Source organism: uncultured Corynebacterium sp. (assembly GCF_946998835.1).
In the GTDB taxonomy this organism is placed as follows: Bacteria; Actinomycetota; Actinomycetes; order Mycobacteriales; family Mycobacteriaceae; genus Corynebacterium.
Window position 1 is genome coordinate 1 of record NZ_CAMQAZ010000005.1, and the last position, 57,671, is coordinate 57,671.

General features: G+C 58.5%; 45 protein-coding genes, 2 tRNA genes and 1 other RNA gene (1 of these 48 running past the window's edge). 21 read left to right on the plus strand and 27 right to left on the minus strand.

What is annotated here, in order from left to right; genetic code table 11:
* The first annotated feature begins 19 nt into the window (after positions 1-19).
* The 4 genes from brnQ to Q0U90_RS02515 all read left to right on the plus strand — a co-directional run bounded on the left by brnQ (position 20) and on the right by Q0U90_RS02515 (position 5,856).
* Positions 20-1,423, plus strand: coding sequence for a branched-chain amino acid transport system II carrier protein (brnQ, locus tag Q0U90_RS02500; protein ID WP_297451237.1), 1,404 nt, complete (start codon positions 20-22; stop codon positions 1,421-1,423).
* Positions 1,424-1,503: 80 nt separating this feature from the next.
* The gene (locus Q0U90_RS02505) at positions 1,504-2,748 is read left to right on the plus strand and encodes a dicarboxylate/amino acid:cation symporter (protein ID WP_297451239.1); all 1,245 of its coding nucleotides are present in this window, start codon (positions 1,504-1,506) and stop codon (positions 2,746-2,748) included.
* A gap of 119 nt (positions 2,749-2,867) precedes the next feature.
* The gene (gene thrC / locus Q0U90_RS02510) at positions 2,868-4,316 is read left to right on the plus strand and encodes a threonine synthase (protein ID WP_297451242.1); all 1,449 of its coding nucleotides are present in this window, start codon (positions 2,868-2,870) and stop codon (positions 4,314-4,316) included.
* Positions 4,317-4,425: 109 nt separating this feature from the next.
* Complete coding sequence (locus tag Q0U90_RS02515; RefSeq protein ID WP_297451245.1) at positions 4,426-5,856, plus strand: MFS transporter; 1,431 nt, start codon at positions 4,426-4,428, stop codon at positions 5,854-5,856.
* Between the two features lie 46 nt (positions 5,857-5,902).
* On the opposite strand, the gene Q0U90_RS02520 is transcribed toward Q0U90_RS02515, so the two are convergent.
* From Q0U90_RS02520 to Q0U90_RS02530, 3 genes are all read right to left on the minus strand, one after another.
* On the minus strand, positions 5,903-8,062 hold the full coding sequence (locus tag Q0U90_RS02520; protein ID WP_297451248.1) for a hypothetical protein: 2,160 nt from the start codon (positions 8,060-8,062) through the stop codon (positions 5,903-5,905).
* Positions 8,063-8,159: 97 nt separating this feature from the next.
* Positions 8,160-11,336, minus strand: a complete 3,177-nt coding sequence (locus Q0U90_RS02525) for a bifunctional [glutamine synthetase] adenylyltransferase/[glutamine synthetase]-adenylyl-L-tyrosine phosphorylase (protein WP_297451554.1) — start codon at positions 11,334-11,336, stop codon at positions 8,160-8,162.
* Positions 11,337-11,402: 66 nt separating this feature from the next.
* Complete coding sequence (locus tag Q0U90_RS02530) at positions 11,403-12,743, minus strand: glutamine synthetase family protein (protein WP_297451251.1); 1,341 nt, start codon at positions 12,741-12,743, stop codon at positions 11,403-11,405.
* A 141-nt stretch (positions 12,744-12,884) separates the two neighbouring features.
* On the opposite strand from Q0U90_RS02530, the gene panB reads away from it, so the two are divergent.
* Positions 12,885-13,694 carry a 3-methyl-2-oxobutanoate hydroxymethyltransferase gene (gene panB / locus Q0U90_RS02535; protein WP_297451254.1) on the plus strand — a complete coding sequence of 270 codons (810 nt, stop codon included), beginning with the start codon at positions 12,885-12,887 and terminating at the stop codon, positions 13,692-13,694.
* Positions 13,695-13,724: 30 nt separating this feature from the next.
* The gene (locus Q0U90_RS02540; protein ID WP_297451257.1) at positions 13,725-15,554 is read left to right on the plus strand and encodes a CYTH and CHAD domain-containing protein; all 1,830 of its coding nucleotides are present in this window, start codon (positions 13,725-13,727) and stop codon (positions 15,552-15,554) included.
* A gap of 11 nt (positions 15,555-15,565) precedes the next feature.
* Here Q0U90_RS02540 and Q0U90_RS02545 read toward each other — a convergent pair whose 3' ends face one another.
* Positions 15,566-15,769, minus strand: coding sequence for an SPOR domain-containing protein (locus Q0U90_RS02545; RefSeq protein WP_016423068.1), 204 nt, complete (start codon positions 15,767-15,769; stop codon positions 15,566-15,568).
* Positions 15,770-16,057: 288 nt separating this feature from the next.
* Between Q0U90_RS02545 and Q0U90_RS02550 the strand changes: the two genes are divergently transcribed.
* On the plus strand, positions 16,058-17,221 hold the full coding sequence (locus Q0U90_RS02550) for a hypothetical protein (protein WP_297451294.1): 1,164 nt from the start codon (positions 16,058-16,060) through the stop codon (positions 17,219-17,221).
* A gap of 12 nt (positions 17,222-17,233) precedes the next feature.
* Here the strand turns inward: Q0U90_RS02550 and rnpB are convergent.
* The 5 genes from rnpB to cobC form a co-directional block, all read right to left on the minus strand.
* Positions 17,234-17,700, minus strand: an RNA gene (rnpB, locus tag Q0U90_RS02555) — RNase P RNA component class A.
* A gap of 59 nt (positions 17,701-17,759) precedes the next feature.
* Positions 17,760-18,449, minus strand: coding sequence for a histidine phosphatase family protein (locus tag Q0U90_RS02560; RefSeq protein WP_297451297.1), 690 nt, complete (start codon positions 18,447-18,449; stop codon positions 17,760-17,762).
* Positions 18,450-19,193, minus strand: coding sequence for a hypothetical protein (locus Q0U90_RS02565; RefSeq protein WP_297451300.1), 744 nt, complete (start codon positions 19,191-19,193; stop codon positions 18,450-18,452). It abuts the gene before it with no gap.
* 5 nt (positions 19,194-19,198) lie between these two features.
* On the minus strand, positions 19,199-20,386 hold the full coding sequence (locus Q0U90_RS02570; RefSeq protein WP_297451303.1) for a Nif3-like dinuclear metal center hexameric protein: 1,188 nt from the start codon (positions 20,384-20,386) through the stop codon (positions 19,199-19,201).
* Positions 20,387-20,455: 69 nt separating this feature from the next.
* The gene (gene cobC, locus Q0U90_RS02575; protein WP_297451306.1) at positions 20,456-21,613 is read right to left on the minus strand and encodes an Rv2231c family pyridoxal phosphate-dependent protein CobC; all 1,158 of its coding nucleotides are present in this window, start codon (positions 21,611-21,613) and stop codon (positions 20,456-20,458) included.
* Positions 21,614-21,648: 35 nt separating this feature from the next.
* On the opposite strand from cobC, the gene Q0U90_RS02580 reads away from it, so the two are divergent.
* Together Q0U90_RS02580 and Q0U90_RS02585 are read left to right on the plus strand one after the other, a co-directional pair.
* A complete protein-coding gene (locus tag Q0U90_RS02580; protein ID WP_297451309.1) occupies positions 21,649-22,329 on the plus strand; it encodes an HAD hydrolase-like protein in 681 nt (226 codons plus the stop codon).
* Positions 22,330-22,391: 62 nt separating this feature from the next.
* On the plus strand, positions 22,392-22,901 hold the full coding sequence (locus tag Q0U90_RS02585) for a low molecular weight protein-tyrosine-phosphatase (protein WP_297451557.1): 510 nt from the start codon (positions 22,392-22,394) through the stop codon (positions 22,899-22,901).
* Here the strand turns inward: Q0U90_RS02585 and Q0U90_RS02590 are convergent.
* The gene (locus Q0U90_RS02590) at positions 22,898-23,479 is read right to left on the minus strand and encodes a GtrA family protein (protein ID WP_297451312.1); all 582 of its coding nucleotides are present in this window, start codon (positions 23,477-23,479) and stop codon (positions 22,898-22,900) included. The genes Q0U90_RS02585 and Q0U90_RS02590 overlap by 4 nt on opposite strands.
* 135 nt (positions 23,480-23,614) lie before the next feature.
* Between Q0U90_RS02590 and Q0U90_RS02595 the strand changes: the two genes are divergently transcribed.
* The gene (locus tag Q0U90_RS02595) at positions 23,615-24,631 is read left to right on the plus strand and encodes an SURF1 family cytochrome oxidase biogenesis protein (RefSeq protein ID WP_297451315.1); all 1,017 of its coding nucleotides are present in this window, start codon (positions 23,615-23,617) and stop codon (positions 24,629-24,631) included.
* On the opposite strand, the gene Q0U90_RS02600 is transcribed toward Q0U90_RS02595, so the two are convergent.
* From Q0U90_RS02600 to Q0U90_RS02610, 3 genes are all read right to left on the minus strand, one after another.
* A complete protein-coding gene (locus Q0U90_RS02600; protein ID WP_297451318.1) occupies positions 24,628-25,605 on the minus strand; it encodes a cobalamin biosynthesis protein in 978 nt (325 codons plus the stop codon). The two genes, Q0U90_RS02595 and Q0U90_RS02600, sit on opposite strands and share 4 nt — an antisense overlap.
* Positions 25,606-26,061: 456 nt before the next feature.
* A tRNA-Val gene (locus Q0U90_RS02605) sits at positions 26,062-26,133 on the minus strand.
* A gap of 127 nt (positions 26,134-26,260) precedes the next feature.
* Positions 26,261-26,671, minus strand: coding sequence for a DUF3052 domain-containing protein (locus Q0U90_RS02610; protein ID WP_297451321.1), 411 nt, complete (start codon positions 26,669-26,671; stop codon positions 26,261-26,263).
* Positions 26,672-26,944: 273 nt separating this feature from the next.
* On the opposite strand from Q0U90_RS02610, the gene aceE reads away from it, so the two are divergent.
* Positions 26,945-29,701, plus strand: a complete 2,757-nt coding sequence (gene aceE / locus Q0U90_RS02615; RefSeq protein WP_297451324.1) for a pyruvate dehydrogenase (acetyl-transferring), homodimeric type — start codon at positions 26,945-26,947, stop codon at positions 29,699-29,701.
* Positions 29,701-30,066: an acyl carrier protein gene (locus Q0U90_RS02620; RefSeq protein WP_297451327.1), complete on the plus strand. Its 366-nt coding sequence runs from the start codon at positions 29,701-29,703 to the stop codon at positions 30,064-30,066. Before aceE ends, Q0U90_RS02620 begins: the two co-directional genes overlap by 1 nt.
* Here the strand turns inward: Q0U90_RS02620 and Q0U90_RS02625 are convergent.
* The 4 genes from Q0U90_RS02625 to Q0U90_RS02640 all read right to left on the minus strand — a co-directional run bounded on the left by Q0U90_RS02625 (position 30,042) and on the right by Q0U90_RS02640 (position 35,133).
* A complete protein-coding gene (locus Q0U90_RS02625; protein WP_297451330.1) occupies positions 30,042-30,665 on the minus strand; it encodes a DUF3145 family protein in 624 nt (207 codons plus the stop codon). The genes Q0U90_RS02620 and Q0U90_RS02625 overlap by 25 nt on opposite strands.
* Before the next feature lie 266 nt (positions 30,666-30,931).
* The gene (locus Q0U90_RS02630; RefSeq protein WP_297451334.1) at positions 30,932-31,786 is read right to left on the minus strand and encodes a serine hydrolase domain-containing protein; all 855 of its coding nucleotides are present in this window, start codon (positions 31,784-31,786) and stop codon (positions 30,932-30,934) included.
* Between the two features lie 10 nt (positions 31,787-31,796).
* Positions 31,797-33,149 (minus strand): dicarboxylate/amino acid:cation symporter, encoded by a 1,353-nt coding sequence (locus Q0U90_RS02635; RefSeq protein WP_297451336.1) that lies wholly within the window; start codon positions 33,147-33,149, stop codon positions 31,797-31,799.
* Positions 33,150-33,483: 334 nt separating this feature from the next.
* Positions 33,484-35,133 carry a DHA2 family efflux MFS transporter permease subunit gene (locus Q0U90_RS02640; protein WP_297451339.1) on the minus strand — a complete coding sequence of 550 codons (1,650 nt, stop codon included), beginning with the start codon at positions 35,131-35,133 and terminating at the stop codon, positions 33,484-33,486.
* 269 nt (positions 35,134-35,402) lie between these two features.
* On the opposite strand from Q0U90_RS02640, the gene Q0U90_RS02645 reads away from it, so the two are divergent.
* The 7 genes from Q0U90_RS02645 to Q0U90_RS02675 all read left to right on the plus strand — a co-directional run bounded on the left by Q0U90_RS02645 (position 35,403) and on the right by Q0U90_RS02675 (position 43,583).
* Positions 35,403-35,476: transfer RNA gene (locus tag Q0U90_RS02645), tRNA-Ile, on the plus strand.
* Positions 35,477-35,746: 270 nt separating this feature from the next.
* Complete coding sequence (locus Q0U90_RS02650) at positions 35,747-37,759, plus strand: site-specific DNA-methyltransferase (RefSeq protein ID WP_297451342.1); 2,013 nt, start codon at positions 35,747-35,749, stop codon at positions 37,757-37,759.
* Positions 37,760-37,761: 2 nt separating this feature from the next.
* A complete protein-coding gene (locus Q0U90_RS02655; RefSeq protein ID WP_297451345.1) occupies positions 37,762-40,329 on the plus strand; it encodes a DEAD/DEAH box helicase family protein in 2,568 nt (855 codons plus the stop codon).
* Positions 40,330-41,088: 759 nt separating this feature from the next.
* Positions 41,089-41,796 carry a DUF4145 domain-containing protein gene (locus tag Q0U90_RS02660; RefSeq protein WP_297451349.1) on the plus strand — a complete coding sequence of 236 codons (708 nt, stop codon included), beginning with the start codon at positions 41,089-41,091 and terminating at the stop codon, positions 41,794-41,796.
* 492 nt (positions 41,797-42,288) lie between these two features.
* On the plus strand, positions 42,289-42,444 hold the full coding sequence (locus tag Q0U90_RS02665; protein ID WP_297451352.1) for a hypothetical protein: 156 nt from the start codon (positions 42,289-42,291) through the stop codon (positions 42,442-42,444).
* Positions 42,445-42,657: 213 nt separating this feature from the next.
* Entirely contained in the window at positions 42,658-43,425 is a 768-nt protein-coding gene (locus Q0U90_RS02670) for a sigma-70 family RNA polymerase sigma factor (protein ID WP_297451354.1), read from the plus strand.
* Positions 43,422-43,583: a hypothetical protein gene (locus Q0U90_RS02675; protein WP_297451357.1), complete on the plus strand. Its 162-nt coding sequence runs from the start codon at positions 43,422-43,424 to the stop codon at positions 43,581-43,583. The genes Q0U90_RS02670 and Q0U90_RS02675 overlap by 4 nt, the downstream gene beginning before the upstream one ends.
* Before the next feature lie 822 nt (positions 43,584-44,405).
* Here Q0U90_RS02675 and Q0U90_RS02680 read toward each other — a convergent pair.
* Positions 44,406-44,972 carry a thymidine kinase gene (locus Q0U90_RS02680; protein ID WP_297451360.1) on the minus strand — a complete coding sequence of 189 codons (567 nt, stop codon included), beginning with the start codon at positions 44,970-44,972 and terminating at the stop codon, positions 44,406-44,408.
* A gap of 95 nt (positions 44,973-45,067) precedes the next feature.
* Between Q0U90_RS02680 and Q0U90_RS02685 the strand changes: the two genes are divergently transcribed.
* Positions 45,068-46,072 carry a PfkB family carbohydrate kinase gene (locus tag Q0U90_RS02685; RefSeq protein ID WP_297451364.1) on the plus strand — a complete coding sequence of 335 codons (1,005 nt, stop codon included), beginning with the start codon at positions 45,068-45,070 and terminating at the stop codon, positions 46,070-46,072.
* Positions 46,073-46,132: 60 nt separating this feature from the next.
* Here the strand turns inward: Q0U90_RS02685 and Q0U90_RS02690 are convergent, their stop codons facing one another.
* The 9 genes from Q0U90_RS02690 to Q0U90_RS02730 form a co-directional block, all read right to left on the minus strand.
* Entirely contained in the window at positions 46,133-46,765 is a 633-nt protein-coding gene (locus Q0U90_RS02690) for a DUF624 domain-containing protein (RefSeq protein WP_297451367.1), read from the minus strand.
* Between the two features lie 114 nt (positions 46,766-46,879).
* The gene (locus Q0U90_RS02695; RefSeq protein ID WP_297451562.1) at positions 46,880-47,776 is read right to left on the minus strand and encodes a carbohydrate ABC transporter permease; all 897 of its coding nucleotides are present in this window, start codon (positions 47,774-47,776) and stop codon (positions 46,880-46,882) included.
* 18 nt (positions 47,777-47,794) lie between these two features.
* Positions 47,795-48,640, minus strand: a complete 846-nt coding sequence (locus Q0U90_RS02700) for a sugar ABC transporter permease (RefSeq protein ID WP_297451370.1) — start codon at positions 48,638-48,640, stop codon at positions 47,795-47,797.
* 180 nt (positions 48,641-48,820) lie between these two features.
* Positions 48,821-50,149 carry an ABC transporter substrate-binding protein gene (locus Q0U90_RS02705; RefSeq protein WP_297451373.1) on the minus strand — a complete coding sequence of 443 codons (1,329 nt, stop codon included), beginning with the start codon at positions 50,147-50,149 and terminating at the stop codon, positions 48,821-48,823.
* 470 nt (positions 50,150-50,619) lie between these two features.
* A complete protein-coding gene (locus Q0U90_RS02710; RefSeq protein ID WP_297451565.1) occupies positions 50,620-51,831 on the minus strand; it encodes a DUF4032 domain-containing protein in 1,212 nt (403 codons plus the stop codon).
* An 82-nt stretch (positions 51,832-51,913) separates the two neighbouring features.
* The gene (gene ugpC / locus Q0U90_RS02715; RefSeq protein ID WP_297451376.1) at positions 51,914-53,050 is read right to left on the minus strand and encodes a sn-glycerol-3-phosphate ABC transporter ATP-binding protein UgpC; all 1,137 of its coding nucleotides are present in this window, start codon (positions 53,048-53,050) and stop codon (positions 51,914-51,916) included.
* Between the two features lie 97 nt (positions 53,051-53,147).
* Positions 53,148-54,422 (minus strand): PhoH family protein, encoded by a 1,275-nt coding sequence (locus Q0U90_RS02720; protein WP_297451378.1) that lies wholly within the window; start codon positions 54,420-54,422, stop codon positions 53,148-53,150.
* Between the two features lie 204 nt (positions 54,423-54,626).
* Complete coding sequence (locus Q0U90_RS02725; protein ID WP_297451381.1) at positions 54,627-56,063, minus strand: FtsX-like permease family protein; 1,437 nt, start codon at positions 56,061-56,063, stop codon at positions 54,627-54,629.
* Positions 56,060-56,776 (minus strand): ABC transporter ATP-binding protein, encoded by a 717-nt coding sequence (locus Q0U90_RS02730; RefSeq protein WP_297451384.1) that lies wholly within the window; start codon positions 56,774-56,776, stop codon positions 56,060-56,062. The genes Q0U90_RS02725 and Q0U90_RS02730 overlap by 4 nt, the downstream gene beginning before the upstream one ends.
* Positions 56,777-56,902: 126 nt before the next feature.
* Here Q0U90_RS02730 and Q0U90_RS02735 point away from each other — a divergent pair, with 126 nt between their 5' ends.
* On the plus strand, positions 56,903-57,671 hold the 5' portion of the coding sequence (locus tag Q0U90_RS02735; protein WP_297451387.1) for a histidine kinase. It continues 11 nt past the right edge of the window; only the first 769 of its 780 coding nucleotides appear in the window; the start codon lies at positions 56,903-56,905; its stop codon lies off the right edge, out of view.

Consider the following 57,671-nt stretch of genomic DNA (forward strand, 5'->3'; position numbering starts at 1 on the left):
TAGAAAGAACACAATTCTCATGACCAAGTCGAGCGGAGTGGAGTCCCCGAAGTCTTTCGCTTCCATCATCGTTGTCACAGCTCTCATGCTGTTTTCAATGTTCTTCGGCGCGGGCAACCTCATCTTCCCGCCGAAGCTCGGAGTGGATTCCGGTACTAACTTTGGCCCATCTATCACTGGCTTCCTACTCACCGGTGTGGCATTGCCAGTGCTGGCCATCATCGCTATTGCCATTTCTGGCGACAACCTGCGGGACCTCGCTTTCCGTGCGGGCCGCATCTTTTCCCTGGGTTTCCCAGTAATCGCGTACCTGTCCATTGGCGCGTTCTACGCCCTGCCACGTACCGGCGCCGTGTCGTATGAAACGGGTATCCAGCCTATCTTCGGCGGCGATTCCTTGGCCGCCGCTGCGGCCTTCTACTTTGTTTTCTTCGGTATCGCCTTGGCTCTGGCCTGGAATCCGAATGAAATTGTGTCCAAGCTGGGCAAGATTCTCACCCCGGCACTACTGATTCTGTTGGTTATCCTGGTGGGAATGTCGGCATTCAAGTTTGATGCCACACCGGCTGCGCCGATTGAAAAGTACTCCTCTACCCCGTTTGCTTCCGGCCTGGTCGAGGGCTACCTCACCATGGACTCCATCGCCGGCCTGGCATTCGGCATTATTGTCATTTCCGCCCTGCGCGTCAGTGGTGTTCCAGAAGGCAAGCGCATGGTCCGCGGCACGATGATCGCTGGCCTGTTCGCAGGTGTCTTGCTGGCAATCATCTACTTGGGGCTTGGCTACGTCGGCCAGGTTCTGCCAAATGCCGCATCCTTCGAAAACGGCTCGGGCATCCTCGCCGAGGCTTCCAAGCAGGCCATGGGCCAGGGTGGTCAGATTGTCTTCGGTCTCATCGTCCTGCTGGCCTGCATGACCACGGCTGTTGGCCTGATTGCGGCAACCAGCGAGTTCTTCAACCTGCTGCTCCCGGGGATCAGCTACAAGGCATGGGCAATCATCTTCACGGTCATGTCCTTCGCGATGGCGACGCAGGGTCTGTCTCAGGTACTGGCAATTGCTGCGCCAATCATCACTTTCATCTACCCGCCGGCAATCACTCTGATTGCTCTGACAATTCTCGACCCCGTCATCTCCTACTCCTTCAAGCTGCATTACACCTACCGCCTGGGCGTCTGGGTTGCCACCATCTGGTCGGGTATCTCAGTGCTCTCCGGCCTGGGTGTTGGCGGCACCGCACTGGCGGACTTCCTCAGTCTCGTCCCGGGCCAGGCCATCGAGTTCGGATGGTTCCTGCCGACTCTGGCAGCGACGGTGATTGGTTACGCAATTGACGTCGTCACGCGGAAGCAGCGTGCGCATCGCCCGGCGAGCGTGCTTGACGACGCTCCCGTCGAAGAAGAGGTAGCCGAGAAGGCTTAAAACTACACCCGGTTATTTGCGTTGCATAACGTAAATACCGCACGCTAGAGAAGTAAATTCCATCCGAACAAGGATTGACTATGAGTACCCGAATGCGTTTTACGCAAACGCTCCTTTTCCGCGTTATTGTCGCGATTATTCTGGGCATTATCTGCAGCTTTTTCTTCCCGGAATGGCTGGCTCGGATTTTTGTAACCTTCAATGGTCTGTTTGGTAACTTCCTGGGCTTCTTTATCCCGGTGCTGATTTTTGCCCTGATTACGCCGGCAATCGCCAGCCTGGGGCGTGGCGCCGGAAAGTGGCTGGGTATTACCACTGCTATCGCCTACGGCTCGACCGTGTTTTCGGGTCTGCTGGCCTACGGTGCCACCCAGGCGCTCTACCCCTCACTGCTCGGCTCTGATCAGGCCGGCGCATCGGTCGACATTGATGAGGGCGCATTGGAGAGCTTCTTCAATGTGGAGATGCCACCGCCATTTGATGTCATGACCGCTCTGCTGCTGGCTTTCACAGTCGGTGTGGCGATGACCAGCGTGAAGTCCGACTCGCTCTTCCGCGGTGCGACGCAGCTGCGCGAAGTAATCATGAAGATCATCTCGGCATTTATCATCCCGCTGCTGCCGATTTATATCTTCGGCATGTTCCTGGCAATGGGTATGAACGGCAACCTGACCACGACGCTGTCGATGTTCTTCAAGGTGCTCGTTCTGGCTGTTATCGGCACCGTGCTCCTGTTGGCTATCCAGTTCTCCATCGCGGGCGCTATCGCTGGCCGCAGCCCGTGGAAGTCCCTAAAGAACATGCTGCCGGCCTACGCCACAGCTCTGGGGACCTCCTCCTCGGCCGCCACCATTCCGGTGACCTACAAGGCCGCGCTGAAGAATGGTGTCTCGGAAAAGGTCGCGGGCTTTACCGTTCCGCTGTGCGCGACGATTCACCTCGCCGGTTCGATGATGAAGATCACCCTGTTCGCGTTTGCAGTGATGTTCATGGCGGACAAGCCGGTTTCGCCGGGCATGGCCGTGGGCTTCATCCTCACGTTGGGCATCACTATGATCGCTGCCCCGGGCGTTCCGGGTGGCGCGATTATGGCTGCTGTTGGCGTGCTGCAGTCCATGCTGGGCTTCGATTCGGAGCAGGTCGCTTTGATGATTGCCGCTTACATCGCCATCGACTCCTTCGGTACCGCATGTAACGTCACTGGTGACGGCGCAATCGCCATGATTGTCAACCGCTTCGCTAAGAACGATGTCATCGACCGTTCCGAAGAGCTCAGCTTCGACGCGGACGAGGCCAATTCCACATCTTCCGCCACCGAGGCGTAACCCGCTTTGGTAGATATGTAAAAATTAAAGAAAACATCCACCGGTCAACCCCGTCGCATTAAAGGCTCTATCTCATAGGCCGGTGCGGCGGGTGTTGGCATACATGTAAGGGGCCCGCCGTGGACTTCATTTCGACTCGCGACCCAGAGCGCACGCCACACAAGTTCTCAGACATTCTGCTGGGAGGTCTCGCTGACGACGGTGGCCTCTACCTGCCGGTCGAATACCCACAGGTTGACGATGCCACTTTGACCCGTTGGCGCTCCGTGCTTATCGACGACGGTTACGCAGCCCTGGCTGCAGAGGTCGTCAGCCTTTTCGTGGATGACATTCCGCTGGAGGATCTGCGCGGTATCTGTGCACGTGCGTACACCTACCCGAAGTTCTCTGACAAGGACATTGTTCCGGTGACCAAGTTGGAAGATCAGCTCTACATCGGTCACCTGTCCATGGGCCCCACTGCGGCGTTCAAGGATATGGCGATGCAGCTGCTCGGTGAGTTCTTCGAGTACGAGTTGGCTCGCCGTGGTGAGACTCTGAACATCCTCGGTGCTACCTCTGGTGACACGGGTTCCTCGGCCGAGTACGCAATGCGTGGCCGTGAAGGCATCAGCGTATTTATGCTGACTCCGGCCGGCCGCATGACAGCTTTCCAGCAAGCTCAGATGTTTGGTCTGCAGGACGCCAACATCCACAACATTGCTCTCGATGGCGTCTTCGACGATTGCCAGGACATTGTCAAGGCAGTCTCCGGCGACTTGGAGTACAAGGCCAGCCGTCACATTGGCGCGGTCAACTCCATCAACTGGGCTCGCCTGATGGCGCAGATTGTGTACTACGTTTCCTCCTGGATTCGTGTCACTGGTGGCAACGGCGCTGAGGCCGATAACTCGCAGAAGGTCAGCTTCAGTGTGCCGACCGGCAACTTCGGCGATATCTGCGCTGGCCATATTGCACGTCAGATGGGTGTGCCGATTGACCGTCTGATCGTGGCTACCAACGAAAACGATGTCTTGGATGAGTTCTTCCACACTGGTGCCTACCGCGTGCGCAGCGCTGCGGAGACGCAGGCGACCTCTTCCCCATCGATGGATATCTCCCGCGCGTCGAACTTCGAACGTTTCATCTTCGACCTACTGGGGCGCGATGCTGAGCGCACTGCAGACCTCTTCGGTGTCAAGGTCAAGGAAGGCGGCTTCTCTCTTACTGCTGACCCAATCTTCCCGGAGGCTTCTGCCCAGTACGGTTTCCTCTCCGGTCGCTCCACTCACGCCGACCGCGTCGAGACCATCAAGGACTGCTGGCAGCGCCTGGAGGTCATGGTCGATCCACACACCGCTGACGGCATCCACGTCGCCCGCAGCCTGGCAGATCAGGTGGCCACCCCAATTGTCTGCCTGGAGACCGCCCTACCGGTGAAGTTCTCCGAGACCATCTTCGAAGCCACCGGTCGCGAGCCGGACTGCCCGGAGCGTTTCGCGGACATCATGGATGCTCCTCGCCGCGTTACCGAGCTGCCGAATGATGTCGATGTGGTGAAGAAATTCATCGACGACAACGTGGCTTAGGGGGCTTAGGGAGGCTTAGGTCCGGCCTAGCTCAAAACCACACATTATCGCGGCGGCCTAAAGGTGCCTTACAACCCCACTTCAGCCCGGCTCATTGCTGAGGTCTACAATGTGGCGAGTGGTAAAGCAGCGTAACGGTAAAAATCAGATTTCATCAACGAATCAGCCCGACGCCGCCGCGGCAAAGGATCCGCGCGAGCAGGTCACTGGCCGAGCGATTGCCGTCTGGCTCGCGGCGCTGATTACCTACATCGTTGCCATCGTGGGCCGCACATCGATGGGCGTCGCTGGCGTTGAGGCGCTCGATCGCTTCCACATCAACGCCTCTCAACTCGCGGTGTTCACTGCCGTGCAGGTCGGTGTCTACGCCCTGGCGCAGATTCCGACAGGCATCATTATCGACCGCGTCGGCGCGAAGAAAACCATGATTGTGGGCGCGTTGATTATGGCGCTGGGCCAGGTCATCATCGCGTTTTCAACGTCGTATCCGCTGGCGGTCATCGCGCGCGTCTTCATCGGCGCTGGTGATGCCACGGCATTCCTCGGCGCTATGCGACTGCTGCCGGCATGGTTCCCGCTGCGTGTCACTCCCCTGTTCACGCAGCTCACGGCAGGTCTTGGCCAGCTCGGCCAGTTCATTTCCGCGGTCCCATTCCTCGCAATACTCCACGCCGCAGGGTGGGTGCCTGCGTTCTTGTCGCTGAGCACCGCAGGTCTGATTATCGCCATCGTCGGCATAATCGCGCTTGCCGACGTCCCGGAGGACACCTCCACCGCGAAGATGTCACTTCGCGAACGTCGCGCCGCAAAGAAGGCCGCGAAGGCAGCTGGAACTGATGCCGGCGCTTCTGCTCCTGCCGATGAAAACCTGACTATCGGTCAGACGCTGAGAATTGTTACCACTCACCCGGTGTGCTGGCAGGGTTTCTTCACGCACTGGACCGGTTTGATGCACCAGTGCATCTTCACACTGCTGTGGGGCATGCCCCTGATGATGCTGGGCATGGGACTCAAGCCCTCCCAGGCCAGTGTGGTGCTGGTCATTAACACACTGTCAGTAATTATCGCCGGGCCGCTGATGGGCATGGTCTCGGCACGCACCGGCCGCGATCGCATCAAGGTTATTGTCGCCATTGCGTTTATCAACATGGTCGTCTGGATCGCATTCCTGGCACCGAGCAATCCACCAGCGTACTGGGCAATTATTGTGGTCAACATCCTGATGGCCGGCCTGGGTGCAATGTCGAACTTCGGCTTTGACTCCGTGCGCGAAGAGGTCGACCGCAAGGTACTCGCCACCGGCACTGGACTGGCGAATATGGGCGGTTTTGTGGCCACCATGCTTGCTGCGCAAGGCGTTGGCTTCCTGCTGGATATCGCAGCTCCCGACGGCAACTACACCTGGGAGACCTTCCGCATCGGTTGGTTGGCGGTCGTCGGTGTGTGGCTGATTGGCTTCGTTGGTCTGCTGGTGGCAAAGCGTGCGGCGGCACGCTTTGTCGCCCAGCAGAGCCGCTTTGAGCTGGAGCCTACGGAGTAGAAAGCTTGAAAGCCGCGGAGGCCGGGGCGGACGGAGGATGGGGCGGCTAGAACAGTGAAAGCTGCTCTGGTTCTTCCGGCTCCTCCGGGTCGTCTGAGTTCTCCGCATGTTCACCGGGGTCTGTTTCGGGGGCTGCGTTCTCCGGGACGTCGTCAAGCGGAGGCGTAAATTCTACGGCCTCGCGGTCATACATTTCCTGTAGCTTCTCAGTTTTGGTGATACGAACCAGCTCGGCGTAGATGACCAACTTCATAGAGCTGTTGACCAGCGGACCCAACTGGGAGAAGAGGACATCGACGTCACCATCGACCGCGAGACATGCGCGCCGCAGGCTCTCCTCGGAGATGATCCAGCGGGAGGTCTCGGCGCACGTTTCGCGGTCGCCGATGAAGTCCAACGCCAGGGCGACCTGATTGCTGGCGACTCCATCCAGGGTGGCTGCCAGGCGCTCGTTGGGAGCGGCATCCTTGAACAAACGGGCTATCTGGACTGCCTCAGCCGTCGGTACCTTGCCCGCTGCATACTCAGAGATGAGCTCGGCCATGCGCTGCGCACCGACGTGCTGATCAGTCAGCCAAATATCGTGCAGTGCATACATGATTGCCATGGCCTGCCACGAGGCGTGCCCCTGGTAGAGGATGCCCAGAATCCCGGCCTGCTCCAGCAGCCAGCCAACCATCGCTTCCCCATCGGCACCGTTGCGGGCACAGAGGTTATCCACCTTCCAGGACAGGTGTCCTTCGACACAGCAGCCGTAGAACTTCTGGTTTTCCTCCAGCTGTGCGGCTAGCGACACCACTTCGCGCGCAGCGTAGGGGTAGCCATAAGCGAGCGTGGCATGCGAAAAGTCATCGACTCCCATGGTCACCCACGGGAACTCACCGTGCCACGGACCACGACCGACCAGGAAACCTGCCGCGAGATACGCCCAACGGGTCGAGGCATCGGCGTTGTACCAATACTGCAGCGCGCGTGGAGTCGGATGCCCACTGTCGGCGTGGATTAAGCCGGCGTTGACCAGCATCTCCACAATCCAGGGCGCCGCGAAACCACTAGCGCCAATCGATGCTGCGAAGTCCTGAATCCACAGCAGGCTCGATTCTTCATACATGTGCAGCGGATCTTTCAGGCGCCCGTCGCCACTGCCCGCCGCATCCATAAACGCGGAAGCGAACGCCACCGCAGACACCGACGCTTCCGTCAATTCCTTTGGCTCCAATGTTGCCGGGAAGGATTCCGTCGGATGCGGTTTTCGGATCGTCCACATGTCACCTTTGAGAGCCAAGGCCACTGCACCAACCAGACGTGCGACCTCTGCCGAACCGTCATATGCCGCGTGTGCCGCTGGAGCTTCCCCGCCCTGCTCAAACATCGGCATCGCCGGGCCTTCGACCACAGCCAGCAACAGACGCTCTTCGGCCCAGCGCACCGCGTCGGCACGCAGTTCGGACCACATGTGGGATGGCAAGTACTTCTCATCCGTCGCCATCCACCGCAGTTCATTGCGGATATCCACTGGCGCCGTCATCACCAGCGCTCGAACCTTCACCGGATCGCAGAGGAAGCCCGCAATTTGCTCTACCTGGCGGGCCTGCACATTCCGCACTGTCAGATCGCTGGCATTCAGCGTCCGCGGTACGTCCGCCTCCTGAGTGCTATCCGGCTCCAGCCCCATGCGCTCCATGCGGCGGCCCAGCACATCCGCTGGCATATTCGCCACCAAATCGGCGACGCGGAAGTTGAGACTCGGCTCGGCCGGGAACACCTCGGAGATATGCGGCGGTACGTGCCACACGCCCGCTGGTTCCTCCCACACGAGACCCTGGCGTTGGCCACGGCGCAGCACGTGCTCGAGCTGCTGCTTGCCGACGCGACGACGCTTGCGGTCAACACCTTTCGGCGTATCGTGCGCCATCACGTCCGCATCCGATGCCCAAAAAGCCACTTCAGCGAGAGTATCCAGCGATGCGGAGTCTTCCAGGATATGGACCAAGTGGGCCACGTCGAGAACATCGGGATCGCAAAAAGACAGCGCCGTATGCGCTGAATCCTGCGACATCAACAATTCCACCGCGTCTTGGCCAGCAGCTGAGGTGTCCGCTGCCGGGCACGTACGGCTCAATAAAAAACGCAGGTCAGTGCCGTCAAGGTTGAGAATGAAATCCTCATACCTAGGGCGAACCGAATAATCGACGTTGCGTTCCATAGCCCACCATTATGCCCGGTCTAGGTGCTAAGACCAAGGCTGCAGTCCGCCGTGGCACGATAGCCTGCACGCAGGGGTTGGTAGGCCGCCGTCTCACCTACTCGTGGTCGGGGTTCTCCTCACCCCAGAACACGCGGTTGACCACACGGCTGGAGTGCCGAGTCAGACGCAAATAGTGCTCGATGAAACCATTGGAATCCGCTGCGTCCCACCCGGCTGCACCAGCGACCTGAGTCAACTGCCGGCCCGGTTGTGGTAGCTGATCCGTCCGCTTACCGCGCGTGAGTACCAGCGCATTGCGAGCATTTGTCGCCATCAGCCAGGCATCCCTCAGCGCATCGGTGTCTTCGGCATCCAGAATCTCGTTGTCTTTCAACACCTCCAGGCACTCCAGTGTGGAGGTGTTGTGCAGTTCGGGAACCTCGTGGGCGTGCAGCATGGTCAGCAGCTGCACAGTCCATTCAATATCGGTCAGTGCACCGGAGCCGAGCTTGGTATGGGTACGGCGGTCGGCACCGCGCGGTAGACGCTCCGAATCCACACGTGCTTTCATACGGCGGACATCGCGGACCATCTTGGCATCAGCCCCGCCCTTGGGATAGCGCAGCGGATCGATGCTCTGAAGGAAGCGAGTGCCCAAATCCTTGTCACCAGCAATCCACGTCGCACGCAAAAGCGCCTGAATCTCCCAGGTCTCACCCCAGCGTTCGTAGTAGGTCACATACGAATCCAGAGTTCGCACAATCGGACCCGAGCGCCCTTCCGGACGCAGGTCCACATCGACTTCCAGTGGCGGGTCCTGGCTTGGCTTTGCCAGCCGACGACGCAGCGAGTCACAGATTCTGGTTGCCCACTTGACCACCTGGGAATCGTCGGCAAGCGGCGTGCCATCAGCATCCTTGCGTGGTTCACAGATGAACATCACATCAGCATCGGAGCCGTAGCCGAGTTCCGCACCACCGAGGCGCCCCATACCAATCACAGAAATGGTGCCCGGAACTTCTAAGTCAGGATGTGCCAGCGACCAGGCGCGCATCTCCGCGGCAAGAGCCGCTTCGAGCACGTTGTCCCACACCATCGACAGTGAATGGCAGACTTCTTGCACATCCATCAGTCCGAATAGGTCGGCGGAGGCAATACGGGCGAGTTCCGCACGCCGCAACGCGCGCGCCACACCAATGGCCTTAGCCGGGTCACTATGGCGGGCAGCCGCAGTAACCAGCGCGCGCCCGACGGCATCCGAGTCGGTATTCAGTAGCTTCGGCCCAGACGCACCGTCACCGAACCGCTTGATGACCTCCGGTGCACTCATAATTAGGTCTGACGCATACGGCGAAGAACCGAGTACACGCATCAATCGCTGGCCGACGACTCCTTCATCGCGCAGCGTACGCAGGAACCATGTTTCATCGTGGAGCTTCTCAGAGAGCTTGCGATAGTTGAGCAGACCCGCGTCGGGGTCCGGTGTCGAAGACAGCCACTCCATCAGCGTCGGCAGCAGCATCGCCTGAATTCGCGACTTACGCGACGTGCCCGCAGCGAGCGCGGACAGGTGGTCGTAGGCGCGATCCGGGTACTGGTAGCCCAACGCGGCCAGCTGGCGCTTTGCCGCATCGGCCGACAGCTGCAGGGTCCCGATGTCCTGCTCCACGACAGAGTTGAGCAGTGGGCGATAGAACAGTTTGTTGTGCAGCGAGCGAATCTGTGAGCTGGCCAGCCGAACCTGCTTGGCCAGCGGTTTACTGGCATCATTACCGCCCTCGCCAACAATGCCGGAAGCGCGGCCTAGCCACTGTAGAGCTTCGGTGTCGTCGTCGGCAGGCAGCAAATGTGTCCGCCGCATCTTCTGCAGCTGCAGTCGGTGCTCGAGCAGGCGGATGAACTCGTAGGCATTAATCAGCGCCGCGCCATCTTCGCGCCCGATATAGCCGCCCTCGACAAGTGCGTCGAGTGCCATCACCGTCGGTAGCACACGGAGGCTGTCGTCATAGCGACCGTGAACGAGCTGGAGCAACTGCACAGCGAACTCAACATCACGTAGTCCACCACGGCCGAGTTTGAGCTCACGTCGGCGAAGATCTTCGGGGACGTTTTGCACCACTCGAGCGCGCATACGCTGGACATCGTCGACGAAGGACTCCCGCTGCGATGCCGTCCACACCATCGGTGCGAGCGCATCGATGTATTCGTGGCCCAACTCCACATCGCCCGTCATCGGGCGTGCCTTCAGCAATGCCTGGAACTCCCAGGTCTCCGCCCACCGCTTGTAGTAGGCGACATGGGAATCCACAGTGCGCACCAGCGCACCCGACTTTCCCTCTGGTCGGAGATTCGCATCGACCTCAAAGAAGCAGTGACAAGAAATCCGGATAAATTCGCTGGCCAGACGAGTGGCTCGGGCATCCGCCGGCTCCGCTACGAAGATGACGTCCACATCGGAGATGTAGTTCAGCTCTTCTGCACCGCACTTGCCCATCGCAATCACTGCGAGGCGAGTCGAGACCGGCGACGAAGGGAAGACCTGCTGCACCGCCACCGACAGCGCAGCCGTCAACGCCGCGTCAGCCAGGTCGCTCAGCGCCTCCGAGACCTGGCGGAATGGAACTTGCGGCTGCCCCGGCCTGCGCGGCCCCCGCGGGTACGTGCCCGCCAGGTCATAGCACGCAATGCGCATAATCAAGTCGCGGTAGGCGCACTGCATTGCAACTTCGGCCTCGCGACCGGTCAATTTCGCACGGTATAGACCAGGCCCCTCCAGCGTGGCGGGCGCGACGACGGGCTTGCGGTACTCCGGATCCTCCTGCTTTTCCAAGCTTGTCTCATCGGTGAGTTCAATAATCTCGGGCTCGGCACCGACGCTGGAGAGCATCTCACGGAACATGTCCGCTTCAGTGGGAAGATCAGCCTGCAGCAAAACCCACTTGTCCGGGTGCGCGATCAGGTGATCGCCCAGTGCGCTCGAACCTCCAAGCAGCGCAAACATACGCGTCCGCAGTGGCACCTGCTCACGCATGGCCTCGTCAAGGCCGGACCAGGTGGCCCAGCTCTCCAGCTTGCCCTGCTCCTCCAGCTCGTCGAGAGCGCCTTTCAGTCGCACCAGCGCCACGAGCGCCAGCTTGGGGTCACTGGCACCGGCAAGGCCCCACAGCAAGTGGAGGGATTCCTCGTTGTACCACCCCAAATCTTCCAGGTCTGCGCGCGTCCGATCGTCGTTACGCAGGCCCAGCGCTGCGGGCCGCGGCACTGATTGGCGGGATGTGCGAGGTCGATTCATCACCATTGAAATTGGTCACCCAGAAAAAATAAAAGACGAAAAAAGGGTAGGCAGCGAAGGAGGGAGTTAGTAATCCAGGGTTGTGCGCAGCTCCCACTGCGTCACCTGGCGCTGGAACTCACGCCACTCGCGCCACTTATTGAGCAGGAAGAACTCGTAGACGTGGTCACCGAGGGCATCCGCCACGAGATCGGAACGCTCCATTTCCTGCAGTGCTACCTCCAGAGATGTCGGCAGATCGCGGTAGCCCATCGCACGGCGCTCCCGCTTGGTCAGCTCGGAGATATTGTCCTCTGCCTGCTCCGGCAACTGGTAGCCCTCCTTAATTCCCTTCAGACCAGCGGCCAAAATCACCGAGTATGCAAGGTAGGGGTTACATGCGGAATCCAGAGAACGAATTTCTACCCGACGCGAGTGTGCCTTACCCGGCGAGTACATGGGGACACGCACGAGAGCCGAACGGTTGGCCATACCCCAGGTCGCGGACGTCGGAGCTTCGTCGCCAAACGCCGTGCGCTTGTAGGAGTTAACCCACTGATTAGTCACAGCGGAAATTTCGCTGGCATGCGTCAAAATGCCGGCGATGAAGCCCTTTGCGGTGTCGGAAAGTTGGTTTTCATCATCCGGATCGTGGAATGCATTGGTGTCCCCCTCAAAGAGGGAGATATGTGTGTGCATGCCATTGCCTGGCAAATCCTGGAATGGCTTCGGCATAAACGTCGCCTGCACACCATTTCTTATTGCAATCTGCTTAATGATGTAGCGGAAGGACATCACATTGTCCGCCATCGTCAGCGGATCGGCGTAGCGCAGATCAATTTCCTGCTGGCCCGGCGCATTTTCGTGGTGGGAGAACTCCACGGGAATTCCCATGTCCTCCAACATTGTGATGGCCTCTTGGCGGAAACGTGGCGCACGGTCGTAGACCGCCTGGTCAAAATAGCCGCCATTGTCCGCTGGTACCGGCGGTTTGCCATCAGTATTCAGGTTTTCTACCAGGAAGAACTCAATCTCCGGGTGGATGAACGCGTGGAAGCCCTCGTCGGCAAGCTCCTTTATCTGACGGCGCAGCACCTGGCGTGGATCCGCCCACGACGGCTGACCGTCCGGCATAACAATGTCGCAGAACATGCGTGCCGACGTGATGGAATCTTCCTTGTGCAGGCGCGGCATGACCTGAAACGTCGAGGGATCTGGCTGCGCAATGGTGTCAGCCTCGGAGACACGGGAAAAGCCCTCCACCGCGGAGCCGTCGAAACCAATTCCTTCTTGGAAGGAACCTTCCAGCTCTGCCGGCGCGACAGCGACGGACTTGAGATACCCCAAAATGTCAGTAAACCAGAGGCGGATATAGCGGATATCTTGTTCTTCGATTGCGCGGAGGACGAATTCCTGCTGACTGTTCATACTTTCCAACGTTACCCAGGTGCTCGGATTCACGGTACACATTGTGATCACCCCGGTGTGGCGAGAAAACGCCAACGCTCACGCCGCAGCTGCTGACCTCATGGTCTCGAATTACGTGTGACTGTGGCATGCTCTATTGACATGAGCGGAAAAAAGATTCGTCTGAACAATCTTGCCGAATGGAAGGCTGAGTCTCGTCCCTGGGCGATGCTGACTTGCTACGACTACTCCACCGCGCGCGCTTTTTCCGCCGCCGGTGTCGAGCTTCTGCTGGTCGGCGACTCTGCAGCAAACGTCGTCTACGGCTACGACACGACCACCGAAATCACGTTGGAAGAGATGATTCCGCTGGCTCGCGGTGTCGTCCGTGGCGCTGGCAACGCGCTGGTAGTCGCCGATCTGCCCTTTGGCACCTACGAGGCCTCTGATGAGCAGGCCGTGCTGTCGGCCGCGAAGATGATGCGCGAAACCGGCGCACACATGATCAAAATCGAAGGCGGCGTGCGCATCGCTCCGCGCATCCGCGCGCTGGTCAACGCCGGCATTCCGGTCATGGCACACATCGGTTTCACCCCGCAGTCCGTCAACGCGCTGTCCGGATTCAAGGTGCAGGGACGCGGTGCGGGTGCGGAACAGCTGCGTGCCGACGCCCACGCGGTAGCCGATGCTGGTGCCGCAGCCGTGGTCCTGGAGATGGTGCCCGCAGATCTGGCAACGGAAATTACCCGCGAGCTAGCCATCCCGACCTGCGGCATTGGCGCTGGTAATCAGTGTGATGGCCAAGTGCTGGTGTGGCAGGATGCCTTCGCAGTTCCGGCTGACGGTCGCAGGCCGTCGTTTAGCTCGGTGTTTGAGGAGGTCGGCGAGATGCTGACTAAGGGCGCTAAGGAGTACGTCGATCAGGTGCACTCCCGCGAGTTTCCGACTGAGGCACAGAACTTCTCCGGTTAGTTCTGCAATTCGGGGGTAGAATTGATGCTTATGGCATCTAAGTCTGGTTCTAAGTCCACAACTCCAACTGCAGCGTTGGAGGTGGAATCTAAGTTCTCAGCTACCCCAGAGGTGGTAGCCCCGTCGTTCGATTTCGTTCCACAGGTTGGCTCCACCACCACTGAGGTGCGAAATCTCTCCGCTATCTACCTGGATACGGCAGATTTGCGTCTGACGCGCTCCAAGCACACTCTGCGTCGCCGCACTGGCGGCCCCGATGAGGGGTGGCACCTGAAGGCGCCTGGCACTGGTGGCCGCCTCGAATATGGCGTTGGTCTGGAAGAGGGCTCCGTTACCGGCGAAGGCCGCGATGCCGAGTACGTCGTACCCACCGATTTACTCGCTCCCGTGCGCGCGATTGTGCGCAATCACCCGCTGCTGCCGATTGCACAGGTGGACAATGAGCGCCACGTCACCACGGTATTTGCCCTCGATGGCACCCCCATGGCGGAGTTCGCTGATGACCACGTCACGGCCACGTCGTTCCTCGACGGCGGCGAAACCACCACGTGGCGCGAGTGGGAAATTGAGCTTTTGGGCGACTGGGCAGGCACCCCGGAGGGCGAGGCCGTGATGGCAGCGATGTCCAAGGTCGCTGAGGTGGCCGGTGCCGTGCCGTCGGAAAGCCCGTCGAAGCTGGCAACGGCGTTGGGTGACTCCATTAATTCCGCTCCCCTGCCGCCGGCGCCGGCGAAGCTGCCGAAGGGCACCCCGGGGCGCACCGTGGTTGATGCACTGGCAGCTAACGTGGCCAAGATGGTCGAGTACGACCCGAAGGTGCGCCGCGATGAGTTCGACTCGGTACACCAGATGCGCGTCGCTACCCGTGAGCTGCGCAGTCACATGCAGACCTTCCACGGCATCGTCGTGGGCGACAAGGTCGCTGAGCTGGAGAACAATCTCAAGCAGCTGGCAGGTGTTCTCGGTGTGGCTCGTGACGCGGAGGTCGTCGCTATGCGCTGGGAAGAGCTGCTGGCCAATCGCGAAAGCGCCGCTTTGGGCGAGGAGCTGCGCGCGAATCTCGTCGAGGATGTCCAGAAGGACTACGAACGCGCTCATCAACGTGTCATTTTCGCACTGAATTCTGGCGAGTACCTGCAACTTCTCGACGATCTCGATGAGTTCCTCGCCAATCCACCGATTGCCGCAAATGCGGAAGAGGCCGAGGCTGCTGAGAAGAAGTCCAAGAAGAAGGACGACTCGCTTGCCGACGGCGCGGAGGACGCAGCCGCTGAGGATTCTTCGGCAGCAGACTCCGAGGGCGTTGCCGAGGTTGACGCTAGTTCCGAGGCCGATGTTGAGGCTGCAGCTGAGTCCGCAGACGAGGCCGAGCTGGCAAATTCAGAGGCTCCGAAGGAACTCGATACCACTGCTGTGTTGCTTGACCACCTGCGCAGTGCATTTTCGAAGTTCCGTCGTCGCCATAGCCTGGTGCTCGACGGCCGTGAAGATGCCGATCTACCCGAGGCAGATCTGGATGAGCGTTACCACGATGTGCGCAAGGCTGCGAAGAAGCTGCGCTACAGCGCTGAGGCTGCTCAGAACGCAGATCTACCGACCGAGAAGCTCTACGCCGCCTGCAAGAATCTGCAGTCGGTTCTCGGCGACTTCCAGGACACCTGCACCGCACGTGACTTCGTGCTGGCCCGCGCTAAGCGCGCCTCCCGTGCGGGCAGGGACACCTTCGGATACGGCGTGCTCTACCAAATGGAGTACTACGACGGTCTAAAGGCTCTAGACGAGTACGACGATGCCGTCGCCAAGGTCTTCAAGGCTTTCCGCAAGATGGAAAAGAAAATCAAGAAGGGCAAGAAGGACTAGCGGTGTAGCACCTACTTCTCAGCTACACCCCAGTCGTCATCTTCTTCATCCCAGTCGTCGGCCGCCTTGTTGCGTTCGGCGACTTTTTCCATGGCTGCGCGGGCTTCTTCTTCGGAGTCATAGGGGCCCATTCGATCGTCCCACCCTGTTTTCTTGCCCTGGAATACTGTGCCTGTCGACGGCTGGTAGTACCACTTGCTGCTGTTGTCGCTCACGATTTTTCTCCTCTTCCGCATCGAGTGCATATCGAGTTTTCGAGCAGTTGCGCCACCGCTAGCTCCTCCCATAAGCGAACCTACAAGGAGGCAGCCATTTGCCTGCCAGATGCGCTGCGGCGACGTAAAATCCCAGTATATAGGTTTGTCACTCCCCTTTAAGGCGGGTATTATCGACGGAATTGTTCGCCTTAGAATGCGAGCGCTGAACACAAACACTGATTACAAGCGCTGACCACAAGTCAGCGCACAAGCACTATGAGTCCAATCTCTGGAGAGGTTTCACCCATGCCCGCCGCACCCGCTGTCGTAAACGACGTCTTCGATGCCGTCGGTTCTCATGCTTCAGTTGCATACGCCCCGGGTTCCATCAACCTGTTGGGAGAGGACTGCGCGTCCTCCGGCGGCATGCTTCTGACCACCGCCATTCCGGCTTATGCCGCGGTCGGCATCGAGGAGATTGATCAGCAGCAGCTCATTGTCGTCTACAAGCGCGAAACCACCGAGATGGATTTCCCGGACAGCGTGCCTGCCGCTTTTTCTCCGGTGCCGACCGCTGTTGCGGCCACCATCGTCGCGCTGCAGCACTCGTTGCATCTCGTCCCGCGCAACAGCAGTGGTCTGAAGGTCACCATCGCTTCCACCATCGCACCTGGTCGTGGCTTCGCCGAGATTCCTGCGATTCAGTGCGCTCTCGCGCTTGCTCTCAATGCGCGCTTCGGTGACCGCGATGATGTGCCCACCCGCACTCGAATCGCCACTGCTCTCCACGAGACCATGGTGCAGGTCAAGGGACAGTCGTGGCCGCTATACCCTTACACCACGGCACTGCGCAGCCGCCCGGACAGCCTGCTGTGCATCAATCACTCCGATGAGGCCGTCACGCAGACGACGTTCCCGCAATCGCTGGCGCTGACTATCGCCTACTCCCCCGATGTCACCGGCGGCTCGCCCGATGAGGAGCGCTACGAGTTTTTCCAACAGGCCTGCGCGGCTTTCGGCGTGCCGACGCTCGCCAGCCTCCCGGAAGCACAGGAACGGGTTGCCGACTGGGTGCGCGCTCGTCACGAGGTGCATCCGGACGACGAAGACATCCCCACCATCGGCCGCGCCATTCAGTGGCTTGACGACGCCGACGCGTCCTCCGACCGCGCCCGCGCAGTTATCGGCCACATCCGCCACAGCGATATCCAGGCAGCCATTGCGGGAGTCTCGCGCGATGTCAGTGAACGTGGCTCCGCGCCGTCGACAAGCTCTGTGCTGGGACAGTTAACTGAACTCACTGACAACATCGAGTGCGAAAAGATTGCGCGTTGTGCGCCGTGCCCGGGTGCGTCGCTGGTGATGTGGTCCCATGTCGCCGACGCCGATCAGATTGCCTCCGCGCTTAACGACGGCGGTGCCGAGACCATCCGCGTCGAGAACACCTCGGCCGGTGCGGTAGTCGAGTAGAAAGCTTTTAAGCGAACGAGTCGGCCTATGAGCCGGATTCTGTCCCTCGGCGTTCCTTTCGGAAAAGCGCCGGGTGGCGATCATCCATCTCGGTCTGCCATTGCTGACAGCCTGAAGCAGCACACCCGCGAGTATCGGGCGGGCAGCCCTCAAACACCCGCGCACACGCACGACAAAGCATGCGTGATTTTGCCTTGCTCCTGGTGGGGTTTACCTAGCCGGTGCAATCACTTGCCCCGCTGGTGCGCTCTTACCGCACCTTTTCACCCTCACCGGATCTCCACAGCTTTCCGTCGAAGACTTCGGCTGTGCGCCCGGCGGTCTATTTTCTGTGGCACTATTCCCGCAGGTCACCCTGGGTTGCTGTTAGCAACCACCATGCCCAGTGGAGTCCGGACTTTCCTCGACAGCGGCCTGGACGCACCCTGTAAAAAGAGGCATCCGGTTCCGTTAACTGCCGCGATCACCCGGCCGGCTCGCTCGAATGGTTAGTGTACCCGCCGGAACCTCAATTCAAATAACCCGCAGTGTCCGCCAGCTAGCCGCGGAGGTAGCTGGTGTCGTTGATCAGCCGCACTGACGTTGGACCATCGGCGTAGAACTCGGCGATGGAGAGGCTGGCCAGGTCCAGGTGCAGGCGGGTGAAGATTTCGAAGCCACAACCGAGCCCTTGGCGCAGCAGCGACTTGATTGGCGTGACATGACTGACCACCAGCACATCAGAGGCGCCGAATTGCTGGGAAATGCGCTCACGCGCAGCACTGACGCGCCTATCGACGGTGTGGAAGTCCTCTCCCTCCGGCGGTGCCACGGTTGGGTCGGCGAGCCAGGAGCTGTGCAACTCAGGCGTGGCGTTGTGCGCCTCGGAGAAGGTCATCCCCTCCCATGCACCGAAGTCGATCTCCCGCAGGTCATCGTCAACATGGATATCCAACCCGAGCGCTTTGGCTGCCGCCTCTGCGGTCTGCTGTGCACGCCGCTGAGGCGAGGCCACAATGGCTGAAAAGTCCAGGCTCCCGCTATCGGCCAGAGCCGCCAAGTGGCGTGCCGCCGCTTCTGCTTGGTGCCTGCCTGCCTCCGTCAAGTCGGGATTTGAACGGCTTCCCGAGTACTCCCGGCGAATGGACATCGGCGACTGCCCATGCCGCAGCAGCACCAGCCGCGTGGGATCCGTCGTCGCACCCGTCCAGCCCGGCGCGCTATCGCGCTTATCTTCAGCCTGGCTCATCTACTTGTCTTTCACCGCTCCCAGCGTTTCCGCGCGCACAATCATCGCGCCACATTCAGGGCAGAAGGTCACTTCCTCCGGTGCGAGCGTGGTGAATTCATGAACGGATCCGACGTCGAGCTCCATGAAGCAGGAACCGCAGGTGCGTCCGTTCAGGCGTGCGACGGGGATGCCGTTGGCAAGGGCTAGACGACGGTACAGCTTGGCTGCCGAGCCATCAATGAGTTTGTCGGCCTCTTCGATTCGGGTCTCCGCGATGGAGATGCGCGCAATGATGTCAACCTCGGCGTCGTCAAGCTTTTGCTTTGCTGCGACGATGTCGTCGTGCGCCTCGTCGGCGTCATATTCGTGTTCGGCGTCGACCTGGTAGGCCTCCTGCATGCGCTCATACTGCTGGAGTTCTTGTTCCGCGCGTTCGCGGCGGCGCTTGGTGGAGCGCAGGTCGTGCTCAAGGTCGCGTCGCGTGGCTGGGTCTTCGGCAGCCCCAAGGGACAGCCGGTTGGCTTTTTCGCGGGCCTTCAGCTTGTTGATGTCCGATTCCAACTTGGCGATATCGCGGCCTATATCGGAGGCGCTGAGCTTGGAGCGGGCTGCCTCGCTGGCTTGACGACTGTGCTTCTTGCGCAGTTCCTGCAGCTCGACGCGCTCTGGCAGACAATTCTGGCGGGCGGTGAGCCCATCCAGCAGAGTCTGGTTTTCCGCCTTTTCCAACATAGCGACTTGAATGTGTGGGCTGAGCCTCATGGTCTTCACTTCCTTGCCTGTGCCGACGATTCTGCCACTGTCCAGGGGTCGGTGCGCACTTCAAGGACTTCGGTTTCCACCCCGAGCTTGTCGGCCAGCAAATCAGCGGCCTGGTAGCACCAGGGGAACTCGCTAGCCCAGTGGGCCGTGTCGACGACGCAGAAGTCCGCGGTCCGCAGCGTCTCATCGACAGGATGATGGCGCAGGTCAGAGGTGACGAACGCATCGACCCCCATCTTCGCCACGGTATCCAGGAAGGAGTCACCCGAGCCAGATGCGACTGCCACGGTGTGAATCATCCGCTCCGGGTCGCCTGCGCCGCGCACGCCCCATGCTGTCGCAGGCAGGCGCTCGGCCACGCGGGCGACGAAGTCCTTAAAGGGCATCGGCGTATCCAGCGTTCCGACACGCCCGATTCCCACAGCCTGCTTCGGGTCCAAGCCGGTGGCCTGGTTGTCCACAATGTCGAAGGCCGGTTCCTCGTATGGATGCGCGGCAACGAGTGCCTTGACAATCGCCGAGCGCACAGACCGCGGTGCGACCATCTCCAGGCGCACTTCCTCGACGTACTCAATCTGCCCTTCGGCGCCAATGAAGGGATTTGCTCCGGTCAACGGGCGGAACTGGCCACGGCCATTAATGCGGAAAGCGCAGCTGTCGTAGTCGCCGATAGTGCCCGCGCCAGCGTCAAACATGGCCTGCGCAACCGTATCGACATGGTCCGCCGGAACCTTCACCGTCCAGGTATCCAAGTCGGGAGCTGGCTGCGGGGCAAGCGGCGCACCCGGTTCAATCCCAAGCACCGTTGCCAACTGGTCATTGACACCCGGTCGTGCGCTGTCGGCGTTGGTGTGTGCCGCAAAGAGAGCCACGCCTGCGCGAATCAGCTTATGCAGAATCCGTCCCTTCGGTGTATCCGCCGCCACGGAATTCACACCACGCAGAAGCAGCGGATGGTGCACAACGAGCATTTGAGCTCCGGCGGCAATCGCACGATCTGCAACCTCGTCGGTGCAGTCCAGCGCCAGCGCAATGCGACGTACCTCCTCCTGCGGGTCACCGCAGATCAGGCCGACTTTATCCCAGCTCTCCGCCAGTGCCGGCGGGTAGGCCGCGTCCATGGCCGCACGCACGTCAGCGACGGTCACCACCGTGTTATCGCCCTCGGCACGGGTTTGCGCAGAGTCCGTCATACATCCATCCCTTCACCATGCATTTCTCTCTAGCTCCTCCTCCAGCGTAGTGAACTCTGCCCGACCGCATCAGTTCTGCGACAGCAAGTCCGCTACTTCTGCGATGAGTCGTCGCACGCTCGTCTCGTCCCGCACAGCCAGCCGCCACCAGGAACCGTCCAGGCCGACGAAGGTGTCGCAGCGCCGCACAGCTACGCCGCGCTCAGCAAGGCCCTGCCGCACACGCTCATGCTTGACGACGTCAACCTCCACCGCGCCCTGCCCATCATGCGCGTTCAGGTCACCTTTCGGACGTGCCAGCACAAAGGGAGCCTCAGAGCCCAACACCTGCCAGCCAGCGGCCCTTAGCAGCTGTGACATCACCTCGCGCTGCTGACGGATCTCAGAACGAATCTGTGGCAGAAGCTCCGCCTCACGACGCGCAATTGCCGCCATAGCTCTAAGCTGCAGTGTGCCCAGCGGCCAGTGTGGGCGCAGTCGCGCCAGCTGTGCCAGGAGCGCAGGGGTTCCCAGCGCATAACCACAGCGCAGGCCAGCAATTGCCCAGGTCTTAGTCATGCTGCGAAAGACGATGACGTTATCGGGGATATTGTTGTCGCCCCTGGCGTGGACGCTTTCGCCTCCCCCTACCTCCCGATTAGCCAGCGAGCAACGCTGAATAGTCTCGGCATCGGCGACATCCATAAACGCCTCATCGACGACCAGGACAGCACATCGACTGGCGAGCGCCCGCAGTTCATCTGCCGAATGTGCAACACCTGTGGGGTTGGTCGGATTGCCGACGATGACCATCCGGCTTTCAAGCTGCCTCGAATGCGGGGAGGATGCGGTCTCGGGGACGTCGGCAAGCGTGGGCGTAAGCGTGTACGGCGGCGGCAGCACCAGCGAATCCACCTCGACCCCAGCGGCGCGGAACGCGGCTTCGGGTTCGGTGAACTGCGGCTGGACGATGGTGGCGGGCAATCCCAGGTGCGGCAAGAGCGAGAACCCCTCAGCGACGCCATGGAGAAGTAGCACCTCGTCAGCGGTGCGGTTGTGGCCCGCGGCAATGGCGGCGCGGACTTCGGCGTCGAGCTGCGCAGAGGGATACGCGGCGAGTTCTCCGAGGGAGGCTGCCAGCGAGTCCTGTAACCACTGCGGTGTGGTGCCGTGGACATTGACAGCAAAGTCCAGGTCAGCGTCGTGGGCGGCCAGGTCGCCGTGATAGCGCAGCGGGTCGTCTAACATGCCATCCAGCCTAATGACCTTTTAGGATGAACAATATGTCCACTGGCCATCGCCCCACTGTCCTCATTGATGTCGACGGCACCATCGCCGATTCCCTCCCCGCTATCGCACATGGTTTCCGCCTTGCACTGCAGGCGATTGACCACCCACTTCCGTCCGAGAGCTTCATCAACACGATTCCCGGCCCGCCGATGGTGGAGACGCTAGCCTCGCTCGGGCTTTCCGACGAGCAAGTTAACCGCGCCTTCTCGGTGTATATGGACCATCAGCGCGCGGGTGGTTGGCAGCGTGCGGAGATGTTTCCCGGCTGGCCGGAGCTCCTGCGCGATTGGCGGGAAGCAGGCGTGCGTCTAGCCACTGCGACTTCCAAGGGCGAATACTTCGCTCGCAAGACCCTGGACAATTTCGGGCTTCTCGAGGCCTTTGACTTCATCGGCGCCGCCGGCGATGACGGCTCGCGGCAGACAAAGTCCGAGGTCATTGAGTACACGCTTAAGGAATTGGGCATTGACACCGATGCGGCCCGGCGCCCTCGTGGCTCCGTCGTAATGGTCGGCGATCGCATCCATGATTTTGAAGGTGCCGCACAGTTCGGCATCTCCGCTATCGCGGTGGAATGGGGCTACGGTCCGACCTCTGAGTTGGCATCGGCTGCGGCGGTGGTGTCGTCGCCTGAGGCCCTGAATCGTGTTGTGCGGGAAATGCTGTATCTTTAAGACTCGTCAACAATTAGTGACAATCCTATTTTTATTTTCCGAGAAGTCTGGTTTTGCCTATTATGCTTATGAACTCGTCGCATCGTACTGAGTCCGTGTACGTCGTGTTTGTCTGCTCCGGAAATATTTGCCGCTCCCCCATGGCTGAAATCATCGTCCGTGATGCCGTTGAAGCCAATGCGCTTGCCGACGATGTCCTCCTGGCCTCCTGCGGAATCGGCGGCTGGCATGTTGGTGAGCCCGCCGACGAGCGAGCTCAGGCCGAGCTGGAAAACGCTGGCTACGACCCGAACCACACCGCAGCACAGCTGGGCGATGAACACATGGATGCAACCCTCTTCATCGCTATGGATGAAACGCACGTTAATGGTCTGCTCCACGCTGGTGTGCCCAATGAAAAGATTCGCCTGATGCGCTCCTTCGACCCAGCATCTCCGAAGGGTGCCATCGTGGCTGATCCGTACTACGGCGGTCCCGAGGGTTTTGTCCGCACCCGAAATGAAATTGAGGCCGCAACACCGGGCGTCATCGCATGGTTACGTGAAACCCTGTCGCTGGCCTCTGAGCGTTAAGGTTTCAGAACAACCTTTTCTTTTGCTCTATTGGAGTTACCCCGGTTTCGGAACGTCCAGATCTTATTCAGGATGAAGTTTGCGGGCGTGCCTAAGATAACGCCGATGAGGTTTGCCCAGTAGAGGCGGTTCCTAAATCCGGTGGAGTCATCGAAAATATCCATCGGCAGCGCCAGCGGCGAGGTGGGGTTAGTCAGCAGCGTGATGACAATCAGATTCACAATCAGCGCTGATATACCGGCAAATAGGAACGGGAAGAACTGCCTAAACCAGTTCGGACGATTGTCAGTTCGGAAAGTCCACGATCGGTTGAGCTGGAAGTTCCAAATATTGGCCACCACAAACGCCAGGGTTGCGTAGACGTGGGAGTAGCGAATATTCCACCGCGTCCCGAACAGGTTCATAAAAACGTCATGCTCGTTGGTGCCCAGGCTGAGGCCGAATTTGCGGGCGATAATCACGACAATCAGGTTGACGATCACACCTGTACCGCCGACCAGACCGAACTTGATGAACTGGCGTGAGACCGTGCTGAAGCGGCGTGAAGGCGAATTTTTCGCTGTTTGCGTGCCCACCACGACACCTCTCTTTCCATCTATCCCGGGTAGATATCCCGTCAAATATGCCCAAATGATTTTACCTGAAGTTCACCGTAACTCCGCACCGTCAAACACCAGCCCCACTAGTTCCATCCTCACCAGCGGGTAAGCTCAATGACTGTGTTAAAGAACGTGCGCCAATTTCTGACCCCCGGATGGGTTCTTATTGCCGTTGTCGCCATTGCGTTTTCCTATCTCGCGTTTACGGTTCTGGCTCCGTGGCAGCTGGGCAAGAACACCGCGACGCAACATCGCAATGAACAGCTTGAGCACTCATTCGAACTCGATCCCGTGGACATCAACGAACTGATGCCCAAGGGCAAGGGTTTCGTTGAGGGCAATGAATGGCGTCGTGTTACCGCCACAGGCTCTTTCGTGCCGGATACCCGGGTACTGCTGCGAAACCGTCCGGTCAACGGCGCACCAGCCGTTCAGGTGCTCGATGTCTTCGCCGCCAACAATGGCGAGAACTATCTGGTCAACCGTGGCTTTGTCCGCCCCACTGATTCCGGGGCACCTAATGTTGAGCCAGCTCCGAAGGGAACCTTGACCATTTCGGCCTTCACTCGCCGAAACGAGATTCCTGCCGAGACCGCCCCCATCCCCGGCACTCCCCCACAGGTCTATGGCATCAACACCAAGGAAGTGTCCGAGCTTGTCGGCACAGAACTCAACCCCGACTGGCTTCAGCTCTCTGACAAATCCGATGCTGTCATCGAAGCCATTCCACTGCCAACCCTCGAGTCCGGCCCCTACCTCTCCTACGGCATTCAGTGGATCTTCTTCGGTGCCCTCGTGCCGTTGGCCGTCGTGTGGTTCATTCGCGCCGAAATTGTCGAGCGCAAACGCGACCGCGCAGAACAGGAGGAAATGGCGAAGAACCTCCGCGATGCCGAGGCTGCGGAACCGGTTAATGATGCGGACCGCACCGACGCGAATCACACCGGCGCGAATCCCCCCAAGGAAACAGCGACCACTTCGGATGACGACACCACTGCCGGCTCTCCGAAGGTTACGACAGACAAGGACCGCGCCGCTGAGCTACACCGCCAGCGCATGGCGCAGCGCTACGGCAACACCGGCCACCGCGCCGCGGGCTACCGCGACAACCGTTACGACGAGCGCTTCTAGATCTCAGCTCGCTCTTTCACGCGCCGGATGCATCCAGCGACAACTACAGCTCCGGCGCAGCTGAGCGCGACAATGTTTTGTACTCGCTTGCTCAGCTCCGCTGCACGCCGCACATCTGCCACCGCAGGCACCCGACCACTGCCGAGCACCGGACGCATCTCCACGCCGCTGGGGTACACCGTCTTGCCACCCAGCTGCAGCCCCAGCGCACCGGCCGCACTTGCCTCCACGACGCCCGCGTTCGGGCTTGGGTGGTTTCTGGCGTCTCTTCGCCACGCCGCCAATGCTTGACGACGATCCGGTCCTGCAACCACAGTTGCGACAGCTGTGAGTCTGGCGGGGAGGAACCCGGCGACGTCGTCAAGCCGTGCACTAGCCCATCCGAACTTGCGATAGCGGGCGTTGCGGTACCCCACCATGGCGTCGAGCGTATTGACCGCTCGATGAGCAACAACACCTGGAGCTCCGGCAATGGCTCCCCACAGGAGCGTGCCTGTAACTGCATCGGAGGTGTTTTCCGCCAGCGACTCGACGGTGGCGCGTGCAATGCCGTCCGCATCGAGAGCCTCCGGATCACGCGAGCACAACCACGGCACTAGCTCGCGGGCAGCATCAACGTCGCCGGAGGTGAGTCGGTCGGCCATACGTTCACCAGTGCGTCGAAGGGCCGTGCCGCCAAGCGATGCCCACGTAGTGGCAGTCAGTGCGAGATTGGGGGCAATCGTACTGATAGCGGCGGTGAGAGCTACCGGTGTGGCCACAGCAATTGTGGTGAACGCGGCACCGCGTGCCATGGAATCAGCGTAGAGACGGCGCTCAAGTTTGCTGACGGCCTGCCCGTACATCGCGACCGGATGGTGGTTGGTGGGATCTGCGAAAAGGCGGTCAAACGCATAGCCCAGAGCAATAGCGGCGCCACGCTGCCACAGTGAAGTAGCGGCAAGAGTTCGGTGCTTTCGTATTCCCAAGTTCATTGCGCCGGTGCCCAATCCATTTTGTTCGGTGGTCTTTGGTCGGTGGCCTCTAGTCGGTGGTCTTTAGTCGGTGGTCTTTGGTCGGTGGTCATTAGTTACGACTCTTGTTCTGAAAATCGCTTGTACGGCCGATATGGGCCGCTGCTGCACAATTTAATCAAATAGCGACGGCGGGCCAATCCGAGTTACTGACCGCGTTTATGACAAAAATGGCCAGAAAAATGGCATGAAAGTGTCATAAACTCACACAGTTTCACATGTGCAGCCCGTATTCACATGCATATTCACCTGTGCATTCACATGTGCAGCCCGATTTATGGGGTCCGACCAGTTACTATCTTGAGAATCAGAAACACTTTTATCCTTTACCCCTCATTTACCTCCACCGGGGCCAGAGGTAACAACACAAAATCCGCCCGGATTCTCACTTACGAGAATCCGGACGGATTGTAACTGTGCGGCGAGAGGGTTTCGAACCCCCGACCGCTGGTGTGTAAAACCAGAGCTCTACCGCTGAGCTATCGCCGCGCTGCTGCGAAACTTTAACATACGGCAAATATAGTTTGCCAATTGCGCACTACACACGGCATTTCTACAGGTCATTTACACAGATTGATTTTCTACCTTAACGCGGGCCTGTTTAGCTAAAACCTGTTTAGCTAGAGCGCTGCACCAGGCAGTTACCCTGCCAATCCCCCAGGCGAAGCGCCGAGGTGTTGGAGAAACCAGCCAGCTGTGCGGACTCATCAATCACGCCCGGCTCAATAGCGCCCGGTTGACCAGCACCCGGGGTGAGCAGCCATACACGGCCTTCATCTTCCAAAGGACGGGAAGCATCCACAAGACCATCGACCAAGTCGCCGTCTTCTTCGCGCCACCACAGCAGTACGACGTCAACAACCTCGTCCGTGTCTTCGTCAAGCAGGTCTGCATCCAGGAAATTCTCGACCGACTCACTGATCGCTGAGTCACAGTCTGTATCCCAGCCAACCTCCTGGACTAGCTGACCTTCCTTGATGCCGAGCCTGCTCGCATAGTCACGAGCAGCGCCTGTGGCGTTGACCACTTCCCTTTTCCTCCTCTAGAAAGATTATTCAGCTCGATTTTTCGAACTATGTCGAGGAATTTTACCGCTCAAATGCATTTTGCACAGCTCCAAAGTAAGAATTTCCCCAAAAAGGTGCAGTTTTCGCAATGGCCGTCGTAAAGCGGCGTGCATTGTTTGGCAAGTCCCTGCGCAAGCTTGTGCGAACACACGCAGGGGCACGACAGGCAAATCAGAAGTAGAGTGGAGAAAAGTAAACTTTGCCTTTCCTTCCAGGACTGAAAGGAGCTCACAATGTCAGACGCACCGTCAGGTACGCCACAAGCCCACTCTGATGAGTCAAACTTCGCCCTTATTCGTGATGGAGTTGCCTCCTACCTCACGGACGCGGATCCCGAAGAGACCAAGGAGTGGCTCGAATCCCTCGATGGCCTGCTGGAAGAGGCGGGCCCGGAGCGTGCTCGCTTCCTCATGCTGCGTCTGTTGGAACGCGCCACGGCAAAACGCGTGGCACTGCCGCCGCTGACGTCGACGGACCTCGTCAACACCATTCCGACCGAGATGGAGCCGGAATTCCCAGGTGATGAGGATATCGAGTGGCGCTACCGCAAGTGGATTCGCTGGAATGCGGCGATTATGGTTCACCGCGCTCAGCGTCCGGGTATCGGCGTGGGCGGACATATCTCCACCTACGCGGGCGCCGCACCACTTTACGAAGTCGGCTTTAACCACTTCTTCCGCGGCAAGGACCACCCAGGTGGCGGCGATCACGTCTTCTTCCAGGGGCATGCTTCGCCGGGCATGTACGCCCGCGCATTCCTGGAGGGGCGTCTGAGCGAGGAGGACCTCGACGGTTTCCGCCAGGAAGTCTCGCTCGGCGAGGGCAATGGTCTCCCCTCCTACCCGCACCCGCACGGCATGCCGGAATTCTGGGAGTTTCCGACGGTGTCGATGGGCCTGGGACCAATTAACGCTATCTACCAGGCACGTTTTAACCGCTACCTACATGACCGCGGTATCAAGGACACCTCCCAGCAGCACGTCTGGGCATTCCTGGGCGACGGTGAGATGGACGAGCCGGAGTCCCGTGGCGCCATTCAGCATGCGGCGCTGAACAACCTGGATAACCTGACATTCGTCATTAACTGCAACCTGCAGCGTCTCGACGGTCCAGTGCGCGGTAACACCAGCATCATCCAGGAACTGGAGTCGTTCTTCCGCGGCGCTGGTTGGAATGTCATCAAGGTCGTTTGGGGTCGTGAGTGGGACGAGCTCTTCGCCAAGGATAAGGACGGCGCACTGGTCGACCTGATGAATAAGTTCTGCGATGGCGACTACCAGACGCTGAAGGCTAACGACGGCGCTTGGGTGCGAGAGCACTTCTTCGGTCGCGATCCGCGCACTGCCAAGCTGGTCGAAGACATGACCGACGAGGAAATTTGGAACCTCCGTCGCGGTGGCCACGACTACCGCAAGATTTATGCTGCTTACAAGAAGGCCTTGGAGACCAAGGACCAGCCGACCGTCATTCTGGCGCACACGGTTAAGGGCTACGGCCTCGGCCACAACTTCGAGGGCCGCAACGCGACCCACCAGATGAAGAAGCTGACGCTTGATGATCTGAAGCTCTTCCGCGATAACCAGCGCATTCCAATCTCGGACGAGGAGCTGGAGAAGGATCCGTCCCTGCCGCCGTACTACAACCCGGGTCCGGAGTCCGAAGAGGTGCAGTACATGCTGGAGCGGCGCAAGGAGCTCGGCGGTTTCGTGCCAGAGCGCCGCACTAGCTACGAGCCTCTGACGGTGCCAAAGCCCGAAAGCCTGAAGAACATCCTCAAGGGCTCGGGTAAGCAGAAGGTTGCCACCACTATGGCGACGGTTCGTGTTTTCCGCGATCTGATGCGCGATAAGGATCTCAAGGACCGTTTCGTGCCCATCATCCCTGATGAGGCTCGTACTTTCGGTATGGACTCCTGGTTCCCGACGCTGAAGATTTACAACCCGCACGGCCAGAACTACACCCCGGTCGACCATGAGCTGATGCTGTCCTACAAGGAAGCGAAGGATGGTCAGATTCTGCACGAGGGCATTTCCGAGGCGGGCTCCGTGGGTTCGTTTACCGCTGTCGGGTCGGCCTACGCCACCCATGGTGTGGCAATGATTCCGCTGTACATCTTCTACTCGATGTTCGGTTTCCAGCGCACGGCTGACTCCATTTGGGCTGCCGGTGACCAGATGTCCCGCGGTTTCCTCCTTGGCGCTACCGCTGGTCGCACGACGTTGACCGGTGAGGGGCTGCAGCACATGGACGGCCACTCCCAGCTGCTGGCGGCAACGAACCCGTCCGTGGTCTCCTACGACCCGGCCTTCGCCTACGAGATTGCCTACATCGTCTGCGACGGTATCGACCGCATGTATGGACCGGAGCGCGGCGAAGATGTCATCTACTACCTGACTATCTACAACGAGCCAACCTCGCAGCCGGCTGTGCCGGAAGATTTGGATGTCAAGGGACTGCTGGGCGGTATCTACCGCTTCCGCAAGGCCGAGGGCGACAAGCACGTCAATCTGCTGGCTTCCGGCATTGGCATGCAGGAGGCCCTGCGTGCCGCAGACATCTTGGAAGACTACGGTGTGGCTTCCTCGATTTACTCTGTGACCTCGTGGAATGAGCTAGCACGCGATGGCCATGAACGCGACACTGAGCGTCTACACAACCCGACTGACGAGGTCCAGGATGCCTTCGTCACCCGTCAGCTGGCCGACACAGATGGCCCGTTCATCGCAGTGACCGACTTCCAGCGTGCGGTGCCAGAGCAGATTCGCAAGTGGATTCCGGGTGACTACACGGTGCTCGGCACCGACGGCTACGGTTTCTCGGATACCCGTCCGGCCGCTCGCCGCTACTTCAACTCCGACGGCGAGTCGGTTGCTGTCGCTGCCCTGGCTGCCCTGGCACGCGCTGGCAAGCTCGACATGGATGTCGCTCAGGAAGCGGCTGAAGAGCTGCAGATTACTGACCCAACTGCAACCACTCAGGACGCAGAGTAATGACCTCAAGCCTTGGAGATCAGCTCAGCGCCCTGTTGGGCACACAGGCTACCGGTGCCGGCGACGCTGACGATGCCGCGACCAGTGCAGCGCAGGCGGGCTCGAAGAAGGATTCCGCCGACGCAGACCTGCCCGCAGGTGTGCACGGCGAGGTCGCGGCAATCGTCAAAAAGATGGCTAACGACGAGGTGGAGTCCCTGGAGCTCACCACTCCGCTGACCAGCTACGGCTTTGACCGCTTAAGCGTCGTAGAGTTGGCCGTCCGCTGCGAGGAAGAGCTGGGAGTCCGTATCGAGGACGAGGACATTTCCTCTTTTAAGACTCTCGGGGATGTCGTCGACTACATCGCGGCCCGGCGCGGGTAGAGCTGCAGCACGTTAGCTATCTCTGCCCCGCCGAAGTCTGCGTTGCCAGCGGTCGAGTTGCCGCTGGCGCTATCGGGCCCGGCAGGTGTGGACGTCGTAAAGCACTCTTCGGGAGCGTAGCCTGCGGTCATCATGCGCATGGGCTCTAGCACGCGATCCCACGGACCGCCGATAGCCGCGTCGAGGGCGCCTGCGATGTCGCCGCCGCGCGCCATGATGGAACGCAGCGCGTCCTCGTTGACCACGATGTTTCCGGCGGCATCGGTCTGTCCGGCGAAAGTTCCCAGCTGCGGGGTGTGGCAGTAGCGCATGCCGTCGATGGTGTAGCCGTCATCGCCCACGGCGGGGTCTTGCGCCAGCTCGAAATAAAGGCGCGGCCACCTGGCCAGGTTGTCTACCAGTGTGGCGATGGTGTCAGCACTTGCGGTGAAAGGCACCTCGGCGCACAAAGTGGCATCCTGGTCGGTCGCACGCCAAATATCCCGGCCTGGCTTACTGCCATCGGGCATGCTGAGTCGGGCCAGCGCCCACGTGATGTGTGGTTGCAGCGGCCCTGGCATGCTGTGAATCCACAGCACGCCTGAAAGTTGGGTGCGCATAGACGAAGGTCCTCGGAAAAGTTGCGGTCAATTGGTGTAAGACGAGATTCGTCTTCCCCTACGAACTCATCCAACGACACTTGCCACACTGCAGATAGAGCACTGCGGTAAAACAACACTTCTGAGGTTTGCGTTGCACGTGTTTATGATTGTTATTTCCGAGGTGGCTGCTGGCAACCCTCAAGTTGTCCTTAATCCCCCGGATGTGATTTAGCGCCGAGACGAAAAGTCGGCGCCGCAGGCGACGCGACTTAACCCATTGCTCTTTAGTCTGCAGCGTGTTCTTCCAACTCACGCCAGAGTTCATCATTGAAGTCGGTCCATAGCGGCTTTGCCCATTCGCCGAAAGCTCGGTCGGTCAACGCGATTGCCGCTCGCCCGGTTGGGCGATGGAGCCACAGGAACGTTCCCGCCTGCCCGAAGTGCCCTGCGACATCCTTGGGCATCGAGGCGCCAAACCACAGCCCCTGCTTGGAATCGGGGTGTCCGAAAATCTCGAAGCCCAGACCCCAATCGGCTGGTCGCTGCATACCATAGCCCGGAACCACGCCATTGAGGCCTGGGAACTGTACGGTCAAAGCTTCGGTAACGGTATCGGGATGCAGGAGCGTCGGGGCGAGAATCTCCTCGACGAAGGCCATGAGATTAGCGACGCTGCTGCGCGCGCCGTGTCCAGCCGAGCCATCCAGCACGGAATCATCCATCCCCAGCGGCTCAAACACTGCCTGGCGCAGGTATTCACTAAACGGCATCTCTGCCTCCGCAGCGATGGCATCGGCAATTATGTCAAAGCCCGCGGAGGAGTAAATGCGCCGCTCCCCCGGTTCTTTTTCCAACTCGCGGCTGGCAAACCCCACCCCGCCGGCGTGCGCCAGGAGGTGACGCACAGTCGCACCGTGACCGGGTGGCGTGAGCTCTTGGTCGAGCTCCAACGCCCCCTCTTCGACGGCCACCAGCATGCCCACAGCCGCCAGTAACTTGGTCACACTGGCGAGCTCAAAAACGCGACCGCTATCACCGTGGGTGTGCCACCTGCCATCGTCGGCACGCACGGCAGCCGCGACCGTATCGACTGGCCACTGGTCAATTTGCGCAAGAACAGAGGGCTTCCAAGAAGTCATGCCCTCAAGACTACGCAAGCGCGGCGGACGTGGACTTTTCGGCGGTCTCGTCAGCCGGTTCGTCGGCTGGCGACAGGTCGGCGTTGGCGCTGGCGTCCCACTCGTCCTTGTCCCAGATTCCCGCACGCTTTGCGACGACCAACGGGACCACGGCCTGACCGGTGACGTTCACCGCAGTGCGGCCCATATCCACAATCGGCTCAACAGCCAGCAGGAGGCCGACGCCGGCAAGTGGCAGACCGAGAGTCGACAGGGTCAGGGTCAGCATGACGGTAGCGCCGGTGGTGCCAGCAGTTGCAGCCGAACCGATAACGGAGACGAAGATGATGAGCAGGTAGTCCGTGAAATCCAGCGGAACACCGTAGAACTGCGATACGAAGATAGCTGCGATAGCCGGGTAAATAGCAGCGCAACCATCCATCTTCGTAGTAGCGCCCAGCGGCACTGCGAAGGAGGCGTACTCATCCGGCACTGCCAGGCGGCGGGAGACCACACGCTCGGTAACCGGCATGACACCCATCGACGAACGAGTGAAGAAACCGAGCGAGGTCACCGGCCAGACGCGGCGGAAGAAGTCAATCGGGCTGATGCCGTGAATCTTCAGCACGACTGGGTACACGACTGCAATGACCAGGAATAGGCCAATGTAAATGGCAATGGCGAACTTGCCCAGGCTGCCGAGTGCTTCCCAGCCGTACTCAGCAACGGCGTGGCCGATGAGGGCTGCGGTACCAATCGGCGCCAGGCGGATGACCCACCACAGCACCTTCTGCACGATGGTCAGAAGCGAACCGGAGAACTCGATGAATGGCTCGGTCTTCGGACCGACCTTCACTGCGGCGATACCGAAGACAATGGCGATGACCAGCAGCTGCAGGACATTGAAGTTCAGCGAGCCGGACACAGCGCCATCAGTTTCACTGATCTTCACGCCGAGTCCGAGGAAGTTCTGCGGGACAATGCTCTGCAGGAATCCCCACCACGAGCCCACGGAATCCGGTTCCTGTGCTGCCGAGGCATCGACACCGGAGTTAACGCCCGGCTTGATAAGCAAGCCCAGACCAATGGCAATAACCACCGATACAAAGGATGTGATGGCGAACCAAATAAGCGTCGAAACAGCTAGCTTGGCTGCGCCTGCGACCTGGCGCAGGTTGGCGATCGACACCACAACCGCGGTAACCACCAGCGGCGGAATGAGCAGTTTCAACAGCGTGACGTAGGTACTGCCGACCTCGTCGAGCGCTGTGCGCAGCGAGGAATCCTCGCCAGTGCTGCGGGCCATGAAGCCCAGAATGAGACCAATAATCAGGCCATAGACAACTTGGGCACCAAAGCCGGTCGCCCATTTGAATTTATTCACTTTTCCTCCTGGATTTTTCTTTCTTCGAAAACACTTATGGCGCAACTTAAGCCGTCTGACTTATGCGCGTGTTGGGGTATCCGGGGCTGTTGGGCTCAGCCTCGAAGAGGCAGGCAACAACGGGACAGGGAAACCCGAAGTGTTTAGCAACAGGAGGAAGTGGAAATTCGGCCGTAATCGAGCCAACGCCGCTTTGTGAGCATTTTCATGTTGGTCATTTCTACCTAGCAAGTCCGGTCAAGAGACAAAGGATAAGACTGCCACGATTGATGTTGTGACACCAATTCCCAACACAGGCCCACAGCCGAATATTCCGAATCTTTAATTCGATTTCTCAGCTTGCTTGCGCATTCTCAGCCTGCTGGCGCAACTGCAGCACCTTTAGCGAGCAGAGGAAACCGATAGTTAGCGCACCAACGGCGGAATACAGCGCGAACTGTGTGGCATGTGCAAACGCGTTGGTCAGCGGCACCAACACTTCGTCGGGAGCTCCTTGCGCACGCAGACCAATCAGCATCGAGCCAGCAGAATCCTTCAGCCCCTGCCCCATCTGCTCCAGGCCGGGCGACAGCTTCGCGATCTCACGATCCAGCCCAATCGTCAGTGTCATGCCACCGAGCGCTGCACCGAGGGCGGAACCAATCTGCCGAATTGTCGACTGCGTTGCCGATGCTTGACCCGACAGGCGCACTGGAATATCGCCAAGCACCAGCGAGGTCAGCTGCGCCGATGCCAGACCAAGCCCCAAACCGTAGACAATCAAGGCAAAGACAACGAGCCACAGTGGCAGGTCAACACGCTCTTCCGCCGCCAACTGCAACGAACCGAAGACCTCGAGACCAAGGCCCACAATCACCACACCGGCCGGGGTAATCCGGGCCGCCAAATGACGCGCCATGGCACCTGCGAAGAACGCACCGAGAGCCATTGCTGCCAGGACCAGGCCGGTTGCGATCGTCGATAAGCCAATCGCCGACACCAGATAGAGCGGCAGCACGAAGACCAGCGCGAACTCCCCCACCGCGACGAGCATCGCCGTGGTATTTCCCCAGCTAAACGTGGCGTAGGAGAACATCGACACGTCCAACAGCGCGGGGTCCGCATTCTTCCGACGGCGGTTTTCCCACAGCACGAAGGCGACAAGCACCATCGCGCCAACCAGGAGCGTGACGACGGGCGCGGAGGGAAAAGCAAACCCTATCTTGGCGCCCTGAATGATGCCGAAGACCACGGCACCAAAGCCGATTCCAGACAGCACCAGGCCGAGGACGTCGAAGCCGCCCGCATCATTGGTATCGCCTGCGGTGTTCGGCACCCAGCGCAGCGCAAGGACGAAAAGCACCACTGCGATGGGCACATTGACCCAGAAAATAGCTTCCCAACCAGCAAACTGCGTAAGCACACCACCCAGGAGTGGGCCGACCGCCGCCGCGCCAGACATAACTGCGCCCCAGATGCCGAATGCGGTGGCGCGATCTTTGTCACGGAACAGTGCGTTAACGCTGGACAGTGTCGACGGCAGAATGCACGCGCCACCAATGCCCTGGATAACGCGGGCTATGACCAACGGGGCCAAGGAGGTGGAAAGTGCAGCCACGACGGAGCCGACCGTGAAGATGACCAGGCCGACGAGGAAGAGTGTTCGACGGCCGAAGCGGTCACCAGCGCGGCCGGAAGTCAGCAGCAATGCGGCGAAAACGACGGAGTAGATAGTGGTAATCCACTGCGCGCCGACGATGTCGAGTCCCAGCTCCGAAATGATGGTCGGCAGTGAGACACCAACAATGGTGCCGTCGAGGACAATCATGCCGAGGCCAACCGCGAGCACAAGCAGGCCCCACCAGCGCTGTGGCGAGGCCGAGAACTCAGCGATTTGCTCATCACTGGCGATCGCCGTGACGGCGGCGCCCTTCGCTTTCGCTGTAGCACCGGGTTGTGCGTCGGCTGAGACGTCGGCGCTGCTCAAGGAAGGTTTTGCACTCATAGGATTAATGCTACGAGTGTCCAAGTACTGATTCATCAACCGAAAGTCGTAACTTTGCGGGGCAGTTTTACAGGGCAACTTTGCTTCGTCGCGCCCGGGAGATGACGCCATCGAGAACGAGGGACGGCTTCATTAGGCCTGTGTAACTGCACCCAGAGTCGCTGGATATAGGGCTTTTATCACCACACGGTGGCTGATTGCTATGATGCTATGAGGTTTTGGGCACTGGTTCATAGCGCTTAATTGCCGCTTCACAGCGCCCGATCCTTGCCCCTATAGCTCAGTCGGTTAGAGCAGAGGACTCATAATCCTTTTGTCCCAGGTTCGAGCCCTGGTGGGGGCACTAAGGTTTCGAGATTCCTCAGAAAAACCCCGAGGGACGGAAGAAAACTCCTTCACAATGTAATGAGAGAATATCTTCGGAGTACGTTTAGAACCGTTTTTCGCCTTCGTGGTTAGGGGCACAACCCAAAGCCCACCTCTCCTTTCCCCCGCCTGTGGCAATGACACCAAAAGTTGTTCGCTTTGCCTGTTATTACCTTCGGTGCGTGTCGCGGTCCTGGCTACTCTGTAAAGTACGAAAAATGCAAGGCCATACGCAAAGGAGACACAGTTGGGCAGACAACAACGCCTTGAGTTGACCTGGACAAACAAGGACAAGGCACTTATTCCAACCCAGCAAGGTCGCTATGGCTACACATGGGTAGACCCCCGCGACCCGAGGTACTGCGAAACGAGAGTCTTAACGGTTGACGAAACTGTCATCGGGACGAGGGCGGAAAAGGAAGACGGAACCACCTATTCGGAACGCTCAGATTTGGAGCCACAGTCCGACAATCTACTCATTCTGGGCGAATCTGGCGACGTGCTGGAGGCATTAACACGAGTGCCAGAGTGGTCTAAGAAGTACGTCGGAAAGGTCAAGTGCATCTACATTGACCCTCCGTTTAACACGGCTCAGACGTTCGCGAACTACGAGGATAACCTCGAACACTCCGTGTGGCTAACCATGATGAGAGACCGTCTGCTGCATTTGCGTGACTTGCTGAGCGAGAACGGTTCAATTTGGATTCACCTGGACGATGTGGAGAACCACCGGATGCGTGTTTTGCTCGATGAAGTCTTCGGGGCGGAGCATTTTGTAGCCGAAATGGTCTGGGAAAAAGTGTCTACTCCCAGCAACAACTCGCACTCAATTCCTTCCTTGACGGATACTATCGTCGTCTACTCGAAGGGGAACTTTACTCCCAACAGGATTCCCCGCACCGCCGAGATGGACGCACGGTATGACAATCCGGATAGGGACCCGAAGGGGGCTTGGACAACTGGAGACCCGTGCTCACGTCACAATGTCGGTCGAAGACAGCACCCGGGCGTCTACGGAATCCAACACCCAATTACAGGAGAAGTAATCTACCCCCCGTTCAATGCAAACTGGAGGTTCGAGCAGGAGACTATCTGGAACGCGCTCAACGAGTATTGTGAGTACGAACTTGGCGAGGTGACCGAAGAAGAACTTCAAGCTCGGCGCCGAATCGAAGGTGACAACGTAGAACTTCGCGAGGACATTAAACCACTCCTAGTTAAGAACTTCGACGGCTCGACCGTGTCCCATGCGAAGGAGAGGTACAGCCAAGGGTCTTGGCCAATTTTTATGCTGACCGGTGGTGGAAAGGGCGGGTTTCGCTTTAAGAGGTTCTTGTCTGACGTTCAAGGAACGGTGCCAAGGAGTCTTTTGACATGGAAAGACGTGGGGCACAATGACTCCGCCAAGAAGGAAATTTCTGCGCTCCTTCCCGACTACCGACCATTTTCCACCCCCAAGCCCGAACGCCTACTCGAGCGCATTATTCACATCGCCACGAACCCCGGCGACATTGTGCTCGACGTGTTCGCTGGTTCCGGAACAACCGCAGCGGTTGCCCAAAAGATGGGCCGACGCTGGGTCACCTGCGAACTCGTCGAAGATACCTTCAAGCGCTTTACTCGCCCTCGCCTTGAGATGGTCATTAACAACGAAGACCAGGGCGGAATCACCGTTCAGAAGGAAGAACGCGCCGACGCAACCGAGGACGGTTTACCCGAAGGCTTGACACCGGACGAAGCACAGAAGTTCACATCATTGCTGAATAAGACCATTAAGTACGACGACGAACTCAAGAAAAACCCTGCAATCAAGCAACTCAAAAAGATGACCAAGACTAAGCCCGTCAAGGGAATCGTCAACTGGCGAGGAGGCGGTGGCTTTACCGTCGCCCACCTTGAGCCTGCTTGCTTCGACTACGACCCCGAGGTGGCACTCACCACCCTGACCGAACAGGCAACAGGCAATCTGCTCGTACGCTCCGTGGCGGCACAACTTCGCTTCACGCTGACCCCCAAAGATTTACACTTCGACGGCTCGCGCGGTCGCGAGCACCTCGTCGTGGTCGAAGGTGTGCTTGATGGGGAGAAGATTGACGAGATCATGCCCCACCTCCCTGATGGCCACTCGGTACTGTTCGCGGCAACGGTGGTTGACGAGACTGCCCACGAGCACGTCAGGGGTCTTAAGAACGGCTCCCGCGTCCTTCACGTCCCGCTTGACCTGTTTCCATATTCCAACGTTGCCGAGGAGGAGAAGTAACCATGGTGTTAGACATTGCATACGACGAGAACCTGGTTGCAGAACTCACCTCAAAGTTCGACCTCCGTGCTCCGAACACCGAAGCGCTTTCCGAATTGGTGAAACGAGCCCAAAAGGGCAACTACAACGCCTTGGAGCCATTGGTGCTCAACCTTGCAACGGGTGCTGGCAAGACCTACGTTATGGCTGCGTTTATTGAGTATTTGCGCCGCCAAGGCCATCCCAACGTCATGGTGGTGACCCCGACGAAGGTAGTGCAGGACAAGACCGTCCTCGACTTCTCAGAAGGCTCGCACCGATACATTGGCGGCTTCGACATTCCGCCCCGACTTGTCACTCCGGGTGACATGTCGAACTTGCGCACCAAAGATGCAGCCGCCGACTTGTTTGTTGGCGAAAGTGCCTCAACACTCTATGTCTTCAACGTTCACCAACTTTTTCCGCCAAAGGAAGGCGGCAAGAACGTAGCCACTGGCGAAGAAGCAGCACGACGCAAGACCTGGAAGTTCCAAGAGGACTCCGGAGCCTTGGCACAACGACTTATTGACACGGAGGACTTGGTCATTATTGCCGACGAGTCCCACCTTTTCGGTGCCACTGCGAAGACGTTCCGCAAGTCGTTGAACGCGCTCAAACCGGCTGTAACCGTGGGACTAACGGCCTCACCGGACGAAGACGACGACATTGTCTACCGCTACCCGCTGTGGCGTGCTATTCAGGACGGCTACGTCAAGCAGCCGGTGCTGGTCTACCGCGACTCGGGCTATGACTCGGAAGACCGCCAACTCCAAGACTCACTGTCGCTTCTGGCTATCAAGGAAGAGGCGTACGCGAACTACAGGGCTGCACACCCGGATGGCAAGCAGACCAAACCTTTGCTGTTCGTGGTCTGTTCCGGTGTTCCCCATGCGACCGAGGTTGCCGAAAGGCTTCGTGGCCCCGGTCTTGTCGGAGACCCGCTCGCGGTGCTCCAGGTGGACAACGAGCACAATGACAACGCGACCCAGTCGTTCTTGCGCTACCTCGACACGGACAACTCCCCAGTTCGAGTAATTGTGTCGGTTAACAAACTCCGTGAAGGTTGGGACACGAAGCGAATCGCCGTGATGTGTACCCTTCGCACCATGGGCTCGGAGGTACTGACCCAGCAGGTCATGGGACGAGGCCTTCGGCTACCGTTCGGGGCGCTGACCGGTGTGCCAGCCATTGACGAGTTGGACATCTTGTCGCACGAGTCTTTCGTGAAACTGCTTGAGAGTGAAAACGTGCTCAAGCAGTTCGGTATCGAAGACGCAGTCGAGGACCCAGACGGCATGGAGATTATCACCCCGCCTGGCACCTCCAACCCGCCACAGGTTGGCACTGGGGCGGGCACCACAGGCGGTATGCCTGCTTACACCGGCGAAACTTCCACCACCACTGTGCAACCTAACGAAGGCACGCTCATCTCCCCCGACGTGCCGGCCACCGCGGGTAGTCGCACCGTCGGTACGCGAGCACTGACCGACTACGAAGACATCTCTGGCGGCTCCGAGACCTTCATGCCTGTAACTGTCCACGTCAACGAGAAATACGCCGGCACCACCTTCGATTTCCCGTCTTCGACCATGACGAAGACAAAGAAGCAGTTCGAACTGGTAGACGTCACGAACTCCGCAGTCATCGAGCAAGCAGGCAAGGTTACCGACACCGACGAGTACCTAGCCCGCACCAAGATTGGCGTTGCCGACGAAGGCAACAAGATCGAACTCGACAATGACGAGCGCTCTGTAGTGCCAAGTTTTCGCCAATCTACCACCCAGGTTGCTGCAGAACTTATCCGCCGGGTCATGGGTTCCGGAACGGTTGCCGCAACGGCAGAAAACACCAGCCAACTCAAACGTCGCATTGTGCCGACTTTTATGGAGGCGACCAAGATTGAGCAATGGACGGAGAAAGCTAAGGAGTCCGCGGCACGACACCTCAAAGACCTAGTGGTTGACGAGTCCAAGAAGGCCAACGCCCAGACTGGCACGACGGTGACTATTCACCCAGTAACCCTGCCGGTTGACGAGTCGTTCCCGTTGGAACTCGACAAGAAGGTTCTCGACCTGCTCGATCAGCAAGCAAAGAGTGCAGGCAAGGCAGGCTTTAGCGATTCCGAGTACTACGGCACCTGGAAAAAGGGCCTTTTCGAGGCTGCACGCTTTGACTCGTTCACTGGCGAGTACCGCCTTGCAGCACTGCTCGACCTCGACCCGAACGTTGTGTGGTGGAAGCGCATCTACAACCACGAAGGCGCACGAGTGGCCTACACTCCGCACCACTCATACGTGCCTGACTTCGTGGTCTACGACAAGGACGACATCCACTGGATTGTCGAAGCCAAAGAGAACCGCGGCCGCAACGACGAGCGCGTCCAAGCCAAGCGTACAGCCGCTGAGCGCGTAGTACGCCAACTCGTCGGCATGCCGGAATATGAGGACCAAACCTGGGGCTACCTCATTGCCTATGAGGACGACATTGCCTCTTCCGACTCGTGGGCCGACTTGGTTGCCGGTTCGGTGACGGAGAGGATGCCGAAGTTGTAGGAAGACAAAGAAGAGCCGGACCGAAGGAAGTTCCTGCGGTCCGGCTTTGTACTATTCAGGAAAATCGTGTTGATGAAGCGATCTCGGCTTACAGAGACGGTTCCGAATCGGAGCAAATGTCGTCGCTCTCATCCAGGTTGGGCCGGTCAGCATAGCCAGGGAGTTGGAACGGCATGTCGGCCACCGCTTTGAGACGGAACGATATCTTCGCATCCACGAAATTGCTCAGTGCTTGTCCAACCGTCAGGTTATTGCACTTGATATTGACCACCGGAAGCTTTCCATCATTCTTAGGTTTCAGAGGGTGCCTCCCCTCCGCTTCTGCGTCCAGTTTGTTGACTGCCCACCGAGAGAAGAAGACTTCCGAGTAGTCACGGCACTCAGCATGGGAGAGGACGAACCATCCACTGATTCTGGTCCAGTTCAGTGAGGTTATAAATGCTTATCGCTTGTCCAGTGACATCCTGGTAGCGACACCCAGTTCCTACGTAGTCGGTCTTGACGATTGTCTCCATTGGTTCAACATCGAACGTTTCTTCGTAGTAAACATCAAGTTCTTCATATTCAGCCAAATGCACTGCTTAAGTGACAGCCCAGATAATCAAGATGAAATACGATGCAGCAGGTATTCCGCTGCTGGATCCCCACCTACAGCCGCCTAGTCCATCTAGCGAGACTGCCCCTCGTTCTAATGGGGCTCGGCGACATCGCGGCGAACGTTATGCTAAGCGTGTCGGTTCCCGTTTTCGAAGGAGAGAAATGCTCGATTACAACGGCTTCGCCCTACTTTCGCTAGACCGCTACAACGGGCATGTTTCGTTCAGGTTCGATGAGGACATGGCGCAAAACGGTTCAATCACTTGCCCCATTTGTGGAGAAGGAAAAACGGTCAATGTTGCCTGGGCTCAGGACCGACGCCCGTTCGTTAAAACCATTTACCACTGGATGGTGTGCATGGACTGCTGCGGGGCATCAATTCGCATCGCCCCCGAAAGTGGTGGGGCGACCGTGTATCCGCCTCACCCCAGCGGCCGGCACATAGAACACCTACCAACCGATGTCATGCGAATGTGGAAAGAGGCGAACCTTACGTACTCAGTGGGTGCCTACACCAGTGCGGTCTTGATGTGCCGAAAGGTTATCTTTGCCACTGCAGTGAAGTGTGGTTTGCCCGAAAAGGACGACAAGGGCCGTGCGCCAAACTTCGCGGAGTGTGTGAACTATCTCGTCGATAAGGGAATCATCACGGCGCATATCAAAGACAATTGGGCGGATAGCATCAGAATCTGGGGCAATGCCGCCACTCACGAGATTGAATCGGTCAGAGCCTCAACCGCAGACAAGGCCGTCAAATTCACCGAACAAGTGCTCTTAATGTCATTCGAATATCCGGGCGCGGCTAAAGCGGAAATTGAGACAGAGGAAGAACGCCAGTCTGTGGAGTCCCGCAGTAGCATAGCTCCGTAGCAACTTGAAACAGACGCGTAACCGCACCGAGCTCCATGACGGGGACTAGCGGCTCACCTCAGTTAGAGCACACTGCCCGACGGGACGCTTTTGCCCCGTTGAGGTTGAGCTCCAACATTGCTGCTTTATCCGACGGGTTTCAGACCTCGTAAGAAAAGTGACCCGGAACTCCGCCTCGGTGTACTCGTAACGGAAGTCGACGAATATGGGCGCTCCTGACCTGAGCGCCAGTGACATGGCGTCTCGCTCAAAACCGTCAAACTTGGCATTGAACATATGAATGTCGGTGTTAAGGCAGAGCGTGGAGTAGCCCAAAACGGCTTGTCCGTGAACTGCCACGCGACGGCCAACAATCGGTACCCACTTGGGCTCTCGCGCCGGTGAAGTCCACCTCTGAAGAATTCCGCGTGCAGCCGCGATCCGCTGGATGTCCTCACCGGGAGTGCTCATTGCGAAGCACCTTCCAAGGACGGTCATCGCGCCCCGAAGGACATGCTGTTCACCGAAGAAATCTGGGAACCGACCGGAACCGAATTGCTCGGCCGCGCGAAGTCTTACGGGCCGGGCAAGCACTCTGTGCTCGGACTGCACAGACAAGGCATAAACGCCGTGCTGACGAATACTGCCCGCACGTTCCACACCGTCTAGCCGTTTCTGGCTCTCTACCGCCTGGTCTAAGGCACGCACCTTGGGCAGGCGGGTCCTGCGTTCACGAAGCGTTCCTTGCTTCGAATCCTCGGAATCGGAGGACCACACGACGGTGGGGCGCGGGCCTAGCCTCGTCCCATTGCGACAACGCACTTCCTACCCCTTGGGGACAACCAGCAGATAGACTCTCCTCCAACAACGGTAGGGAGGGTCGTGAGCGACTTAGATAGGTTTCGCAACGAAGGGCGACACAAGCGCAAAACCACTGCCTCATGGGTGCAGTCCACCAAGCCTAGCGAAGAGTCAGAACGCCTTGCGGGTGATCTTGAACTCTATGAAGTTCTGCGAGAGCAAGGCTTCCAGGGCAGGGACTACGACGATTTTGAAATCGAACTCATGGGGTACGGGTTCGCTTGTATCAAGAAGTGGATGCTGACGGGGGAACTACTCTCCAAATGCCGTGAGAAGCTGAGTTTCGTTCCCACTGACGAGGAAGTCCGTTTAGATCTCCTTACCGCAGATGAGGCGGAAGAAATTGCTCAAGACATCATCGTGGAATCCGTCCTCGGGTTCCGGGAAGACGCGCTTGTTGGAGGAAAGTGGTCACCGACTGGCGGAGCAAGTCTGAAGACTTTCTTTGTCGGTAGGTGCTTAATTGAGGCGTGCAAGGTGCTTGACCACCGCGCCAGAGCACTCAAGAGGGCTACACGTTATATCCAAGAGGTAGAGGAAGATGACCTGTTCGAACTGCCCTCGCGCGACACGCCCTTGGAGACCCAGTTTGAACTTGACGACGAACTGCGCCGCGTGGCCGGATTGCTGTCAGACAAGGAGTTAGAAGTAGCGCGTCTGCATTCCGAAGGGCTTTCGGCCAAGGAAATTGCGGACAGGCTAGGGATGCGTCCCCGAAATGTGAACAAAGCGTTGGAGAGGGTACGTGCGAAGGCGCGAAAGCATAGGAACGAAGGAGGCGTAGCATGACCAACCGTTATAAGGAGGCTTTGGGACGCTCGTCGTTCGGTACCCAAGAGGTACGCCAAATGCGGGCCAAGGTGTCGAATAAACAGACAGCAACAATGGCGAGGAAACTTGCCGAAAAACGTGCGTCAACCAGCAAAAAGGGGAAATATCCACGTTAGCCCCCCTAAGACTGAGTAACGGGGCCGAGTTGCAGCTCGACCCCGTTGAGACGAGAGGTTAGTCTCGGTCACCACTTGGACGTGATACACCGAGTCTAACTGAGTTGACAGCGTTTCAAACACGAAACGCGCTCACTCTCGTCAGACTCCGAAGGAGGACGTCGACAATGGCTCGACGCACTGTTAACCGGTCCGCAAAGACGGGCAAGTTCGTTTCCAACGCGACTAAGGGTCGGTGGCCTAACAAGACCACGACCGAAAGGGTCGGAAGGGGAACTAGCAACAATCGCACCGTGACCCGCTCCGCAACGACGGGTCGCTTCGTCACGACACGTTGGGGCGACGAGAACCCTGGCGGAACTATCCGCCAGCGGGTTTAGCCGAAGAATTCCGCTCCTGACGGAGTCGGCTGGCTAGGAGACCCCATTCATGCTGACTGAGTTCGGCGTGAATGGGGTTTTCCCCGCGGAGCCCGCACCGGGGCCACGAGCGCGACGTGCTTTTCGACCGCTGGAGCCAATGGGAACAACGAAAGAGCGAGGAGACGGCACACGTAATTGAGATGCCGTTTTTGGCGTACCTTCGCGGACGATGCGGGGTAAGCCTGACTGTGGCGGAACGGTTTCCGAGACGATACGCGAAGCGGACGCCAAGGCGGGGGCGTGGTTTACCTGGTAAGCGAACTGGCGTGGAAAACTTTGGGCGAGGCCGTCGCACACCGAGCGCAAGGCCGTGGTGTTAATGCAGATAGAAGAATTTCTGACCACCACCCTGGTGGGCGAACTTCTGAACTAACTCCCGATACCGCCCTCCTAGCCCACCTCACGCCCACTTACCCGACATCCGGTTGTAACAGCTGGCACACAGGGAGATGTACTTCGGCGCTTCGAGTGCCTCAATTTCCACGGTCTCGCCGTCGAGAATAATGCTGCCGTCCGGATTCAACCGCGCAGTAAAAATCGCTTTCTGCCCACAGGTGCAAATTGTCTTGATTTCCTCAATGGTGTGGGCGACTTCAAGCAATCGCTGGGAGCCCGGGAAGGCGTGGGTGCGAAAGTCGGTACGCAGGCCGTAGCAGAGCACCGGGGTACCGCGCAGGGTGATGCCCAGCAACTGATCGACCTGGACAGGGGTAAGAAACTGTGCTTCATCGATGATTAGGCAATCGTGGCCGTCGGCAAGCGAGGAGAGGTCATCGCCGTCGTGAATGAGGTGCGCGCGTTCCGCGATTCCGATGCGGGAGTGCACGTCGCCGTCAGCCAATGTATCGACGGCCGGCTTGGCAATCAACGGTCGCATGTCGCGCTCGCGGTAGTTGTGCGCGACGCGGAGGACCTCGATGGATTTTCCGCTGTTCATGGTTCCGTAGCGGAAGTACAGTTTTGCCATAGCCATCGATTGTAGGGCATCGATTCAGGCGTTCTGGTGGGCGGGACACCGGCGAAGCCAACGCGGATTTGAATTCGCGACTATCCTATATTTTTATGCAGCCGATTCCTGACCTGAATGAGAATCCAACCGTTGTTGTATGTGGCTCTATCCACCTAGATACCCTGGTACAGGTCGATAGTGTCCCCGCAGAAGGTGGCACGCTCATCGTTGATGACGGCACCAATTCGCTGGGCGGTAAGGGCGCCAACCAAGCCGTTGCCATCGCTTACGACGGTGTTCGTGCGGTCATGGCCGGCACGGTTGGTGAGGACCGCGCGGCAGATGTGGTGGTCGAGGAATTGAACGCCCACGGCGTGGATGTCCACTCCATACAGACTTCCTGGGATTTGCCGACCGGCAGCGCTTTCGTCGCCACAAACCGCACGGGCCGCCCGGTGATTTTTGTCCAGCGCGGTGCTGACGCGCTGACCGACCCCACCGACTTCGTCGACGAGTTCGCATCAGCGGATGTCGTTCTCGCACAGGGCGAACTCCTCCCCGAAGCAACTGAGGCGATTGCATCCGTCGCGTCCATGTACAACGCACGGCTGGTGCTGAACCTCAATCCGGTCACGACCGTCACACCTGCGCTGATTGACCATGCCGATCCACTCATCGTCAACATGAAGGGTGCCTGGGAGACGATTCGCCGCCTCGACATCGCAGAGGGCATCCGCGCCACCGACTACCGCGCACAGCTCGAGGCACTACTCCAGTACTGCCCCAGCGTCGTCATGCTCCGCGGCGACAACGGCTGTCTTTTCGCTCAGCACTCCGACGGCCTCGACGACGAGCCCACGATCTACGAGCATCCCGCGCTCAAACTGCCAGAGGAAAAGATCGTCGACGGCACCGGCTCCGGCGATGCGTTCGTCGGCACGCTCACCGCGGAGCTGGCTAAGGGCACCTCGCTTTACGACGCCATCCCTCTGGCCACCGCAGCAGGCGCGGCAGCCGTACAGGCAGTTGGAGCATGCTCCGCGTTTGTCCGCCGCGAGCGGCTGCTCGAGATGGTCGAGGCGGAGGACTTTCCCCCGATTAAGGAATACGAGGGTTAAGGAACGGCACCCGGTTGGTGTTCGAGCTCGCGTCGCTGAAGTCAGTGCCGGCAGGAAAACCTAGTCAAGGCCGGCTGGCAGCGCGGGCTCAAGCGCAAGCATCACCAAATACCAGCTCAACGCGTATCCGATAAGGAACACGTAGGTGGAAATGGCGTAAATCTGCCCTGGGAAAAAGAATATGGCCGCGGGCACGATGAGAAGTGCTAACACTGCGAGCGCAGTCCGCGGTAGGTGCTTGACGGTCATGCTGGTGGCCGTTGCCAGGGTTCGGCGTAGCGACGATTGCCCGTCGGAAAGCGAGCACAGCGGATAGACCCACGCGGTGATTCCGAGCAGGACCAGCGACCCTGAGGTAACTCCTGCAGCGAAGATTAGGCCGAGAGTGCCGAGGTCCGCGCGGGAGATAACGTAGTACTCGTAGCCAATGGCGCCGGTGAGTACCAAGGTCAACAGCCACCACAGAGTTGGTGTGCGCCAATTATCCAACAGTGCGCGTAAAAAACGCCGTACGCGAGCCGAGCCTTCGTCACGGACCATATCGCGAGCCACCACTACCCCAGCGCGCGTCGCGGCGCCTGCAGTGACTATCGGGATGGATGCGACGATCATCAGCAAGTTAATGATTACAAGGTCTGCTAACAGCGACCAGGCTGCGTAGAACTTTGTATCGGTGCTGAAAAATCTATCCACGGGTTCATATCCTAATAAAGGCTGATTAACAGACGAAAGCCTCAACCTACGCGGTTGAGGCTTTCGCTTTGGAAAACGCAGTGCGTGGCGTTTTATGCGCTAGCGGTTACGTGGCTATCCCTTAACGGCGCCCGCAGCAACACCTTCAATAATGTGCTTCTGGGTGGCGACGTAGAAGATCACAATCGGAATAATTGCGAGGACCAGCATAGCCATCATCGCGCCAAGGTCACGGTTACCGTTGGAGCCAACGAAGCTCTGAACGACGACCGGGATGGTCTTGTACTTAGTGGACAGACCGATGACCAGGTACGGCAGCAGGTAGTCGTTCCATACCCACATCGCGTTCAAAATAGCGACCGTCACTGCAGTCGGCTTAAGCATGGGCAAAACGATGCGGAAGTAATTCTGCATCGGAGATGCACCATCAATCATCGCAGCTTCCTCGATGTCAATCGGGATGGACTTGATGAAGCCGGCAAACATGAATACCGACAGGCCAGAGCCGAAGCCCAGGTAGAGAACCACGATGCCAAGCGGGTTGTTCAAGTGCAGCATGTCAGCAATCTTGACGGTTGGGAACATCACCATCTGGAACGGGATGACCATCGAGAACACGAACAGGTAGTACAGCAGCGAGGTCCACCACGTCTTCACGCGCGTGATGTAGTAGGCAGTCATCGCGGAGAAGAACACAATCGCAACAACGGAGAGAATCGTAATGACGAAGGACCACACGATGGCCCAGCCGAAGCCCTCCTTCATCAGGCCGACAGCGTAGTTTTCAAATCCGACCCACATGTCGCCCAGTGGCAGCTGGAAGGGGTTGTCTGAAATCGCGAACTTTGACTTGAAAGAGTTGAAGATAATGAACGCGATTGGTCCCAAGAACACGACGGTTAAGAACACCAGAATCGCGTAGATGATGACCTTGGTTACACCGCCAACCTTGGCCTCGTCCTGTTTGACAGGCTTGGCTTTGGGGGACTTGGTGGCCGTTTCTGTGGTCATTGCAGCGTCGACAGACATTTATGCCTCCACTTCCTTGCTGCGGGTTGCGCGCAGCTGCAGCATCGCGATCGCGACGACCACGACGACGAAAATTACTGCCTTAGCTTGACCAACGCCTTCCACACCAATTCGGTTGAACATGGTGTTGACGATGTTCAGAGCGACCATTTCTGTTTCTGAACCCGGCGCACCATTGGTCAGGGCCAAGTTTTGGTCGAAGAGCTTGAAAGTGTTCGACAGGGTCAAGAAGAGGCAAATGGTAATCGATGGCATGACCATCGGGATAGTAACGTGACGCAGGATTTCCCAGCGTCCAGCGCCATCAATTTCCGCAGCTTCAATGAGCTCCGGTGGGACATTCTGCAGACCGGCAATGTAGATAATCATCATGTAACCGACCAGCTGCCAGTTAATGAGAATAATCAGACCGGCGTAACCGAACTTCCAGTCGGACACAATCGTCGTACCGTACGATGCCAGCACGGCGTTAATCATCGACTGCCAGGTGTAACCGAGCACGATGCCACCGATAAGGTTCGGCATGAAGAAGACCGTGCGGAAGAAGTTCGTGCCCTTTAGCTTGCGCGTCAAAATCCATGCAATCCAGAACGCGAACAAGTTCACGGTAATGATGGAGACAACCACCACCATGACAGTGAAGCCGAAGGAAGCGACGAAGCCCTCTCGCTCACTAAAAGCCTTCTGATAGTTCTCGATACCGACCCACTGCGCATCAGTGATGGTCGTGAAATCAGTAAATGATAGGAAGAAACCGATAACGAATGGGACCAGGAACGCGATTGCAAAGGCAATCAGCGTAGGTAGCACAAAAATTGGGAAATATTTTTTCAATGTTGCTTGCATCTACAACACCGCTCCTAAAGCTAAAGGCGGAGCCCGGTACCTCGAGACCGGTTCAACAGGTCACCGAGCCCCCGAGCTCCGCCTTGCTATTGGTTCTACGCATTCCGTCGCCTGCTCTTACGAGAGAAGCTTTCGCTTCACGCTTGCCGACGGAATGGCTCACCAGTTATTTGCTGGAATTTACTTGCTGGAAGATTCCGCAGCCCAGCTGTCGGCGAAGGTCTCGACAACCTTGTCCCACGGCATCTTTCCAGAAGCGTACTGCGCCAGCGCTGCGCCAAAATCATCCTTGAACTGCTGAGATGGGAAGTACTGGAAGTCCCACGGAATGGTAGCCAGGTCCTCGTTCTCGATTGCAGCAGCAACTTCCTTGGCCAACGGATCGTTCGGAGTGTCAGCCTCGGTGAAGTTCTGGAACGGAGCAATGAAGCCGAGGTCCTCGACGACGTACTTCTTGCCCTCGTCGGTGTTGAACAGCCAGTTGACGAAGTCCTTCGTTGCCTTCTGGGAGGCTTCCGATGCCTTGGCATTGACCGTCAGGTAGTTCTCAGTACCGACAGAGATGCCGGTCTTGCCCTCGTCCTTCAGGCCCATGTACATGGGCATGAACTTAATCTTGTCTTCCTTGACCACGTTGCCGGAGACTTCACTGATCTGCGACCAGGCCCAGTTACCGTTCTGCACCATTGCGGCCTTGCCCTGTGCAAACTCGGCCATCGAGTCAGATACGGCCTTCGACGGGGCCAGAGTCTTCTCGACTGTGGAGTTGTTCAGGTACAGATCGAAGAGGTTCTTGAACTCCTTGTTGTACTTGAACTTCACATCAGCAGTTTCCTTGGTGCCAAGGTCCTCGAACTCGTAGTGGACCGGACCGTTAGCCAGGTGGGTCTGCCAGCGCCAATCCTCACCGGATGCCAGCGAGGTGGAAGCGAAGGCACCGGAGATGCCCAGCTTGTCCTTCTTGGCCTGCATGTCCTCAGCGACTTCCTTCAGCTTGCCGAAGGCCTTGATTTCATCGATGCTCTTGGCCTTGGCATCTGGCAACGCAAAGTACTTGTCCATGATCTCTTCGTTGTAGATCAGGCCATATCCCTCAACTGCGAACGGGACGCCGTAGACCTTGCCGTCCTCCCCCTTGAGCGGCTCAATGCCCTCATTAAGGTTCTTCGCAATCTCGGTGTCAGACATGTCTGCCATGTACTCCTGCCAAGTACGGAGGCCAGTCGGGCCATTGACCTGGAACAGTGTTGGCGCGTCCTTCTTGCCAATCTCGGCCTTCAGGGTTTGCTCATAGGAGTTCGAAGCAGCAGTTACGACCTTGACCTGAACGCCGGTCTTGTCAGTGTAGGCCTTCGCAATCTTCTGATATGCGGCATCCTGCTCCGGCTTGAAGTTTAGGAAATAAACACCACCATCTGCCATCTCATCATCGCTCGAGCACGCAACCAAACCGGCAGTTGCCATCATGCCAGCTACGCACACAGCTGTAAGGCGCTTGAAGTTCTTCACTATATTTTCTCCCTTGAGAAGAAAGGCCACTTCAATGGCACTCTCCGAGCAATTCGGACGATTTCTTGCCAGCGGTCGTGGCCTATTTGGATTGTCCCGCCTTGCGGCTAGAAGTAGCCTTTCACGCGAACTTCGACGCCACCCACACGGGAACTTGGTCTCACCAAAATCTTACGCGACCTAAACCGATTGAGGTTCCCCGCTAAGACGTTTGCGAACAAATGCTAAGTTGATAAATAACATAAGTCCGCACGGAGAATCCTAAACATGTGACGATTTTCGCCACGCAAGCCCATTTACCAGCACTAAAGCAACAATCCCGCCGCTGCAGGCAAGTCGCGCCTCCCGACGGTCATCCAACCGCCGATTACCCCTATTTGACCTATGCTTATATTTTCATACATATCAACGGGTCGTTTACTTGTCACTTTTGGATTAAATGTACGCCCGGCAGTCAGCCACTCAGAGAGCTACTCAGCCTCATCGCCCGCCGGAAGATATACGGACTCATCTCGATGTCTGGGCAACACCCAATCCACGTAGCTACGCACCGCCTCTTCAAGTGGCACATCTCCCTGACGCTTTTCCGCCATGTACCAACGATGCTCCAAAACCTCGTGGAAAACCTGCGCATCCTGCAGTCTTCCGCGCAGGTCCTCGGGCACAGCCAGAAGTGTGGCCTCGAAAACTTCACGCAGCCATCGGTGCGCAACCTGCTCTAGCGGTACCTCTTCCAGCCCTTCCGCCAACCGGAAGGTCTGCATGCTGTTGAGCATCCTCCGCGCTTGCCCCTCCTGCACGTCCAGCCCTGTCAACCGCATCAGCTGCCGGTGGTGATGACCTGCGTCGACCACTCGCGGACGGAACACAACGCGGCCACCGTCACTCGTGACGTTCAGCTCGCCGACATCGAAGCCGAGGTCATTGAGCCTGCGTATCCGCTCATCGACGAGCCAAGTCTCACCAACACCAATGGACTCTTCCCCAGTAAGTTCTTGCCACAGGTCCTCATAACGCTCAATAATGCGCTTGCCCACCGCAATTACATCCAATTCAGAATCCAGGAATCCACCGGCCTGCAAATCCATGAGCTCGCCGATGATGTTGGTATGGGCAACGTCGACGTCGTAAAGCCTGCGGGAATCTGAGAGCGTGCCCTGTAAATCTCCCGTTTCGGCGTCGACAAGGTAGGCGGAGAAAGCGTCTGCGTCACGACGAAACAACGTGTTCGACAGCGACACGTCGCCCCAGTAGAAACCAAGCAGGTGTAGACGGACTAACAGGACTACCAGCGAGTCAATCAGACGAACCACGGTGTCGCGCGTGACCTGCTGGGAAAAAACTGCACGGTACGGCAGCGAATACTCGAGATGTTCTGTGACAAGTGCGGCAGTTAACGGCTCACCATCTGCATCTTTGCGACCGGTGATTACCGCAAGCGGACGAACCGATGGAGCGCCGAGTCGCACCAAGTCACGCAGCATTCGATATTCATGATGAGCAGTGAATTCGCCGATTTCTTTCACCGCTATGACGCGGTCATCCAAGTTGACGAATCGAACGACATGCCGCGAGATGCCCTGCGGTAGGGCCGCTAACAAATCGTCCGGCCACTCCTCCAGCGGTATATGCCAAGGAAGACGCAGAAGCTTCGAAGCCACCGTCGTCGCGGCTATTTTCATAGTTTCCGACACGGTGGCTCCTAATGCTGTCCTACAGTTCCGCTGCCCTACCAGCTACTCATTTCTTCTCAAACGAAGGGGTTTAAGCCGGAAGGCGCTTGCCAGTCGACTTAGAGAACAGGTGCAGCATGCCCGGACGAATCTTTCCGTAAACTACCGAGCCCAACTTCGGCGCGGTACGCGGGGCGGTACGGATAACCACCTGACCGTGCTCTTCTTCGTCCGGGTTCGAGGAGGATCCGGAGCTCAGTGCGCCACCACCGACGAGGTCGCCATACATGAATGCGTCGGAGCCCAGCTCCTCTACCAAGTTGACCTGCACCGGAATCACGTCGTCGCCTGGCCCCTCGACCAAGTCAAACGCCTCGGGGCGGAAGCCCACGATAATCTGGTTCTGGTCCTCCGGCACCATCGCAGCAAGAGCGGCTTCTGGCAGCTTAATCTTGGCTTCACCCAACGTGGCGTAACCGTTGGCAACATCAAATGTGCCCAGGTTCATTGCAGGAGAGCCAATGAAGCCCGCGACGAATTCGTTTGCCGGAGTTTCGTAGAGTTCCTGCGGAGTACCGACCTGCTGCAGAACACCGAAGTTAATGACAGCGATGCGGTCGCCCATGGTCAGCGCCTCAGTCTGGTCGTGGGTGACGTACATAGTGGTCACACCCATCCGACGCTGCATCGCGGCAATCTGGGTACGGGTCTGAACACGCAGCTTCGCGTCCAGGTTCGACAGCGGCTCATCCATCAGGAACACCTGCGGCTTGCGCACAATCGCGCGCCCCATTGCCACACGCTGACGCTGACCACCGGACAGAGCCTTAGGTTTACGGTCCAGGAACTGAGTCAGATCCAGAGTCTTTGCAGCCTCTTCAACTCGCCGGTCAATTTCTGCCTTGTCCACACCGGCAATCTTCAGAGCGAAGCCCATGTTCTCGCGTACCGTCATGTGCGGGTACAGGGCGTAGTTCTGGAAGACCATCGCGATATCGCGATCCTTCGGCGAGACATTGGTCACATCACGGTCACCAATGAAAATCTTGCCCTCATTGACCTCTTCCAGACCTGCGAGCATGCGCAGTGTTGTGGACTTACCACAGCCGGAGGGGCCCACCAGAACCAGGAACTCACCATCGGCAATTTCCAAGTTGAACTTGTCCACAGAAGGCTTCGTCGCACCAGGGTAAATGCGAGTAGCGTCAGCGAAAGTCACAGTAGCCATGTGAATACAAACCTTTCATCGGCAGGTACGTGCCGAACGATCCGAGTGAAAGTATCCGCAGGAACAGCTCCTACGTATCTGCTTCATAAGCTTACTCTTAATCCAGCAACCCCGTCACGAGCTCGGCAATCTTGGAGCGCTCCGAGCGCTTCAGCGTGATGTGCGCAAAAAGCTCGTTGCCTTTGAGCTTCTCAATCACCGCCTGCACACCGTCATGGCGGCCGACGCGCAGGTTGTCACGCTGCGCCACGTCGTGAGTGAGAATGACCCGCGAGTTGCTGCCAAGACGTGACAGCACCGTCAGCAGTACGTTGCGCTCCAGCGACTGTGCCTCGTCCACAATCACGAAGCTGTCATGCAGGCTGCGACCGCGGATGTGAGTCAGTGGCAGGACCTCCAACATGTCGCGCGAGGCAATCTCGTCCATCACGTTCTCCGAGACCAGCCCCTCCAAGGTGTCGTAGACAGCCTGGGCCCATGGGTTCATCTTTTCGTCCTCACTACCGGGCAGATAGCCAAGGTTCTGGCCACCGACCGCGTAGAGCGGACGGAACACCACGATTCGGCGGTGCAGCCCGCGCTCGAGCACCGATTCCAGACCCGCACACAGCGCGAGCGCCGACTTACCCGTACCGGCCCGACCGCCGAGAGAGACAATCCCCACCGAGTCATCCAACAGCAGGTCGAGCGCAACACGCTGCTCCGCCGACCGCCCCTTCAGGCCAAACGCCTCCGTATCACCCCGCACAAGCTTGACGACGCCCGGGGCGCTCACCCGTGCCAGCGCAGACTGGCTACCAGCGCTGAGCTGCACGCCGCAGTGCAGCGGCTGCTCCTGAACCTGCTCGAGCTCCAGGAAGCCATTGGCGAAGAGTCGATCAATTTCCTCCGGGTCGACGTCCACTTCCACCATTCCCGAGTACCCAGTCAGTACGACGTCCTGGGCGCGGTAGTCGTCGGCAGGCAAGCCGACCGCACCAGCCTTAACGCGAAGCGGGATGTCCTTGGTGACCAGCACGACATCATGGCCATCGTGCTGAAGATTGAGGGCGCAGGCGAGAATGCGGTGATCGTTTTCGGCGGTGCGGAAGCCTGCGGGGAGGATGGAAGGATCGGAGTGGTTGAGCTCAATATGCAGAAACCCGCCAAGGTCATTGGCGGGCACAGGCCGGTCCAGGTGGCCGTAGCGGTAGCGCAGCTCTTCGAGGAAACGGAGCGCCTCTCGGGCGAACCACCCCAGCTCTGGGTGGTGGCGCTTGGCCTCCAGTTCACTCACCACGACCAGTGGAAGAACAACTTGGTGCTCATCGAACTTCTTGGTGGCGTGGGGATCGGACAGCAGGACCGAGGTATCAAGCACGTAGGTACGCATGACCTCAGGCTAAGAGTCCGAGGTAGAAATTACGTGGTTGTGAGATGAATGCTTGGTTATCAGCTGAACCACAATTGGTTACAGGCTCTAATCCTCAAGTTGAAGCCTAAGGAAGTGGCCGAGCACCGAGCACCGCTGCCCGGCCACTCCATCGCCCGGCCACTCCATTGTCCTTGCAACGGTGACCGGTCGTTGTAATCGCAACTAGTCGTTGTGGCGAATCTGGCGTCCCAGCAGCTTGTTGCGAAGTGGATCGACAGCCAAAGTCACAGCGCCAACTGCTAGAACTCCCAAGAGGTACGCCAGGGCAACAACAAGGGAGCGTTGACCAAACGTGATTTCGTTCGCAATCGGGCCGAACATGGTGGCTCCCAACAGCGCACCCATGACAAAGCCGAAGATGCTGGTCGCAAGCATGGGAAAGAATGTCTGCTTGAAAGTGACCGTGCGGTGGAAGCTGATTGGCGTACCGATGAAGTCCAGCGCCTTTGTCAGCGATGCCTCTTCATAGACGGCTGAGGCCTGAGTCAGAAGCGTTGACACCAGCAGCAGAATGAAACCGATTACGAAAGTGATAGTCACACCGGTTGCAATATCGTGCGCGAATGTGACATCTGCAACCTCTTCAATCTTGTCTTCGCCAGGCACCATCATTGTGTAGCCAAGCAGCAGGGACAGGAAGGCCATGGAACTTACTCGACGCCACGATTCCTTAGCGTTAGTCGCTACTCGTCGCGTAGCCACAAAATCACTTGAAGTACCGAAGAAGCTGGAGATGCGGGCAACAAGCTGGATAAAGAAAGGCGCCACCAGGCCAATTGCCCAGACCATCAGGTACATCATCGCTGCGACACCAAGCGTGGCCGTGACGGTCCCACCCGCGATATTGGAGTTGGCAACCACGTACAGGACACCCGCACCGATAACAACGGCCACAATCATGCGCCATGCCTTCATCGACTTGGGCACTTCTTTACGGCTAACGCCGAGTGGTGAAATCATCACCCTTCGCAAACCAACCACAGCCGCATAGAGCGCGAGGATTACCACGGCAACCCAGACCAGCGGGTAGCCCCACCAGGGCAGCAACATGTCCCAGGTATCCAGGTAGTCGTTGTCGAACTTGATTATCGCCCAGAATGGCGCGGTGGCAACCGACAACAACGTGCCCACCACAAGCCCAACAGCTGCCAATACGAGGGTTTCGATAACTACCATGCGCGTAACTGCCCCGTTAGAGAGACCAATCAAGCGCAGAGTTGCCAATCGCTGCTCACGTCCCGCAGCGCCAAGCACCGCCGACTGTGCCACCAGCGAAACCATTGCCGGGATCACAAAAACACAGGCCACTAGTGCCAGCTGCAGGTACATCTCGCCCTGACCTTGATTCATGTAATCCTCGGGTGTTGGGTTCGGCGGCAGCTTTGGCTCAGCCTGCCAACGGCGGTAAAACATCGCCGTACCGCCGACTACGACCAGTGCCAACCACGTACTCACGGTCATTGCCACCACAGACAGTGCAGACAACCAACCGTTTCCCGAATGCGATTCGCGCCCGGCGCGCTGCAGCCGCGTGCTCAAGTCCGCTAGTGCGCCGGTAGGAATTCTCTGGGGTTTTGGTGCTTCGGTTACGGTGCTCACTTTGCAACCTCCGCTCCTGCCAGCAGGCGGTCATCGTGAATCAGGCCATCGCGGATTTCCACACGTCGACGACACCAGTCGGCCACCTTCACATCGTGGGTGACCATCACCAATGTCGTACCGGTCTGCTCCACCAACGCAATCAGCTGCTGCATGACCTCATGGCCTGTGGACTGGTCCAACGCGCCAGTCGGCTCATCAGCAAAGATGACACCTGGCTCGCCGGCCATCGCGCGGGCAATTGCTACACGCTGCGCTTGGCCGCCGGACATCTGTCCTGGGCGACGGCGCGTGAGGTCCTTTAGACCCAGACGGCTGAGGACATCGTCGGCAAGCGACAGTGACTTCGAGCGCTTCTTGCCCTGCAGAATCATGGGCAGAGCGACGTTTTCTCGGGCGGTCAGCTCGGGCAGGAGTTGGCCGTCTTGGAAGACGAAGCCGAAGTCGTGCAGGCGGAGGGCGGAGCGGTCGGCGTCGGAAAGCGAGTTGACCTTTGTGTCGCCGTAGATGACATCGCCGTCGTCCGGCAGCAGCACGCCGGACATGCAGTGCAGCAGCGTGGACTTACCGGAGCCGGACGGCCCCATGACTGCAACGGTTTCGCCGGGCTCAATGGTCAGCGAAATGCCGGTGAGAACGGGAGCGGAATTGTAGGACTTAGTGATGTCGCGGATACAAAGTCGTGCGTTTCTTGGGCTGTTTTTCTCTGTCATGGCACTCATTTCACTCGCACGGACGTGATTTCAACACCGTGTTCACTTTCCTTTTGCGGTAGTGCTAGGTCTACCATGCCGGAAAATAATTCCTCCGCACACAGAGCTTTCGTACCATGGGAAACTATGGAGCTGAAGGATTATTTCCGCAAATATATCGGCGCGAACCGCCGAGAAAAGGCGCAGAAACGCAGCTACGAGGAATCCGCCGCCGCTCGCATCGCCGAACTTACCGCTTCACGACGCACAATTGCCGAAGCCTTCGAGATTGAACGTCGCCGCATTGAAAACGACCTCCACGACGGAGCTCAGCAATACATTGTTGCGGCTTCAATGAAATTGGGACTTGCAGAATTGGAGGCATCCAATACTGGCAATGAGGAACTAATGCAGCTCCTGGCGGAAACTCGCGGCCATTTGGAGGATGGCCTGCGGGCTTTGCGGCGAACAGTTCATGGAATTCATCCGCAGGTGTTGCGCGACCGCGGACTACAGGCGGCTGTTGAGGAAATCGCTGAAGGGTACGGCCCTCACGTTGTTGTGCACACTCCCTATCCCCTGCCGGAATTGGAGGAAAGTGTGCTCGCCGCGGCATATTTTTTCTGTGCAGAAGTGCTGACAAATGCGGCGAAATATGCGCCGAATGCTCCTGTTTCTGTATTGCTCACCTCAGATCAAACACTGAATATTTCAATTACCGACCAAGGTCCGGGTGGGGCAAAATTGGGACGCGGATTGCGAGGCATGAAAGAGCGCCTGGCCACTTTTGACGGTGCGATGACCATGCACTCTCCCGAAGGCGGGCCAACGCAGGTAATAGCCAGAATTCCCTTGATGTTGAACCGCTGGGAATCGGGCATTGGAGAAATGGAAAGCGTGGAGAAGAAAGGTGCGG

Coding starts and splice junctions, on each gene's coding strand:
- brnQ (WP_297451237.1), top strand. CDS start 20: ATGACCAAGTCGAGCGGAGTGGAGTCCCCGAAGTCTTTCGCTTCCATC.
- Q0U90_RS02505 (WP_297451239.1), top strand. CDS start 1,504: ATGAGTACCCGAATGCGTTTTACGCAAACGCTCCTTTTCCGCGTTATT.
- Q0U90_RS02515 (WP_297451245.1), top strand. CDS start 4,426: ATGTGGCGAGTGGTAAAGCAGCGTAACGGTAAAAATCAGATTTCATCA.
- Q0U90_RS02520 (WP_297451248.1), bottom strand. CDS start 8,062: ATGGAACGCAACGTCGATTATTCGGTTCGCCCTAGGTATGAGGATTTC.
- Q0U90_RS02525 (WP_297451554.1), bottom strand. CDS start 11,336: ATGAATCGACCTCGCACATCCCGCCAATCAGTGCCGCGGCCCGCAGCG.
- Q0U90_RS02530 (WP_297451251.1), bottom strand. CDS start 12,743: ATGAACAGTCAGCAGGAATTCGTCCTCCGCGCAATCGAAGAACAAGAT.
- panB (WP_297451254.1), top strand. CDS start 12,885: ATGAGCGGAAAAAAGATTCGTCTGAACAATCTTGCCGAATGGAAGGCT.
- Q0U90_RS02540 (WP_297451257.1), top strand. CDS start 13,725: ATGGCATCTAAGTCTGGTTCTAAGTCCACAACTCCAACTGCAGCGTTG.
- Q0U90_RS02550 (WP_297451294.1), top strand. CDS start 16,058: ATGCCCGCCGCACCCGCTGTCGTAAACGACGTCTTCGATGCCGTCGGT.
- Q0U90_RS02560 (WP_297451297.1), bottom strand. CDS start 18,449: ATGAGCCAGGCTGAAGATAAGCGCGATAGCGCGCCGGGCTGGACGGGT.
- Q0U90_RS02565 (WP_297451300.1), bottom strand. CDS start 19,193: ATGAGGCTCAGCCCACACATTCAAGTCGCTATGTTGGAAAAGGCGGAA.
- Q0U90_RS02570 (WP_297451303.1), bottom strand. CDS start 20,386: ATGACGGACTCTGCGCAAACCCGTGCCGAGGGCGATAACACGGTGGTG.
- cobC (WP_297451306.1), bottom strand. CDS start 21,613: ATGTTAGACGACCCGCTGCGCTATCACGGCGACCTGGCCGCCCACGAC.
- Q0U90_RS02580 (WP_297451309.1), top strand. CDS start 21,649: ATGTCCACTGGCCATCGCCCCACTGTCCTCATTGATGTCGACGGCACC.
- Q0U90_RS02585 (WP_297451557.1), top strand. CDS start 22,392: ATGCTTATGAACTCGTCGCATCGTACTGAGTCCGTGTACGTCGTGTTT.
- Q0U90_RS02595 (WP_297451315.1), top strand. CDS start 23,615: ATGACTGTGTTAAAGAACGTGCGCCAATTTCTGACCCCCGGATGGGTT.
- Q0U90_RS02600 (WP_297451318.1), bottom strand. CDS start 25,605: ATGAACTTGGGAATACGAAAGCACCGAACTCTTGCCGCTACTTCACTG.
- aceE (WP_297451324.1), top strand. CDS start 26,945: ATGTCAGACGCACCGTCAGGTACGCCACAAGCCCACTCTGATGAGTCA.
- Q0U90_RS02620 (WP_297451327.1), top strand. CDS start 29,701: ATGACCTCAAGCCTTGGAGATCAGCTCAGCGCCCTGTTGGGCACACAG.
- Q0U90_RS02625 (WP_297451330.1), bottom strand. CDS start 30,665: ATGCGCACCCAACTTTCAGGCGTGCTGTGGATTCACAGCATGCCAGGG.
- Q0U90_RS02630 (WP_297451334.1), bottom strand. CDS start 31,786: ATGACTTCTTGGAAGCCCTCTGTTCTTGCGCAAATTGACCAGTGGCCA.
- Q0U90_RS02640 (WP_297451339.1), bottom strand. CDS start 35,133: ATGAGTGCAAAACCTTCCTTGAGCAGCGCCGACGTCTCAGCCGACGCA.
- Q0U90_RS02655 (WP_297451345.1), top strand. CDS start 37,762: ATGGTGTTAGACATTGCATACGACGAGAACCTGGTTGCAGAACTCACC.
- Q0U90_RS02660 (WP_297451349.1), top strand. CDS start 41,089: ATGCTCGATTACAACGGCTTCGCCCTACTTTCGCTAGACCGCTACAAC.
- Q0U90_RS02665 (WP_297451352.1), top strand. CDS start 42,289: ATGCTGTTCACCGAAGAAATCTGGGAACCGACCGGAACCGAATTGCTC.
- Q0U90_RS02675 (WP_297451357.1), top strand. CDS start 43,422: ATGACCAACCGTTATAAGGAGGCTTTGGGACGCTCGTCGTTCGGTACC.
- Q0U90_RS02680 (WP_297451360.1), bottom strand. CDS start 44,972: ATGGCAAAACTGTACTTCCGCTACGGAACCATGAACAGCGGAAAATCC.
- Q0U90_RS02685 (WP_297451364.1), top strand. CDS start 45,068: ATGCAGCCGATTCCTGACCTGAATGAGAATCCAACCGTTGTTGTATGT.
- Q0U90_RS02695 (WP_297451562.1), bottom strand. CDS start 47,776: ATGACCACAGAAACGGCCACCAAGTCCCCCAAAGCCAAGCCTGTCAAA.
- Q0U90_RS02700 (WP_297451370.1), bottom strand. CDS start 48,640: ATGCAAGCAACATTGAAAAAATATTTCCCAATTTTTGTGCTACCTACG.
- Q0U90_RS02710 (WP_297451565.1), bottom strand. CDS start 51,831: ATGAAAATAGCCGCGACGACGGTGGCTTCGAAGCTTCTGCGTCTTCCT.
- ugpC (WP_297451376.1), bottom strand. CDS start 53,050: ATGGCTACTGTGACTTTCGCTGACGCTACTCGCATTTACCCTGGTGCG.
- Q0U90_RS02720 (WP_297451378.1), bottom strand. CDS start 54,422: ATGCGTACCTACGTGCTTGATACCTCGGTCCTGCTGTCCGATCCCCAC.
- Q0U90_RS02730 (WP_297451384.1), bottom strand. CDS start 56,776: ATGACAGAGAAAAACAGCCCAAGAAACGCACGACTTTGTATCCGCGAC.